The organism is Ruminiclostridium sufflavum DSM 19573, from assembly GCF_003208175.1.
GTDB lineage: Bacteria > Bacillota > Clostridia > Acetivibrionales > DSM-1351 > Ruminiclostridium > Ruminiclostridium sufflavum.
Window position 1 is genome coordinate 5,467 of the sequence record NZ_QKMR01000026.1, and the last position, 57,671, is coordinate 63,137.

Here is a 57,671-nt window from a genome sequence, read left to right on the forward strand (position 1 = left end):
CCTGCTGGTGCTACCGGCCCTGCTGGTGCTACCGGCCCTGTTGGCGCTACTGGTGCTGTTGGTGCTACTGGTGCTGTGGGTGATCCTGGTGAAGGTGCCATTATTCCCTTTGCATCCGGCACACCTGTTACCTTAACCACCGTAATCGGAGGATTGCTTAATACCTCCAGCGCTGTTGGCTTTGGAAGTAATCTTCCTGGGATCTCCGCTGCCAGCGGAACAATCAATTTGCTTGGGCTGACGAACTTTGCATTCTCCATGCCCAGAAATGGAATTATTACTTCTCTGGCCGGCTATTTAAGCATCAGCGCAGCAATCAGTCTGCTTGGCTCGACTGTAACGGTATCCGCACAGCTTTTCCAATCCACCACACCTAACAATACCTTTGTTGCGGTGCCAGGTGCAGTGGTAACGCTGTCGCCTGCCCTTACAGGAGCAATTGCCATCGGCAATATAAGCAGCGGTATCACTACTGGTCTGAACATTCCCGTCACACAAGGAACCAGATTACTTCTGATCTTCTCCTCACATGTCACGGGTGGTCTTGATCTGGCATCCTCCATTGCTGGTTATGTAAGTGCCGGTATTGGCATTTCCTAAAAGGAAATGCCCCAATACTGCCTCATGTATTTAAGCATTTTCAGAGTAACCGCTCTGCTTTGAAAAACCTTGGTATGTAAAAGCAGAGTCGTCACTCTGGCTATATTTTGATAATAAAATATCATGCCGATGGTTTAATCCATTGATTAACTCTAAGGTGGCAGATCTCAAAAGATAAAGATAGAAGTAATTGTGTGGCTGAATTCAACTGCACAATTACTTCTTTTTTAATAAAAGAGAATCTTGTATAAGAGCTATCACTGTCAACCGATAGGTTTTTTAAAGATAAAGTCTCCTTGCAGTAAATAACAGTACGAGCTCAAGCTGTGTGTAAAACCAGCCAGACACAAGCTCAGCATAAAAAATCGAGATTTTATTGGCAAGGTTTTAAACTATGACAAACCCTTTGTAACTTCTTCTCAATATTTTGAATATACTATTTGGGGTATATTAATTAAAATTATATGGAGGAGATTAATAATATGGTTACTATAAGCCTTTGCATGATTGTAAAGAACGAAGAGGAAACTCTGGCCAGATGTCTGGATACAGTAAAAGAATTTGTCGATGAAATTAACATTGTTGATACAGGCTCAACCGATAAAACAATTGATATCGCTCGTCAATATACAGAACGTGTCTTCAATTATGAATGGACTAATAACTTCTCGGCAGCCAGAAATGAGTCTTTCAAATATGCTACAAAGGATTACATTCTATATCTGGATGCAGATGATGTTATACTAGAAGGAGATCAGGTAAAATTTAAAGAACTTAAAGAAACTCTTGACCCCTCTGTGGACTCTGTTTCAATGTATTATGATGCGGGAACAGACGAGTTTGGAAATGTTACTCTCAGATATAGGCGCAACAGGCTTCTGAAAAGAGAAAAAAATTTTCAATGGTATGGTGATTGTCATAACTACATAAATGTACGCGGAAAAATTATCAACTCAGACATCTCCATTACCCATAAAAAAATTCGTCATGCAGTTGGCCGTACAGTTTCGGTTTTTGAACAAAAAATTGAAAGAGGAGATATCTTCTCCCCCAGAGACTACTTTTACTATGGAAATGAATTAAGAGAAAACGGGCGCCACGAGGAAGCGATAAAAAGCTATGATAACTGTATTGCAATGAAGGAAGGCTGGGTGGAGGATAAAATATTTGCTTGCATACATAAGGGAGACTGCTACCGTACTTTAAATGACCCGAATAATGAGCTCACTTCACTGTTTGAATCATTTAAATATGCTCCTCCAAGAGCAGAAGCCTGCTGCCGTATCGGATATATTTTTCAACGAAAGCAGGAATTTAAAACAGCCTCGTATTGGTATGAGCAGGCTGCTGTTCAGATTCCCGATCCTGATAGATGGAGCTTTATTTATACTGCATACTATACGTGGTATCCTCATTTACAACTTTGCGTCTGCTACTATAGAATGGGCGAATATCAAAAATCCTATGAGCATAATGAAGAAGCAGCTAGATATCGCCCTACTGATCCAAGTATTGTATCAAACAAAAAGTTGTTTGAACGCTTGAAGTCTACTGATACTACGCTACAGCAAGGCTAGGCTATAGCCTTTTGTGATGAACACCAGCCGGTAGATTTTGTCTCCTTCCAGTTCCATAATGGTAATTGTAAACATATTATGTTATCAGAGACCTGCTGCTGAAAACATAAAATATTACGCTGTGAAGGAGTTTTATTCATGAAAAAAGCTTTAATTACAGGAATTACCGGTCAAGACGGTTCGTATCTCTCAGAATTTTTATTAAATAAAGGTTATGAAGTACATGGTATAGTCAGGCGGAGCAGTTCAATAAACACTACCAGAATAGATCATCTGATAGATGCTGATGGAAACGGAAAATCAAACCTGATTTTACATTTTGGTGACTTATCGGACTCAGCAAATCTAAGTAAATTAATATATAAAATTGAGCCTGCAGAAGTATACAATCTTGGAGCTCAAAGCCATGTGAAAGTATCCTTTGATGTACCGGAATTTACCTCTGATGTAAATGCACTGGGAACATTACGCCTCTTAGAGTGCATAAAAGAAGCCGCAGCCAATATTAAATTTTATCAGGCATCTTCAAGTGAATTATTTGGCAAGGTTCAAGAAATACCGCAAAATGAGAAAACTCCTTTTTATCCAAGAAGTCCTTATGGGGCGGCCAAACTGTATGCATACTGGATAACGGTTAATTACAGAGAGGCTTACGATTTATTTGCCTGCAATGGGATTCTATTTAATCATGAATCCCCAAGGAGAGGTGAAAACTTCGTTACAAGAAAAATAACAAAGGGAATAGCTAACATTATAAATGGGAAACAAGACAAACTATATTTAGGAAACATTGATGCAAAAAGAGATTGGGGCTTCGCGGGAGATTATGTCGAAGCTATGTGGCTGATTCTACAGCAGCAAAGCCCTGATGACTACGTAATTGCAACTGGAGAAACCCATACAGTACGGGAATTCTGTGAAATTGCTTTTAAAAATGTGGGTATTACTTTGAAATGGGAAGGCTCAGGTGAAAAGGAAAAAGGGATTGACAGTGCTAATGGAAGAGAGCTTATAAATATCAGCAGCAAATTTTTCAGACCCGCAGAGGTTGATTTATTGCTGGGGGACCCGACAAAAGCAAAAACGAACCTGAGCTGGAAGCAAAAGGTATCCTTTGAGCAATTGGTTAAAATGATGGTAGACAGTGATGTATATGGTATTACTTAAAATATGTAAAACATACGTTATTGTCAGGGGGAGGCAAGTATATGGAGAAAGAAAGCAGAATATTTGTTGCCGGTCATAATGGAATGGTGGGCTCTGCAATAGTGAGAAGCCTTGAACGTAATGGATATTATAATTTAATATTAAGATCACATGCTGAACTTGATTTGACAAATCAGGAGGCTACAGAAAATTTTTTTAAAGAACAAAACCCCGATTACGTTTTTCTGGCTGCCGCTAAAGTTGGGGGAATACATGCAAATAACTCATATCCTGCTGATTTTATAATGGAAAACATGCTAATAGAATGCAACATAATAAAAAGTTCTTACAAGAACGGTGTTAAAAAGCTATTATTTCTGGGCAGCTCCTGCATTTATCCTAAAACCTGCCCACAGCCTATTAAAGAGGAATACCTTCTCACAGGTTCACTAGAGCCCACTAATGAGGCCTATGCTCTTGCTAAAATATCAGGTTTTAAAATGTGCCAGGCATATAATAAGCAATATGGAACAAAATACATTTGTGCAATGCCCGCAAGCCTTTATGGTATTAAAGATACATTTGACATATATAACTCACATGTAATCCCCTCCATGATTATTAAGATACACAGAGCAAAGCTGGATAACAGTCCCTTTGTTGAATTATGGGGAACAGGAACACCCTTGAGAGAATTTCTGTATGTAGATGATTTGGCTGACGCCTGCTTCTGTCTGATGCAGACCTATGAGGGAAATGACTTTGTTAATATAGGCTCAGAAAGTGAAATCAGTATAAACGAACTGGCTATAACGATAAAAAAAGTAATAGGCTATAACGGCGATATTCTATTCGACACAAGTAAACCTGACGGTACTCCAAGAAGAGTATTACATAACTCCAAAATAAAGGAAACCGGATGGAGGCCGAAAATTAATATAGAGGAAGGTATTAAGCGGGAATATCAATACTATCTTGACTACATTCTATCTTAGCATTTCCTTACAGTTTATTAAAAAAGAGGATGTCCTTTATAAGACACCTCTTTTTTAATATCAAGGTATCTCAAAAATGATTTATACTCTATGCCGGCCTGTAAGGCTATAAGCTATAGTGCCGGTAATTTTTTCAGCATCTTCCTCTGTTATATAAGGATGCATAGGCAAGGATAATACTATATCGCACAATTCATTCGCAACCGCATAATCAACATCCTTTGAAATCAAATGTGAAAAGGCCTGCTGCTTATGCATCGGCTTAATATAATAAATAGCACTGGGAATACTGTTTTCTTTCAGCTTAGCTTGCAGCAGTATTCTCTCTTCCATGCTTTCAAGCTTAATTGTATATTGTGCAAAGCTGGACTCATAGCCTGATGGAATAACCGGAGTGGAAACAATATTTCTAAGCCTCTCATTATATATCCTGTAAATTCTATTTACTGCGTCAAGCTCATATTCTTTGAACGCCATAAGCTTAACGTTTAAAACTGCGGCTTGAATTGTATCAAGTCTTGAATTAGCTCCTATTCTTACATTGTCATATTTATTGCTCCCTTTTCCATGAACCTTAAGAGAATTTATAATTTGAGCAAGAAAATCATCATTTGTAAATATTGCTCCTCCGTCTCCATAGCAGCCTAACGGTTTCGCCGGGAAAAAAGAAGTGGTGGCTGCATCACCGAACCCACATGCCTTTTTCCCGTTTATACTTCCGCCAAATCCTTGAGCACCGTCTTCTAAAACCAAAAGATTATATTTTTTTGCAATACGGGAAATCTCCGTATGAGCTGCAGGTAACCCAAACATATCCACAGGGATAACAGCCTTAGGCATTAACCTTCCTTCCCTGAGTGTACATAAAATCGCAGCCTCAAGCTTATCTGCGTCCATATTGAAGGTTTCTTTATCTACATCAACAAATATAGGAACAGCATTTCTAAAAGAAACCACCTCTCCCGTTGAAAAAAATGTAAAATCAGGTACAAAGACTGCATCCCCTTCTTTAATATCCCATGCCATCAACACCAAAGACATTGCTTCTGTTCCGTTAGCACAGGAAATACAGTGCTTCACTCCTACATATTCTGCCAGACTCTTTTCAAGAGTATTTACTTCCTCTCCTCCAATAAAATTTGCATTTTCCAAGACCTTATTTACGGCAGAATCTATTTCCTTTTTATATCTTATGTATTGTGCCCTTAAATCTCTCATTTCCATTGCAATTCCCCCCGTCATTGCTTAAATTCAATCCCGAGCTATTTCCTGAAGTTCCTTGTTCACCAATTCGTACATTCTTCCGCATACTCTGCAATTAAACCCATCCTTCAGCCGTATTCCGCATTCACAAACCCAACCGGCCTGCTTTGCCGGTACTCCCATTATAAGGGCATAGTCGCACACATCCTTCGTTACAACCGTCCCGGCAGCTATCATAGACCATTTGCCCAAGGTATGCCCGCAAACAATCGTTGCATTTGCACCTATGGAAGCCCCATATTTTACAAGAGTCTTTTTGTAGCCGGACACTCCCTTGGGATATTTGCTTCTTGGTGTCAGATCATTTGTAAAAACCATCGAAGGCCCGCAGAACACATAGTCTTCCAATTCCACGCCCTCATATACGGAAACATTATTTTGTATTTTTACATTATTACCAATCTTTACATTGCTTGAAATATTGACATTTTGACCTATAATACACATTTTCCCGATGTGCGCATCCCTTTGTATATGGCTGAAATGCCATATCTTAGTGCCATCACCTATAGTTACATTCTCGTCAACAAAACTGCTTTCATGAATAAAGTAGCTCATATTCAAAACCTGCCTTTAAAATCTATAGTACTGCACTCATATAAAGGGAGTTTTACACGGTTTCCTTCAGCTGCTGATTTATATACAGCAAGTACAAGTTCTAAAGATTTCCTTCCATCTTTAGCTGTAATATATGGCTCTCTGCCAATTTTAACAGCATCAATCATATCCGAATAAAGTGGTGTATGTCCAAATCCGTACACATTTTCAGGATTCTCTCTATATTTTGCCTTGATATCCTTAAAGTCATCAAGCCCATCCGCAAATTGCCATTCTTCAATAACATTTACTGACTTCCCGCCTGCCTTTACTGTACCCTTTTCTCCAAATATATACAGAGTTTCCTCCAGATTATTAGGATATATATTGGTAGTACCTTCAACTATGCCATAGCTGCCATTGGAAAATTTAATTATTGCTATTCCTAAATCCTCCGCATCAATATAGCTATGTAATAATTTATCGGTCATTCCTGCAACCTCAGTTATTTCGTTTCCCATCATCCAGCACAGGAGATCAATATTGTGAATGCATTGGTTCATAAGTGCTCCCCCATCCTGCTCCCACGTTCCTCTCCAAGGCGCCTGCTTGTAGTATTCCATGCCCCTGTTCCAGCGGATATGTGCAGTTCCGTATAGCAATTTCCCAAAACGTCCCCTTTCGATTGCCTCCCGAATTTTTTGTATAGACTTATTGAACCTGTTCTGAAAGCAGACACATACCCTGACCCCCATTTTCTCCGACTTTTCTATAATAGCATCCGCATCGGCAAGAGAAAGCGCCATCGGCTTCTCAATAATTATATTGCAGCCTGCTTCAATGCAAGCAAGTGCAATCTTGGCATGCTTGCCGCTTTCAGTGGCAATTGCCGCTAATTCAGGTTTTTCTTTTGAGAGCATTTCATTATAATCGGTATATTTGTGGATTTGTTTATTAATATTAAATTTTGATATTAAATTGTCAATGTTCTTTTGTTCAATATCACATAATGCAATAATTTCAAGATTATTTTCAACAGCCGCCGTTATATGATTCGGTGATATACGGCCGCAACCGATTAAAGCATATCTCATTTTTCTACCCCTTCAGCCATAGTCTATTTTAGCATCATTACATTATATGATTTCATTTATTTATATGTTTCAGCTTATTAAAAAATAAAAAAGAGATAGTCTTTTTAGGACTGTCTCTTTTTTATTTTTAAGTATTTATCTCTCATTCCGGAGACATCTGTTTCAGAATTTTTAATTGTGCCTGCAGCATTAATTCTGACTTTGATTTATATGATATCAATTCGGATTTTAGCTCTTCACATCTGGTTTTGCATTTGGCTACCTCCTGATGTGCCTCATCCGTAAGTTTTTTAGCATTCGCCTCTGCTTCCTCAGTGATCAGTCTGGCCTTTTCACATGCATTCGCCTTAACCTGCTCGCTTGTATGCTGCGCGACAAGGATTGAATGCTGAAGAGCTTCTTCAAGAAGCTTGTAATGGTTAATGGCCTCATTTAAAGAGGCTACCTTACCTTTTAGCTCCTCATTATCCATCAATTGTCTGTTGTAGTCTTCATTAATCAATGCAAGCAGGTTATCCACCTGCCTTTTGCAATAACCATTAATTACTGATTTTTTGAGACATATGCCTCTTAACTCCTCAGGGGTATAATTCATTTTTGTCCACTCCTAGATTAGCTTTCATATTTAATATATATTCCATGGAATGAAATATATTCGAAATTTGAGTTGATATACGTAAAGACTGCAATATAAAAGACCCCTTATGCGAAATTTTTGCTTTAAGCCTGTGATACAAAGTCAATACTCAGCACCGTATGCTGTCCCTCTGTCTTAGACTTATAAAATAAGCGGGTATATGGCGCATAATAATATGGTATAAATATTTCCAACCCCTGAGGAATAGGATCATAGTTTTGCCTGAGAAAATTCACGCCATCCGAGCTTACTTCTATTCCTACCTCAGCCAGATTCTCAGTTAAATTGTTTACAAAAAAACTTACATGTGTTTTTTCAGAGGTATCTTTTATTGCCGTGGTCTGATATTCATCACTTGTAGTTACCTCTTCATGCTCTGTATCTCCGTCCTGCTCTATAGCTTGCTCTGCAATTTCTTCAGAGTTATTTCCAGCAGCTTGCTCGGGTACTGTATCTGTATCTCCTTCTGCTTCTAAAGCTTGACTTTTATCCGCATCCTTTTGTTCAATAGACTTCTCAGTGCTTACAGCCTTTTGGGAAACCGTATTTGCCTTTCCTTGCTGCTTTAAGACGTATTCCTCCAAGGGAAGAGGCTCATACTGAATTACAAAAACAGGCTTGAAGGTTTGCTTGTCAATAAGCTTTTCGTCACAGCTGACAAACCGCTTACTGTTGTCAATACTTACTTCATCTGCTTTAAGTTCTAAACCGTTGTTGGGGTATCCCCGGTTAACCCATCTCTCAACAAAGTCTGTAATAACGAAGCTATAATACCCTTCAATAGATAAGCTGGTTGCTGCCCCTCTTATGTTATTGCTTACCGAAGGCTGATTATTCCATGTTACCTTAGAAACCTCCCAGCTGTCTGTAATAGCATAAGGTGTTATTGTTTCTTCCAGCTCCATCTCGCTTGGATCATAATCAAGATAAATATTAAGGTTTGAGGAAATAATTTTAGAACCTTGTGGTATGAAGCTTAAATCGCATTTAAGTAAAGACCGCTGGATTGTATCATCTTCTTTTTTCCCAACCCATATGACATTAGACTTGCTAAAGTTTTTATCCGGCCGTGATGAATCAATGTATACATCATCAAAAATTTGGACAAGAGTAATAATTGACATTGATAAATCTCCTTTCGCGCTGCTTAAAATTAGATATACTTCATAGTATGCTTTATAGTTACAGTGTGTTAGCTCTGAAAAATATTTTTATATATAAAAATATTTTATAGCAACAAACCTTACCAATTGCTTCCTATAGGAAATTTATCTCCACCGCCGGAAAAGAACTTAAAATGTGTAAAATCTCTTGTTGTAATCATATCGGCAACTGATTTGCCCCAGCAAAAGCCGATTGTAAATGCATAAAATCTAGACCTGTCAATAAAGCTGTCTATGTCCTTATAATATCTGCTGACTCTCTTTACAAAGGTTTCCCCAAGATTATCAATCAAAACTCCTATATCATATGCCGGATCACCTGTTCCAGACAAACCAAAATTTATAACACCGTTTATCCTATTTGAGCCTTTATCAAACAGGAAATTATTCGGCACCGGATTTCCGTGAATAATGGAAGCCTTGTAGTCTAAAAAGTGCCCGTTATCCATTAAAGGTTTAAAAACCTGATATATACATTTCTTTGTATAGCTGTCACAATGAGGATAAAGCTTTCTTTGTATTCCTTCATACTGTGACATCCAATAATCTGCCGAAAAATCAACAGGACTTTCATTTATGTTTTTGATGCCTTCCTCATAGATGGAAATGCCATGCAGCTGCTTCATAAAGGTTCCTATTTCCTCGGCAATAGCCTCCTGAGCCCTGTTGTCCAATAAAAGCAATACATTTCTGAAAAGAGGCTCTCCCTCAATATAATTACTTATAGTTATCCCTGTTTCAAGGCATTGCATTTTTGGCAGAGGCATATTGATGTACCTTCTGATTAAATTAACAGTATTAACTTCATTGTCAATAAAGCTTGCGCTCCAGTCATATTTGGCAAACTTGAAAACATGAACATTATTGAGCGTAACTGTGTCGCTGTGTTTTTCATCCTTGAAGCTGCACTGCATTTTTGATATTTTAAGCTTAGGATACTTATTATTTATATACTGGGTATATCTTTCCCTTTTTTCATCCATTCTTTCAAACATTGAATCATCACCTGCTTTCAGTCTTGAATATTCCTGTGAGCGAGTATCGGCACTTTTTCAGTACAAAAGCTTAATATTTGTTTCAGGCCAGTCTCTCAGGCGCATCACAGTATTGGATAAGCTTGAATAGCCATTGCCTATAAAAAAATCACATTGTACTGCAAGATACGTATCCTTTATAATCTCAATAGTATCTTTTATTAGCTCGACTCCCTTGTGCCTTTTATTCGGATAGTCAATCAGGCAGGTGGCAATACGCTCTTTAAAAGGCATCTTTTTGCTGTCAGAATTAATTAACAATCCCTGCATTCCATACAGCCTTTTGTATTGTCTCAGGACCTTTGCGGAATCTGTTATTAAAAACAAATGCCTTGCATTATATCTGACAACAAATTGCCATATATTGGGTTTATAAAACTCATTCAGGTTATATATCTGAGCAACCTCATTGGCAATTGCATTACCCCTCACATGAACACCTATTATTGGCTTTTCGTCTCTGAAATTCGGATGTGTATTTACAAACTTATGAATCTCTTTTTTAACTTCAGGCTGAAGCTTCAAATACTTGTCAAACAGCTGGCGATATATCTGATAAGGTGTTTTTCCATAGGCCCAGTGCCCCTTTTTGATCCAAGGTATTAATGCTCTCAGAGGATAAAAAACATCACTTACCACAACACTTGCCTCACTCTTCATCAGGCTGTTCAAATCACGGTTCTCCATTTTCAGCCTGTCGGTATCTTCTGCCAATAGATTTTCAGCTTTCCACACCGGAGGATAAAAAGTATACTCTTTGCGGGTTAAATCATGGACAGTATATTGTGATACCGGCTCGAAAAAAAATTCATAAGCATTTGTATCCATAGATATGCTGTAAATACTCTCCATACCCCAGTAAACAATCGGTATACGTTCTGTCAGTTCAGCAGCAAACAGTTGGCACATCACATGGTCCACATCAGTCCATATGCTTTTACCCAATGCCTTTATAAGAAGAAATCTGTTAGTTGACATATGTGTTAACACCTCCGTATAATTCTGGATATTCAACCCTATGGCCCTTTTCCTCTTTTTTTTGCTTGCTTTTTACAGCCTTTGCCCGTTTTTTAGCCAATTTAAGCTCATTCTTTAAATCTCTGAAAAAAAGTATTATGTTATCCTCCGGCCAGTCTCTCAGACGTTTTACGGTGTAGGACACATTTGAATATCCATTTCCAATGAAAAAATTGCATTTTGATGCCAGATAAGTATCCTTTATAATTTCTATACCCTTGCGTCTTTTTTGAGTGTAGTTCTGCAAATGAGGGGCATTGTCAGTGGCATATATCGCACCCCTCCTGCAATCGGTATATACCACCATGGAATCATATCTTTCTGTAAAGTCATTTACAATATCTTCACAGTCTGTCAGCAATAAAATTTTCTTTATATCGTATTTACTCAAATAGTTCTCTATTGCTTTATGATATTTTCTATTAAACTTTGCCAAATTTTCAACTTCCCTTATTTTGTCTCCTCCTCTGATATGAACACCCAGTGTGGGGCCAAAATCTCTGAGATTGTTGTCAAAAAAATCCTGTATCTCTTTTTCTATATCCGGCTTAAGCTTTATATATTTGTCGAACAGTCCCCTGTAAATCTGTTGTGCTGTCATACCATACGCCCAATGGTCTTTTGTTATATAATTTATTATAGGACGGATAAAATAATGTACATCGCTGACCACAACATCTGCATTGCTGCCTATCATCTCGCCCAGATTGCGGTATATCCAGGTTATTTTGTCAAGGTCCTCTACCAATATATTGTCATGCTTCCATATGGGAGGAAAATAAGTGTATTGAGGCTTAATGATATCATATACTGAATAATTTGATACAGGTTCAAAATACAAATCAAAGGCATTAGTTTTAAAGGATTCTGCATAAAGGCTGTTTGTACCCCAATAAATCACGGGAATCCTGTTTGTCAATTCTGCTACAAGCAATTGGCCCATGACATGGTCAACATCAGACCAGAAGCCGCATCCCCAGGACTTAATAAGTAGAAATTTATCATTTGGCATATTTATTGCCTCCTTTTATCAGCCTCTCCTTATACTCATTAAAAAGTTCTATTGCTCTTTTAATTGTACGTATAATAATATTATTACTTTCCTTTTTTACTATAAGCTTCACATTTATTGGGTACTTCAGCTTTTTATACAGCCAGTACAGCAGGCTTACACTCTTATCTCCCCAATCCTTTATGCGCAAAGCGGTATGAGATAAGTGCGAAAAATCATTTCCTATGAAGAAGTCACACTTGGCTGCCAGATAAGTATCCTTTATAAGCTCTATCCCTCTGCGCCTTTTTATCATAGGGCTTTCCATCTGAGAGGCCTCATCCCCTGATTTAATCCTTTTGCCGTCGGTAAATAACAGCTTAGTTCCATATAGCTTTTGATACTCTTTTACAGTTTCCTCACAATCAGTGAGCAGGAATATTTTTTTTATATTATACTTTTCAACATACTTGCGTATTTCAGAATGATACAATCCATTAGGTTTCTTAATCCTGCCTTTTGGGGACAGCCTACGGATTTTTTCCGGATTTCTTTTCTTTATATATCTCTTATAAACCTTATTCCAGTATTGATTTCCATACTCCTTAGAATTTCTTGCATCAAACACTTCATTTTCGTCAACTCTGCGGACATGCACAGCCAGAACAGGATGATTATTTTTAATCCAGGAGTTGTAATAGCCCTGTACTTCCATTTCAATGTCCGGCTTAATTTTAATATACTTGCCGTATAAATAATGATATGTCTGTTCTACAGTCATTCCATAGGTTGAATGCTGTTTTTTAACAAACGGAATAAGTTCTGACACATTATAATATGCATCTCCTACTACAACATTTGCATTACTGCTTATGATGTCGCCTATATTACGGTACATCCATGTATCCCTGTCCCTGTCGTCAGCCAGCAAGCTGTCAGAATCCCATATTGGGGGATAATAGGTATATTCAGGTTTCGCTATATGATAAATTGTATAGCCTGAAATAGGCTCAAAGTATAATTCAAATCCGTTTGTTTGAACAAACCCGTTGTGAAGGCAGTGGGTGGGCCAATAAATAACCGGAATCCTGTTTGTTATCTCCGCAATTAGCAGCTGACTCAATACATGATCAATATCAGCCCACAGTGTGTAACTCCATGCCTTAATAAGTATGAATCTGTCACTGGACATGCTTCTTCTCACCTCAACAAAAATGATTATCATGTTATTTTATGTAATCCAGTATTAAAGTGTGAATTTTTTCAGTGCTTTTGAACCACAAAAAAACTTCTTGCCTATTAAGGCAAAAAGTCAATTACTATCGGCGAAAGAACCGATGATACCGGCAGAAAATCGCCTAATTCTGAATTTTTTGAATAGCATCCATCAGCACGTATATTTCATATCCTACAACTGAAAAAATAGCTGCGGCAATGATAACAGAATAAACAGCCCATGCAATGTAGCTGTTGAAGGGAGAAACCTTCTTTTTCTCATGCTCAAACATTCTCTTGTTTTTCTCTCTTTGAAACCAACTGTTATAGATACAGAAACAAAGCAATATAACCAGCACCAGCATGATTATAATTATCTTGCCCATTTAGTCACACCCCCGCAATATTAAGTATAATAAAAATATAATATCATGAGGCCTGAGCATTTACAAATTTATAACCCTTTACTGCGCAGCACATTCCAGACAATTGTACGAGTAAGGCCTTCCTTAAACGGCTTAAACGGCTCAAGCCCAAATTCCTTGCATATCTTTTCCGTATCCAATTCAATACGTTCAGGAGATACCTTAATGTCCTTGTCAGTGAGCTGCCTCTGCTTTTCAACTGAAAGTGTGCTTCCAGTCAAGGCGCATACCTCCTCAGCCAGCCTTTTAATACTTATTCTGTCCTTTCCTCCCACATTGTAAACGAAATCCGTACTGTACATAAGTATGTTAAGCAGCATGAGCACGCAATCTGCAATATAGCAAAAGGTTCTGACTTTATTTCCTTCATCCAGCATAACAATTTTCTTTTCATTTAATGCCTGCTTCATAAACTGTGCCATTACCCTTTCATCATCCAGCTTTACTCCCGGACCGTAGGTCATAGCTATTCTGGCAATCTTAGCATCAACCTCTTCAAGGTTTTTATAAGTGAAGCAAAGCGTCTCTCCCATCCTTTTTGACTCGGAATATATGGCTCTTATGCCTATAGATGAACAAAGCCCGGGATATATCTCCTTTGTGGGTATATTATCATTATCAGGTTCTCCGTAAACTTCAGATGAGCTTAAATAAAGAAATCGGGCACCGTCTTTTTTTGCTTTTTGCAGAAGCTTCTCTGTGGAAGATATATTCAAATGAATAGTATCAAGATAGTTTCGCAGGAATTTACCCGGCTGGGCATAGGTTGCGCCATGAACAATATAATCTGCTCTTTGCTGTAAAGCATTATAATCCATTTTGATTAAATCTGCTGAAACAAACCGGTTACGGCCCGAAAAAATATCCTGTAGAGCATCACATGGAGCACTTTTACTGATTCCTATGATATTTATTTCCGCTCCCTCAGTTATGTTTGCCAGATGAAGCATATATATTAGATAAGTCCCTATAAGCCCGTTAGCTCCGGTAACCAAAATAGTTTTGCCATATAAAGGCTTTAGGTTGATTTTTTTTATATACTCAAGACAATCCTGCTCTATGATTTTGTCCATGCTGCATTCTCCCATCCCTGCTCGCTTACTTCATCAAATCAATTACCTTGCCGGTTATGGTTTCCGAATCCTGATAATATGCTTTTTCCAATATGTCACTTGCAGGCGTTGGCGTATCAGGACAGCATACCCTTACAACAGGCTTTTTAAGTAAGTGCACTCCTTTTTCAGCTACAATTGCAGAAATCTCGGAAGCCACACCTCCTGTTTTGCTGCCTGTATCGGCTATTAAAAGCTTACCTGTCTTTGCAAGCGATTCCAAGATTATATCCTCATCAATAGGCTTTATTGTTCTTAGGTCTATAACTTCCGCGGATATATTCTGCAATATAAGCTTTTCAGCAGCCTTCAAGGCTTCTATCACCATATAGGATACTGCCACTATCGTTATATCCGTACCCTTTCTTCTTACCGCTCCTTTTCCGAAAGGTATTGAATATATGATATCAGGAACATTTCCCATAGTTTTGTACAGCCACCGGTGCTCGACAAACAAGACCGGATTATTGTCAATTATACTTGAAATCAACAGTCCCTTTGCATCGTACGGTGTAGCGGGAGCCGCTATTTTAAGCCCCTGTACATTCATCATCATTCCCTGCACGCACTGTGAATGTTGTGCGCCGGAGCCCCAGCCTCTTGCGCTTATAGTACGGATAACCAACGGTACCTGTACCTTACCGCCAAACATATAGCTCCATTTGCATGCATGATTGACTAATTGGTCCAGCGAAATAATTAAGAAGTCCATCCGGCTATGAATCAAAATAGGTCTAAGTCCGGTCATTGCAGCTCCTGCGGCAATACCTGTAAGAGAATTTTCTGCTATTGGGGTATCAAACACTCTGTCGTGGCCATACTTCTCATGCAAGCCCTTTGTTGTTCCAAAAACGCCGGCTGCATCATCAACACCCTCACCCATTATAAATACTCTTGAATCCCTTGCCATAGATTGATCCAGAGCCTCATATAAAGCATCCTTATAGGAAATTACCCTGCTTTTGTCAGAGTCATCCTCAATAAAAAATTTATCCTGCTTTTCAACTTCAATTGTTGTCCAAGGCATACTAACCTCCACGCCCGATTAGGGCACAAAAATTGGGTACAGCTTTCGCGGAGGTATGCTAGATATTTTCATAGCTGTATCTAAAGTCTTACAAGCTAACCTCCACGCCCGATTAGGGCACAAATAGTATTATAAAGCTTCTTTTAATCTGAATACACGAAATCCAGAAGTTCATCGGGTGACGGCTTGGGGGAACCTTGAGCAAAATCAAAGGCCTCTTTAATAGCTTGCTTTATTTCGTCATCTATAGCTTTCTCTGTCTTTTCATCAAGCAGTCCAATTCCCTTGAGATAATCCCTATACCATTTTATAGGGCATTTTGATATCCAATAATCATATTCCGATTGTGGTCTAAGTCCCTCGCCAACATCATTTACAGTCCCAATGTGACCCTTCCATCTATACGTAATGCATTCTATAAAAGCCGGTCCTTCACCGGATCTGGCGCTCAAAACAGCTTTTTTCGCATAATCCGAAATTTGAAGCACATCATTCCCATCTATCTGACAAGACGGTATTCCATATCCCTCAGCCCATTTATATATATTTTTTGATGAATGTCTGTTCAGCTCATGTGAATTTATTGCGTAAGAATTATTTTCACAAATATATACTACAGGCAGCTTTTTCAACAGTGAAAAATTCAGGCTTTCATGAAACGTCCCCTCATCCACTGCTCCATCTCCAAAAAATACCGCTGTTACAGCAGCCTTTTTCTGAAGCTTTGCTGCAAGAGCAACACCTGTTCCAAGAGGAATATTCCCTCCTACAATTGCAGTTGACCCCAATACTCCCGCTTCCATATCAATCAGATGCATGGAGCCTCCTCTTCCAAAAGAACACCCCGTTTTACGCAAATAAAGCTCTGCTATCATTTTTTTTAAATCTCCGCCTTTTGCAATATATTGTGCATGACTGCGGTGAGTTCCAATTATATAGTCATCCTTTTCAAGATGAAGGCATACTCCTGCTGCTATGGCTTCCTGACCAATTGACAAATGAATCGGCGTTTTAATCTCATCATACTTGTATTCCTCTTCAATCCTGAGCTCAACTAATCTGATAGTCTGCATAACTCTATACATTTCAATAAGTTCTTCATTATACTGCATTGCATAGTCCTCCAAAATATTTATAAAAGGCTTTTATATCCGTTACCTCTAAGCTTTTCAACAACTTTTTTTATATCCTGGGCTTTGTTGCGGGGACAAACCAGAATTACATCCTTTGTACTTACAACTATCAAGTTATCGACGCTCATTGTTACAATAAGCTTATCCTCACCGACTATCACAGAATTAAATGTGTCTACGCCAAGGTATTCACCCTTTATTGCATTCCCGTCAGCATCAGAAGCCATCGTTTTTGATAAGGCATCAATACAGCCTATATCATCCCAATCGAATAAACCCTTTACAACATAAACGTTATTGCATTTTTCAAGAATCCCAGTATCAAAAGAAATATTTTGTATTTCATTATATGCTTTTTCAATATAGGTGTTACCATTCTCCTCATTCACATGCTTAATAGCCTCATAAATTTTTATATAGTGTTCGGGCAAATATTCGGTTAAGCTTCTTATTATAGAATCCATACTTCCTGCCAAAATTCCGCTGTTCCAAAGATATTCTCCTGTCGAAATAAGTTTTTTTGCTGTTTCCAAGTCCGGTTTTTCAATAAATCTCAATACTGTTAATACCTTTTCGGCCTCATTTTCATTGTCAATTTGAATATAGCCGTATCCTGTAGCCGGATAGGCCGGTGCAATCCCTATAATGACCAAATCGTCATTTTTTTCCGCAACAGTAAACGCCAGCTCAATTGCTTCTTTATAAGGCTTATGCTCTTTCACATATCCATCTGCCGGTATAAAGCACACAATTCCTTCCCCGAACCGTTCTTTTAACAGCAAGGTGGCAAAGGCAATACAAGCTGCTGTATTTTTCTTTTCAGGCTCCAATAATAAGTTGGAATAAGGTATAATGTCCTTAACGGTATTCCATGTAATATCAAGAAGCTCCTTATTTGTTACAATAAAACATTTATCAGCGGGAACAATTTCACATATGCGTTGAATTGTTTGTATAAGCATACAATTTCCATCATTAATATTAATAAACTGCTTTGGCTTAACTTCTCTGGAAAGAGGCCATAATCTTGTGCCAGATCCACCTGCCATTATAACTGCAAACTTATCCATTCTAACCTCTCCAAATATTATTTTTAATTTATTTTATGTAAATAAGAGGACATAAGTTCATAAATTATACACATATTTTATGTTAACCTCGTTAGCAGCCTAAAATTTTTCCCTTTCCCCGTTTTTTAACTATTGAGTAATGCTGCGATACTTGATACTATAATTATGTTAAAAAAATCCCTTGAGGATCCGGGAATTACCAGCAAAAAACCTGCAAGCAGCTTTTTCATACCGAAAATGGAGGTTAGCATGAATGATTTAATTGATAAGCTTATTATATATATAGCCTGTTTTGCCCTGTATATTGTGGATGGAGGCTTCAGCATAAGTGTCCCTCCGGTATTAGTTGCTATAACCGTAAGCGCCTTATTAAGCTACCATAGCACTGATAAAAAAGCTCTTATCCGCCAAATTAATTCCTGTCGAAAGCTCAATAACAAGCTGCTGAAGCTGGGATTGGCGGGAGCATACTTCCTCTTATGCCAATGGCAGCCTCCGTTTATAGTATTTCTCCCCCTAATCTGCTATGATATTTTTGCTGAAAAAAATCAGTTTTTTTCTTTGCTTGCCCTTATACCTGTTATCTCACACCTTGAACAAGGCTTGTTAAATATGCTTGTTATGCTTATTGTACTGCTTATGCTCTCATACATTTTAAAATACCGCACAAAAAGCTTTACGGATATAAAATCCACCTTTGCCAAATACATTGACAATTCTCAGGAAATTGCTCTTTTACTTAAAAAAAGCAACCGGGATTTAATAGAAAAACAGGATTATGAAATAAATGTCGCCATGCTGAATGAGCGTAACAGAATTGCCATGGAAATTCACGACAATGTAGGCCATCTGCTTTCAAGATGCCTTTTGCAGATTGGTGCAATTATGGCAATAAATAAGGACGAAAATTTTAAAGAAAGCCTCTCATCAGTCAAAGAAACCTTGTCTTCCGCAATGGACAGTATCAGAAGCAGCGTGCATAATCTGCATGACGAAGCTATCGACTTATATTCCCAGATAAAAAGCCTTATTACCAATTTTACCTTTTGCAGAATTGACCTCGATTATGACTTAAGTGAAAATATAAATATAAAATTGAAGTATTGCTTCATAGCAATAATAAAAGAGGCCTTGTCAAATATTATCAAGCATTCCGACGCCTCGGAGGTAAATGTGGCATTACGTGAGCATCCGGCACTGTATCAGCTCATTATTCAGGATAATGGCCATAACAGCAGCTATAGTCCTGAAAACGGCATAGGCTTAATAAATATTTCTGATAGAGTCAGCACCTTTAACGGAAATATTTATATAAATACAGGAAACGGATTCAGGATATTTATTTCAATTCCCAAGACAGCAGGCAGCTCTTATAACCTCACTTAATTATGTTATTCGGAACTGCAGGAATAAAACAAGGAAACCTATGGAGGTCAGCAAATGAATATATTAGTAATTGATGATGATAAGCTTGTATGTGCTTCTCTAAAGACTATACTGGAGACAGATCCGGATATATCCGTAACAGCCACGGGAAACAACGGCAAGCAGGCAATCGAACTGTTTGAAAAGCTTCAGCCCGACATCCTGCTTATGGATATACGGATGGAAATCATGACAGGCCTTGATGCCGGAGAATTTCTGATAAAAAAGTATCCAAATGCACGGATATTGTTTCTGACTACCTTTTCAGATGATGAATATATAATTAAGGCTCTTCGTATCGGTGCCAAGGGCTACCTTCTGAAGCAGAACTTTGAAAGCATCGTTCCTGCCATAAAAGCAGTTAATACAGGTCAAAGCGTTTTTGGCGATGAGATAATCACAAAACTTCCAAATCTTATTCAGGACGAAGGCCGAACGTCCTTTTCCAACTTTGGCCTGACTGAAAAAGAAACCGAGCTATTAATCCAGATTTCAAATGGCCTCAGCAATAAAGAAATTTCTGAAGTTTTATATTTGAGTGAAGGCACTGTAAGAAATTATATAAGCATTATGCTTGAAAAATTACAGCTTCGTGACCGCACACAGCTCGCAGTTTTCTACTACAAAAACAAATAGGAAGCAACAAAAGGTATAAAAGCTTTATAAAACTGTAAAATACAAGCAAGCAGCTTTTTTAAGGCATTGAAAAAATATCGCATATATGATAATCTAAAATAGATTTATTAGTTATGTTTAAATATAGAATATAAAGCTAAGAAACGGATTAGTAAAAGGATTTTGTACCTGATGAAATACCATGAAGCATGTCATGGTTTTTTCTTACAGAGAGCTGTAGTTTTGGTGAAAATACAGCAGGCTGCAGCCTTTGAACTCGCCGTGGAGCCGCTGGCAAAAATCAGCCGCATATCCTGCGTTAACGGGCAAAAGTGAGCTTTTTAGCTAACAAGAGTGGTACCGCGGACTATCCCGTCTCTTTTTTAGGAGGCGGGTTTTTATAATTTTTAATTACTACCGGATATAATTATTTTAAAGGAGTTGATTAAATGCCATACTCAGCAGATATAGATAGAAAGTGGCAAAAGAAGTGGACAGATACTGAAATTTATAAATTTAATCCTGAGAACATTGACAAAAAGCTTTACTGCCTTGAGATGTTTTCATACCCATCCGGTGCAAATCTGCACGTTGGTCACTGGTACAATTACAGCCTTACCGATTCATGGGCAAGAATGAAAAGAATGCAGGGTTTTGAAGTCTTTCATCCAATGGGGTTTGATGCCTTCGGATTACCGGCTGAAAACTACGCGATAAAAACAGGTATCCATCCGGAAGACTCAACACTCAAAAACATTGCTACAATGGAAAGCCAGCTAAAGGAATTAGGAGCGACCTTTGACTGGGATTATGAGATAAAAACCTGTATGCCCGACTACTATAAATGGACACAGTGGCTTTTCCTTAAATTGTATAATGCAGGCCTTGCTTACAGAAAAAATGCGCCGGTAAACTGGTGTCCCAAATGCAACACTGTCCTTGCAAATGAACAGGTTATCAACGGCACCTGTGAAAGATGTGAAAGCGAAGTAACCAAACGTGACCTCACTCAATGGTTCTTCAAAATCACAGCATATGCTCAGGAGCTCATAGACAAGCTGGAAACCCTTGACTGGCCTGAAAAGACCAAAAAGATTCAGACAAACTGGATCGGACGCTCGGAGGGTGCCGAAATCGAATTCAGTGTAGCTGACCGGGATATCAGCTTCAAGGTATTTACTACCAGAGCCGATACTCTCTACGGTGTGACATATGTTGTTCTGGCTCCGGAGAATCCGATTGTTGAAAAAATTACTGCAGCTGAGAACAGAGAAGCAGTTGAAGCCTACATTGCCGAAACAAATAAGCAATCTGATATCGAAAGGCTTTCAACCACAAAAGAAAAAACCGGTGCCTTTACAGGCGCTTATGCTGTTCATCCGATAACAGGCGAAAGCGTTCCGATATGGATTGCCGATTATGTTTTAGCCAGCTATGGTACCGGCTGTGTAATGGCCGTCCCCGCTCACGATGAGAGAGACTTTGACTTTGCCACAAAGTACAAGCTTCCTATAAAGCGTGTAATTAAAAGTGCCGATGGGACTGATGACACCTTACCGTTCTGCGACTACGGCGTACTTGTAAACAGTGCCGAATTTGACGGCGTTGCAACTAATAATGCCAAACTTGATATTGTGAAAAAGCTTGAGTCAGATAAAAAAGGCAGCTTAAAAATAAATTACCGGTTGAGGGATTGGCTGGTATCCAGACAAAGATACTGGGGTGCTCCAATTCCTGTTGTTTACTGTGAGCACTGCGGCGAGGTTGCTGTTCCTGAAGAAAATTTGCCGGTTCTGCTTCCCTATAATGTTGAATTCAAGCCGGATGGCGAATCTCCCCTTAAGAAATGCGAGGAGTTTATGAATGCGGTTTGTCCAAAGTGCGGCGGCCCGGCAAGAAGAGATCCTGATACATTAGATACCTTTGTTTGCTCCTCCTGGTATTACCTAAGATATCCGGACAGCAAAAACAGTGACAAGGCTTTCGACACAGAATGGATTAATAAAGTTCTTCCCGTTGACAAATATGTCGGCGGAGCCGAGCACGCAGCAATGCACTTGCTTTATGCACGTTTCATAACGAAAGCCTTGCGCGACCTAGGGTTTTTAAGCTTTGACGAACCATTTCTTTCACTGGTGCATCAAGGCACAATCCTTGGCTCCGACGGCAACAAAATGAGCAAATCAAAGGGCAATACCATTTCACCGGACGAATATGTACGCAAATACGGTTCTGATATATTCAGGATGTATCTTGGCTTTGGTTTTAATTATGTTGACGGCGGCCCTTGGAGTGATGACGGGCTCAAGGCAATTTCAAGATTTGCAGGCAGAATAGAGAGATTGCTTGAAAGTCTTTCAGAGCAGAAATCTAAAACAGCCCGGACAGATATGGATAAAGATGACAAGGAGCTGAACTATGCCCGTCACTTTGCAATAAAGAACGTGACACAGGATACCGAGAGATTCCAGTTCAATACTTCCATATCCCGCTGTATGGAGCTTGTAAATGCTTTGTATAAATATGATGCCGAGGCCAAGGTTAAAAACATCAAGCTGTTTGAAGATACTATAGCTGACCTTGTCAAGTTAGTTTCTCCTTTCGCACCTCACTTTGCCGAAGAACAATGGGAGCAGCTGGGGTATGAATATTCCATATTCAATCATCCCTGGCCGGTATCTGATGAAAAAGCACTAGCCCGTGATACCGTTGAAATTGCGGTACAAATAAACGGAACCATCAGGGGTAAAATAGATATATCCGCCAATGCCCAAAACAGTGAAGCTGAAGCTGCCGCACTGGCTGATGATAAAATTCAGCAATTTCTGGAGGGAAAAGAAATTAAAAAGGTCATCGTTGTTAAAGGTCGGCTGGTTAACATTGTCGCAAAATAGCTTAATGCTTCAGCCTGAAAACGGAAAGATACCAGTTTTGTTTTCTATCCGTTTTCAGGCTTTTTAATGCCAAAATACTTCATATAAATAATAAATTTTTTCATAACCCCCAAGAATATATAATATAGTTGCATATTATATATTTTATCATCCTTAATTGGAATATTCAGTTTAATATGATAAAATTAAGGATATTATAGAGATTGGGGGGATATTTTTTGGAAATAACATTTTACAGAACTCTTGCAAATAAATTAGCAGATGCGGTTATACAAAATCAAGAATATTCAGAAGCAGAAGAAAAACGAATCCGTTATGGCTTGGTATGTATTTTTTCCGATTTGTACAAATTTATTTTAACATTAGTAGTTTTTTCATGCTTTTTACTGACAAAAGAATGTCTCATCTCCTTTATACCAATTTTGCTGCTTCGTCCATTCTTGGCCGGTTACCATGCTAAGAGTGAGCTTATGTGTATATTTATGTCTTTTGCAACCTTGGCAATAAGCATACTAGTTGGAAATATGAATATCATACCACCTATGTTTCAAGTTCTGGCAATACTTATCCTGCCTGTAACCGGTATATTAATCGCACCTGTGAGAACCCAAAAGGTTCAGGAAAATATTAAAAAAATAATTGAAAGCAAAATATTAACAGCTGTTTTAACGATTTTATTATTAATATTTGATAATTATTTTTTAGCTAATCAAATCATTTTTCTATCAGTAAGCATAATTTATATACTCGCTTTGTACCAGCTAGCAAAAAATTTTATAACAAATAATGCTTAAGCAGCAAAAAGCTGCAAGCAGCTATTAATAATCGTTTATATCATTTTGTGTAAATTTATGGAAAAATTGTGAACTATTCAAGATATCTATTGACATTTTGTGTAATATAAGGCATTATAAGGCTTGCCAATAAGTTTTAGAAAGGTGGATTAAATTGAAAAAACATTTATTTAAGTTAATTGGTTTGTGTTCCGTATTAACAGCAGGACTGGTTGCTAGTGCTAGCAAACTTTTCTTTTTCTACCAGCCTGAAGAAATATAGGCTATTAACTAGTTAACTACTCAAAGCCCCATAAATATGGGGCTTTGAGTAGTTAACTTTTCCATTATGCTTAACACTTCTTTTAAATAATATATACTGCCATAAGCCTTTAATTATCCTCTGCATAAATATTGTTCATAAAAGGTTCATATAGAATGTTATTCTTACTTACACTTAATTTATAAATACTATCCTTTTAGTAATACTCTTTTTTTTGACAAAGTCCCTTCAATATTTCGATATTATTTTTTATAAATCAAAATCCAAAGTACGCGCAACTTCTTATACCGATATTATCCTACATAATTTCTGCAAAAACGCAAGTTCCCATTATGAAATTTGCTATTATTTGCAAAAATTATTGACTTTTAATGTAATATTTGAGATTATTATGTTATAATTCTAAATTGTAAAGGAGGAATTCTGTTGAAAAAAATACTATTTAAATCAATCGGGATGTGTTCCTTACTAATTACTGAAAGAGATATTCGTTGTTTAAAGCTTTGGCTTTTTTATGAACCTAAACCTTAATTTTTTTCCATAACTACTTGAAAAAGGCCTTAAATACATGTACAGTAATATTATAGTATTTATGGCTTTTTTTATGCCATAAAATTTTAGGAGGAGTTTTTGAGTGTACGAGGTTAGTGAAATTTTATTTACTGCATTAGAAGGATTGATATTCATTGTAGCATTCGTATCACTTTCAGATTGCAGAGATTATATATTAAAACATTATAGAAAAGTAATTTTTTTTGTAGTTTTTTATACTATATACACGTATTTAATGAGTATTATATTTCCAAAAGGCCTTCAGACTATACCTATTGCAATACTCACAATAATTATTCTGAATTTCATGTTCAACAGTTCATTAGTAAAAACCTTAATCAAATACTTTTTATATCTTATGGCAATGTCATTAGTTGAACTGTTTTTAGTTGTTTTTGGTGTTATTGTTTTAAAATTGCCTGCTATATTTATAATAAATAATGACAACGCCGTATTCATATGTAGTATTATTGCAAAACTAGTTGAAGCAATAGCTGCTTTGGTTTTATATAAGAGTAATTTAAGCATTAATTTCTTTATTGACAAAGAATCCAGTAATTCGAGATTCAGACAAATACTTATACTCATTTCATCAGTTTTATTTCTATTAGTATGTTTGAATATCTATATAACAAGCAATCCTGATAAGCTTCTCGCATTTAATACTTTTTCATTTATAGTCTATGCAGTATTAATAATAGCTGTTGTTTTTGTATTTCGTGAAGTTTCCAGGCTCGAGCTTTTAGAATTTGCCAGCGAGCTGGAAAAGGAAAATATTAAGCAGCTTATAGAGTTCAATGAAATGGTAGCCAAGGAACGGCACGAGTATAAAAATCACCTGAATACCATATATGGGTTATGTACTTTAAATAAGCCTGATTTAAATGAAAAAATTAAATTATATATAAACAGCTATGCAAACAACAATGATACACGAAATATAGCAATAGATTCCGGAAATGATTATGTTGATGCAATAATTAATGTAAAATACAATAATGCAATAAGAAAGGGAATAAACTTAATCGTAGACTTCGATGCACCCTTGTCTTCCGCAAAAATTGCCGAAGATGTTGCCGTCACAATCATCTCAAATATAATAGAAAATGCCTTTGAATCCATTGTGACAATTGATAAAGAAAAAAAATACATCAGCATTCAAACTTATATTGACAAAAATAATTACTTCATTTCCATATCAAATAATGGGCCTATGATTAGTGAATCTGATAAAAAGAAAATATTCAACGCAGGCTTTTCAACAAAGGATAACTCTACGAAAAAAAGAGGCTTTGGCCTTAGCATTGTGCTTGCAGAGATAGAACGCTTCGGCGGAAGCATTACTATAAACAGCAACGATGAAGTAACAGAATTTCTGGTTTCCCTCAAGGTCAATTCCCAGCAGTCCATTTCTCAAGTGGCATTGTAGAACTATTATATAAATAAATATCTACACTTTACTTTGGAAATTGGTTATAATAAAGAGATAGTCAAAAAGATTATAAATAAAGTATCTTAATTATAATAATCAGGAGCAGCTGATGTTTCATATTTCAAAGGAAAGTATATATTATTTATCAACCCCAATGAGGTTTAGTAAAGGATTAGATTATTACACCTCTAAAAAAGTAAAGTCAGTTTCCTTCAATAAAAATATGCTTTTATTTGATGCATCAGTTATTGGAAACCACCCTTATAATGTTCAAATACAGTTTGACAAAAAGGGTTACATTAAAGATTACTCTTGCACCTGTCATGACTTTTCAAATACGAATAGCTGCTGTAAGCATATTATATCCGTACTCCTTCTCATAATCGAGAAGGATAATCAAGGCTTTTTTAATTCAGAAAAGCAAAAGCTTGCGGCAAAAGAAATTTTTGACTTCTTCCAAGCAAGAACAAGCCTTTCTAAAATTAAAATAAACGTTGAATTTAGCTTGGAGCTTTTTAAATCAAAATCTCCCTTTGCCAAAATAGGTCCGGCTGCCGCCTTTTCTATGCGAATAGGAACGGACCGGCTTTATATTGTAAGAAATATAAGAGAATTTTTGGAATGTATTAAAAGCGATAAGGAATTGATATATGGCAAGGGATTTTCCTTTGACCCTTCTATATTTACTTTTAAGGATACAGAAAAGAAAATAATTTCATTCTTACAGGAAATATGGCAAAATGAAAATTTGACTGATTACTTAGCCGGGTATACAAAAAAGCAATCCGTTTTAAAGGATAAAGAAATATTTTTATCTGAAGCAGCACTGAAGAGACTGCTGGTATTGCTTGAGCCTGTTGCCTTTAATGTAATCCTCGGTGAGCAAAAATTTGAAAAGATATGTATAGTTGAAAAAGATATTCCCTTAGACTTTATACTCACTAAAAACGCTTCGGCAGTGGAGCTCAATATCGACACAAAAGCTCCTCTGTACCAGCTTACCTCTGATTGTGAATATTTCCTTTATAAAGATGCCATTTATAGGGTTTCTCTAAATCAGCAGGAATACTTCAAACCATTTATGCATTATATTTCCGCTCAGAATACAAACCTTATTTCTTTTCAGGATAATGATAAGGAAAGATTCTTTGCCGAGCTATTACCCTATATCGAAAAAATAGGACAGGTTTCTATTGATGAAGACCTCAGGGCAATAGTAGAACGTGTTGAGCTTGAGCCTGAAATATACTTAGACAGGCATGAAGATGTAATAACTGCAGATGTCAAATTTAAATATGGAGAACGAATAATCAATCCTTTCTCCGCAGAAGTAAATCAAGCTCCTTACGATAAAATATTGATAAGAGATTTAGAAAAGGAAGGCATTCTTCTTGATATTCTGGCTGAAACAGATTGCAAGGTAAATGGAAACAGAATTTATCTCGATGAAGAAGAAAAAATATTTGACTTTGTGAATTATGTTATACCCAGATTGCAGGAATATTCAGCGGTTTTTTATTCAGAAAGCTTTAAGGCAATGAGCTTCAGGCGGTCACTTTCCTTTTCCGGCTATTTAAGGCTTAATAGCTTAACTGACTTACTTGAATTCAATTTCAATATTGATGGCGTACACAAGGATGAACTGGCTTACGTAATTGACAGTATAAAGCAAAAAAAGAAATACTATAGGCTAAAAAACGGTGATTTTTTACCGTTGGAATCAACGGAATTAATAAATATGGCTGAAATAATTGACCGTCTGGAATTAAACAGCTCCGAATTTAAAAATGATATAATTCAATTACCCAAATACCGTGCGCTTTATATAGATAATATGCTCAAAGAGAGCGGTATGAAATTTTTTGAAAGAAATAACATCTTGAAAAATTTAATTCACGATATGCAGGAGCCTTCAGAAACAGAGTACAAAATACCAAAGGCTATTAACGGAACACTCAGAAGCTATCAAAAATTGGGATTTAAATGGTTAAAAACACTTTCAGTATATGGTTTGGGCGGTATTTTAGCTGACGATATGGGCCTAGGCAAGACTCTTCAGGTAATTACGCTGCTCCAGTATGAAAAGCAGGTATCCGGTACGTGCTCCTCCATTGTCATTGTACCTACTTCCTTGATATATAACTGGTGCTCCGAGGTTAATAAATTTGCACCTGAGATGACTATTACAGCAGTGGTCGGAAGCAAACCCGAGCGGCTGAGCCTTATTGAATCAGCTCGCAAATCGGATATACTGGTCACTTCCTATGCTCTCATAAGGAGAGATATTGATGAATATAAAAAACTTTCCTTCAGATACTGTATACTTGACGAGGCGCAGCATATAAAAAATCCTTCCTCGCAGGCAGCCAAAGCAGTAAAACAGCTGGTTTCAAGTAATAGGCTAGCCTTGACAGGTACCCCTATGGAAAATAATCTGACAGAATTATGGTCAGTTTTTGATTTTATTCTACCCGGTTATATGCATTCACATGCAAAATTTGTTGAAAAGTATGAAGGACCGATATCAAAAGGTGACACCTCTGCATTATCAAGTCTCAGCAAACAGCTTAAGCCGTTTATTTTAAGGAGACTTAAACAGGATGTTCTCACAGAATTGCCGGATAAGATTGAACATGTAATTGAGGCTGAACTCACAGATGACCAGAAAAAGCTCTACATGGCTTATTTAGAGCAGGCAAAAGGAGAGCTTTTCAAAGAAATAAATGAAAATGGCTTCGAAAAGAGCCAAATGAAAATACTTGCCGTACTTACAAGGCTGAGACAGCTCTGCTGTCATCCCGCACTGTTTGTAGACAGCTATAAAGGTGAAAGCGGCAAACTGCTGCTGCTCAAAGAAATTATAGAAGACTCTCTTATGTCCGGACATAGAATTCTTATTTTCTCTCAGTTTACATCTATGCTGGCAATTATAAAGGAATGGCTAATCAGTTCCGAAACAGAGTATCTTTATTTAGACGGATCCACTCCTGCCGAAGAAAGGATACATCTTGTAAGAGGCTTTAACAGCGGAAAAGGCAAGGTATTTCTTCTCTCCCTTAAATCAGGAGGGACAGGCTTAAACCTTACCGGTGCAGATACCGTAATTCATTATGATCCTTGGTGGAATCCGGCAGTTGAAGATCAGGCAACCGACAGAGCCTATCGAATCGGTCAGACAAAAACCGTTCATGTTATGAAATTGGTAACTCATGGAACAATCGAAGAGAAAATAATAAAGTTAAAGGATAGAAAAAAACAGCTTGTAGACTCCGTTATTCAGTCGGGGGAAACCTTAATAACCAAAATGAGCCGGCAGGAGCTGGAAGAGTTATTTAATTGAAAATAACTCTTTGTTTTCTTGTTCCCCGAATAATATGTCCTTTTGAATTTTTTCATAGGTATATTCATAATCCTTATATTTGGAAGGTGTGTCCTTATAAGTAATCCCATTGCTGAGAACCGAAAGAAAATGCCTGTTTACCGGTACCTTGCCTGAATAATCAAGCAAAAAATTATAAAAGGGCGGTATTTCCATTCCAATCTCGGACATGATATATGCACCCATATAATTTGAGCTTAAAGTCTTTCCCGCTTTCATATCAGTCTTATAATTAAACCATATTAAATATGGAGTCTTTAATATTTTCTGATTATCAACAAGCATTTTTCCGTTCTCTATATTTGTCCCTTCAATACCTTTAAACAAATCAGCATCAGTAACCGCTTCCCCTATAAACCCAAGTTTCTTATAAACCCCCAGCTGTTCGGTCAATGCAGGCAAATGATCTCCCAAAAACACGACAACCGTCGGCTCTTTTACTGTTCTGAAATAATCTATTACCTTTTTAAGGCTCTTATCTGCATCATTTATGCCTTGGGCATAGTTTTGTAAAGCAGTTATACTTTCCTCGTCCAAGCTTTTAGTAGATTGAATTTTAAATTTATTATCCTTGTAATAGTTTTCGGTTGTATACGGCCAGTGATTCTGCATGGAAATATTATACATAAACACAGGTCCTTCCGCTTTTTCATACTCTGAAATAATATAATCTGCAAAGGTATCATCTGAAATATATTCTCCCTTTTTTACAGCATCCGGCATATCTGACTGTGTTACAAACTTGTCTATGCCAATCAGAGGATAAATCGAACTGCGCTTGAAAAATGCTTTTTCATACGGATGGACTGAAATAGTCTGGTATCCCAGCTTCTTAAAATACGTTGGTATTGATGGAATCTCCTTTTTAATGCTTGTAGTATAAGCGGTTGTCTGATATGGAAGGTACTTGAGAGATAAGCCCGTCATGATTTCAAATTCAACATTACAGGTCAGCCCTCCATATGTAGGTGAAACCATCTCACCGCTGACAGCTTCTTTCTGAAGAGCATGCAGATTGGGCACCGGATCCTCTGAAAACTTTACATTGGGTAATAGCGTTGCATCCCAAAAGGCTTCACTCATTATAAAAATAACGTTTGGTTTAACCTCTGTCGCTGCTTGTCCGGCAGTAAATTTATATTGAAAATCACTTTCAGATGAAACCTCTGAGCTCTCATCCATATCTGCCCATAGCTTGGCATTAATAATAAACCCTCTGATGTAGCCATTTTGTTCACAGGTAGCAGTAGGAGACTCTTCAACTCCAATACTTGGTAATGTTTGAAAAACTACAGCAATAATAACAGCGCAAAATATAGAAGATACTATTCTGAAGGTCAGGTTAAGAGCTGATTTTTCATAAATAAAAATCCCAATTACCATAGCAAGCAGTATTAAAACAGAGGCTACGAAAATCCCGTTCCATAAAAAATTAAACTGGGCAAGATTCATACTCCCCACAAGACCGGCCACATTTAAGCTGCTCATTACGTCCCATGGCATCAAAGGCACTCCCAGTATTTCTCTCTTACTTCCTACAATTGCAGCTATAAGCACACAAAGAACAGAAAAGGAGAGTGCTGTGACTCCTTTATTATTAATAAAAGCCCATAGTACAATATAAGCAGCCAAAAATAAGAGCAAAGAAAGAAAGAATTGCAGAGGTGCCTTAACAGGCCATATAACAGTACTTATAAAATCACCTCTTGTTGCAAATTCAATAATAAATAAAGAAAATATGGGTATTAAAAAGAACAGCAATTTAGTGCAATTATATTTTGATAGTATTTTTTTAATTTCCATAGCTTGAAAACCCCTTTGCAAAACCCATAATATTTATATTTTTTCACATCTTCTATCCTTAGTCAACATAATCAGTCCAAAGCTTCTATAATTTTATCAGAGTTCTCTAATAATTTGCGAAAATTAATATACTTGTATAAGTATATAATACTAGTAATCCCCGAACTTAATATAAAAAATGTGGCTTTTAATTAACAAAGGCAATTACGGCTGAAAGCCTTTGTGAAATCAAATACCGGTGCAATATTCTTTCTTATAATTTAATATAAAATATATGAAAAATAATACCGCCAAGTTGTAATACTACAATTCAGCGATATTATCCAATAGAATTTTTACAATTTTATTTTAAATTTTCAGGATTCAGACACTGCAACTCTTCTGGAACAAACAATCCGTCTTTTCTGATTAACTTATCATCAAACCATATTTCTCCGCCTCCGTATTCCGGTCTTTGGATAAATACCAAATCCCAATGAATTGAAGACTTATTTCCATTCGGACACTCATCATAACAGCATCCCGGTGTAAAGTGCAGGCTGCCCTTAATCTTTTCATCAAACAAAGTGTCCTTCATTGGCTTTTCAATGTACGGATTTACCCCTATTGCAAATTCTCCTACATATCTGGCACCCTCGTCTGTGTCAAATATCTCATTAATACGCTCAGTATCATTTGCAGCCGCTTTTACAATTTTACCGTCTTTAAATTCAAGACATATATTCTCAAATGTAACCCCCTGATATACAGCAGGGCAATTGTACGATATAACACCATTCACTGAATTTCTGACAGGAGCCGTATATACCTCTCCATCGGGAATATTCATTTTGCCGTCACATTTGATTGCAGGAAGTCCCTTAATCGAAAAGCTCAGATCTGTGCCCTTGCCGGTAATTCTGACTCTGTCTGCCGCCTCCATAACTCTAACCAGCGGATCCATAGCTTTTGACATTTTCCTGTAATCAAGGTTGCAGACATCAAAATAAAAGTCCTCAAAATATTCTGTAGGCATATTTGCCAGCTGTGCCATTGAATGGGTGGGATATCTCATAACACACCACTTTGTATTGTTTACACGTTCCTCTGAATGAACAGGCTTTGCAAACAGAGACATATACAGCCTCATTTTTTCAGCAGGCACAGAAGCCTTTTCACTTACGTTATCTCCCGAGCGGATGCCGATATATGCATCCATATCCTTCATCCGAGCCAACTCGTACCGAGCCATATCCTTTATCTGCTCCTCCGTGCAATTTTCAAGCAAAACGCGCTCCAGCTCCGGATTCTTTACAGTTAAATACGGTATGGCACCAACCTTGTATGTCTCACGAATCAATGCTCTGGAAAGCGGCATTTCATCTCCTGCATTTTCAATCAGTATTTTTTCACCTGCCTTCAATTCACAGGAATAATTAATTAAATTTGCAGCAAGCTTTTCTATTCGCGAATCCCTCATATAGTTAGTCCTCCATTTTATTCTGTGTTACAGTATATTAATAGCCTCTCTATAAACAACCTCTGAAGCACATTATCCCAAAAGCTCTTCCAGCTCATCCAGAGTCTTTTCAAATACATTCAAAGCATCCTGTACAGGCTGCGGCGAGGATAAGTCTACTCCCGCAATTTTTAATAATTCAATCGGATAATTTGAGCCTCCGCTTTTCAAAAATTCCAGATACTTATTAACAGCAGGCTCGCCTTCTGTCAGAATTTTTTCAGCAATTGCCGTAGCTGCAGAAAATCCTGTTGCATACTTATAAACATAAAAGCTGCTATAAAAATGAGGTATCCTTGACCATTCCATCGCAATATCCTCATCAACCTCAACGGCTGCTCCAAAATATTTCTTATTAAGCCCATAATATATATCACAAAGCTCTTGAGCATTAAGAGCCTCTCCCTGCTCCACTTTCTCGTGAATTGTCTTTTCAAACTCGGCAAACATTGTCTGTCTGAAAACAGTTCCTCTGAATTCCTCAAGATAATGATTCAAAAGATATGCCTTCTCCTGCTTGCTTTTTGCTCTTGGAAGCAAATATCTCATTAGGAGGGATTCATTTACTGTTGAAGCCACCTCTGCAACAAATATCTTATATTCGGAATAAACATACGGCTGTGTCATATTTGTGTAATAGGAATGAAGGGCATGCCCCATTTCATGTGCCAAGGTAAATACATCATTAATTGTATCCTGATAATTCAAAAGCACATACGGATGCGTTTTAAAGGTCCCCCATGCATATGCTCCGCTCGTCTTTCCCTGATTTTCATATACATCTATCCACCCTGAATCCATTCCCTTCTGAAGAAATTCCACATATTCCTCTCCCAGAGGCTTAAGTGCTTCAAGAACAATAGCCTTTGCCTCTTCATAGGGTATTTTCCTGTCAAATTCTTCTACCATCGGAACATAGAGGTCAAACATATGCAGCTTTTCCAGTTTCAATACCTTTTTTCTAAGCTTTAAATATCTGTCCTGCAATGTAAGCTTTTTGTTTATTGTTTCTATCAGATTATCATACAAGCTTACTGATACATTGTCATTATCAAGTGACGCTCCAATTGCAGAGGGATACTTTCTGACCATCGCATAAAATCTGTTTTTCTTTACATTAGATGTAAGCATGGCGGCCAGTGTATTTTTCATCTTTTTATAAGTGCTGTAAACTGCGTTAAAAGCATCCTCCCGAATACGCCTGTCTTTACTTTCAAGAAATGCCACATACCTGCCCTTTGTAACCTCAACCTCTTCCCCGTCCTCATCCTTTATGTAGGGAAACTTGATATCAGCATTGTTGTACATAGTGAAAATGTCTCCGGCAGCATCTGATATTTCCGCTGACAAGGCTAAAATATGTTCTTCATTGTCTGATAAAATATGCCCCTTTTGCCTGATATTTTCCTGTATCGTAAACAAGTACACCGAAAGCCCGCTATTTGCTTCAGTATACGATAACAGCTTATCCTCCGGAATATCAAGCATTTCAGGGACAATAAATGAAACCGCCGCAAAAACCTCCGTAGCCAATGTTGAAGCTCTGTCTGTCAATGCCTGATAAGTAGAATTTCCGTTATCCTCGTCACGTTTCATACGGGCAAATACAAAAACCTTGTCATTAAGGGATAATACTTCATCACTCATTTTTAAGCAATCTAAAAGCATTTCAGGGCTGTCTGCCAGCTTACCCTTAAATCCCGATATTTGAACTGCAATTCCCTTTACTTTTTTAAAATCCTTTTCCCACAGTGAAATATCACTATAAATGTCTTCCAGCTTCCATTTAAATTTTGAAGCAATAGCTTCTCTTTTTGGTAAATCCTTATTTGCAGCCATCTGTTATCCCTCCGTTTAATTAGTTATAATACCTTTAATAATTAGTTTGCACACTATTTCAATAATCTTGCATAATATTTTAAGCAATTACCGTCGGTTAAAATTTAATACTCTGAATAAAACCCTTTTTCTACAAACTTAATTATAGAGCAATAAAGAAATAAATTCCATGCATTTCCTATGTTTAGTATAAAATCAATTAATGCCACTTAAAAAAGGATCAATATTCTATCATAGCGAAGGTTTTAACAGTAATTGGTTAGCCTCTGCTGTTGACTTTAGTCACTGTAATTATTTAATTTTCGGAAGCAATGTGATAATATATATACTATATGGCTTATTGCTGTTTTTCTTTATTTTTTGCAGAAATTGTGCCCGAATGAGGCGTGGAGGTTAATATGGGATTATTCAATTTTATAAAGTCTCAATTCATTGATGTTATTGAATGGACTGATAATAGTACAAATATAATGGTTTATCAATTTCCTGTTGAAAACAGGGAAATTAAAATGGGAGCTCAGCTGACAGTAAGAGAAGCACAGATGGCGGTATTTGTCGATGAAGGCCAGCTAACAGACGTTTTTACACCCGGAAGATATACCCTTGACACTCAAAACCTTCCGGTATTAACCAAGCTCAAGTCTTGGAAATACGGCTTTAATTCGCCTTTTAAATCTGAGATTTACTTTGTAAATACAAAACAGTTTACAAACTGCAAGTGGGGTACAACAAACCCTATTATGATGCGTGATGCGGAATTTGGCATGCTCAGAATGAGAATGTTCGGAATATACTCCTTTAAGGTTGCCGACCCGGCAGTTTTTCTGAGGGAGGTTTTCGGAACAGCAAGCTTCTTTACTGTAGACGGAATTACCGGTCAGCTCAAGAGCAAAATAGTTTCTGGGGTTGCTGATTTATTGGCGGAAGCTGCCATACCTGCTCTTGATTTATCATCAAAGTATGATGAAATAGCCCTGATGTCAAGGAAAAAGCTTGGAGAAAGCTTTAGCCGGTTGGGCTTGTCACTTGAATCACTTATTATTGAAAACATTTCTCTGCCTGAGGAAGTCGAGAAGGTACTTGACAAGCGTACCTCTATGGGTATAATAGGCGATAGCCTCAACCAATACACACGTTATCAGGCTGCGGAATCAATCCGTGATGCAGCGCAAAATCCCGGGGGAATGGCCGGTGCCGGTGTCGGTATGGGTGCGGGAATAGGCATCGGAAATATGTTTGCCGAAGCCTTTTCTGCACAACAGTCCAAACAACCCGAAGCAAAAGCCCCTGAACCCGCAAAAATAAAATGTTCCAACTGCGGTGCAGCTTTAACGGAGCAGGCAAAATTTTGTCTGGAATGCGGTACCAAGGTAGAGCCTTCCACCAAGAAATGCTCCGGCTGCGGAAATGAACTTTCCGCCGGCAGTAAATTCTGCCAGGAATGCGGTCAGAAGCAGTAATGCCGGATATATACAAGCTAATAGCATATATGCCGGGCTACAGTATGCGGCGGCTGTCTTGATTCTTGAGCTGCCGCTTTCTCAAATATATTCTAAATCTGTGGAGATAATTTTATGAATGATACAAAAGTAAATAATTCACAATTTGATTTTAACTCTGAAAATGCGCCTGCTGCAGAAGCAACCTCATATAAATGTCCCTCCTGCGGCGGAGTATTGGTCTTTGAGCCTCAGAAGCAAAGCTTGCAGTGTGAATATTGTAAAAATGTAATCCATCTTGACGACAACAATCCGGATCCTACCGCATACGGCTTTGATAATGACAGTGAGCTTGAACCTCAGGTATGGGGAGAAGAAAGGCATAGCGTCAAATGCAAGAGTTGCGGTGCTTCCACAGTATTTGATGCTTACATTGTTGCTGATAAATGCCCATTCTGCGGTAACAGCAATATACAGGAAGAGGTTATCACTACCGGTATTATGCCTGAGAGCGTTATCCCCTTTAAAATAACAGAAGAAACAGCCATAGCACGGTATAAAAAATGGCTGAAGGGTAAATGGCTTGCTCCCACAAAGCTGAAAAAAGGTGTGAACAGTCAATATATCCAGCTTACAGGCATGTACGTTCCCTGCTGGTCCTTTGATGCAGGCACAAGCTCTTTTTATACTGCAATGGCTGGAGAATATTATTATGTTACTGTTTACAGAACTGAAACCCGTAACGGTAAAACTGAGCAGGTACCTCACCAGGAAAGACGAACAAGATGGTATCCTGTATCAGGTCAGTATCTGGAAGATTTCAGAGACTACGTTGTAGACTCTTCCATTCACATAGATGATGATATGATGGCTAGTATACAGCCATATAATATGGAGGAATTAACGCCCTATAAATCAGAATATTTATCCGGCTTCAAGGCAGAACGATATTCCGTCGACTTGAAAACAGGCTGGGAAACTGCCAAAGAGAGGCTTTCGCACTTGATTGAAAATGGAATCAGAGCACAGATATCTGCTGATGAGGTAAGAGATATAAGATTTAAAACATCCTACTACAGCAAAAGGTATAAACATATCCTTCTCCCGCTGTGGTTTTCTTCCTTCAAATACAAGGACAAAATATACGGCTACATGATAAACGGACAAACAGGCAAGGTTGACGGCAAGTCCCCCTTATCCCCGTGGAAGGTAACCGCACTTGTAATAGCAATCCTTGCACTGGCAGGCTTAGGCTACTATTTAATTAATATGTACACGGGAAGATAGCCTTGATTTCTCATTTTCATCATTAAGCCTTTACAGCAGGTTAAAAAGTAATTTAAAACCTAAACTGCTTGAGGCTGAATGCTGTTTTTTGAAAATTTGTATTAATTATGACTGCAAAAAACTGTTTTATAAAGAAATATACTTGAAAATATAAAAGATATTTAGTATACTATGATAGTTGTTTAAAATCTTAATTCATTTATAATTAATTTGCGTTCGTAGCTCAGCAGGATAGAGCGTCGGTTTCCTAAACCGCAGGCCGGAGGTTCGAATCCTCTCGAGCGCACCACAAGATTATCAAACTGAAACAGATGCAAAAGTGTATCTGTTTCAGTTTGATTTTTTATGCTATACTTAAAGGGTATATTCCAACACCATATTATTTATATGGGATGCAATTATATAAGCAGAAAGTTGGAGGGAAAACTTACATGAAAAAAATTGGACTGGGTATTGCAATAATATTATTTGGAATTTTATTGGAACTATCTATTGAAGGGTACTTACTTTATTTCGCATGGGTCATTGGCGCAGTTGGTTTAATTATAGTTATTGCTGGTTGTGTAAGCAAGGAGAGCAATTGAAAAAATAAATTCTTATTTAATGGTCTGTTTGAATTTGTAAAACATACTTACTAAGCAAATTCAGATACATTGCCAGTACATCTGCTTTGCATTAAAGGATACAGAACCGGTGACTGACTTAAAAAAGCCTATAACCGCTGCGATTATAGGCTTTTCGTTTTGATTTAAGGTTTTCAAGGGCTATGTATTTTAGTAGGGGTATCTATAGGTTTTAACCACAGTATTGAACGTTACAGGAGTCAAGCCCTGAACACTTGCTGTCACCTGTAATGTCTGCTTAATGGCCACATATTCCGAGTATATCTGGAAACCTTCTCCCAAAAATCCCGAATTTGTATTGGCACATGTTGCAATTCCGTTTGAATCTGTATATACTGTTATTTTTCTGGAATACGAGCCTCTCATAAGAGAGGTGATATATGGATGGGTGGATACTTCAAACGTAACCGGTGCATTAATAACCGGTCCGCCGTCTGCATTCAATATGCATATCTGCTGCGGAGTCATAAATCCTCGCCCGCCCGGCACTGCTACCGATGGATTTGACAAGCTGACTACCTGTTCAACCGGAGTAAGCACATATATTCTCCAGCTGCTGTCAGCATTTGCTGTCCCCGGGTTTAAAGGTATTACAACCGAGAGAATGAATAGAAATGAAAGACAGAATAGCATGATGGAATTTCTCTTTTTCTTATCATTTGAAACTTCTAACTGATGCACGATTTTTGTCATAAGCAATATCCTCCTGATGTAATTTTTAGGTAATTTTGTTACCTTTTATATATTTATTATACCTTACATCACCTTATCTGTAAAACGCCATATAAATGTAAACCCTCCTTAATTACCGTATTTGCAGGGTTTATAGGTATTCATAATGCAAGGAAAAGGGAGAAACGCAGAGCTATATTGAGTAATCCATCGGGATATTTTACCTTATAAAGGCTTGAACCTAAAATACCGGCGATAATAATTGACTCTTAGCCAATTATAGACACATAATATTTGTACTTTTGATTGCAATATGTTAAAATCCAATAGATAGAAACAAAAAATTTTAAACTATATAGATTGCACTAAGTACTATATACTTGCTGCCAGGAGACAGTTCCTTCGTTTTCTATAGTCCTTTCTTACTTCGGAAACGCTCAACCGCCCCTATGACACAAAAAGCTGTTAGATTATTATAACTTAGCGTCATTTATATAAATTTTATTTAATTCAGAAGGTGAATAATTTGAATGAACCTAAAATAATTGATGCTCATGTTCATATATTTCCGGATAAGGTTGCTGTAAAAGCCACCGAAGCCACCAGCAATTATTACGGAGTACAGATGTGTGGCAATGGCACTGTTGAAGACCTGCTTCAAAGAGGAAGAGCAATAAATGTTTATAAATATATTGTGCATTCTACCGCTACAAAGGTGGATCAGGTAGAATCAATAAATGACTTTATTGCAGCTGCGCAAGCAAAAAATACAAGCTTTATCGGTTTCGGCACCTTACATCCTGATCTTGAGGATATTGAAAGTGAAGTAGACAGAATTATTTCTCTGGGTCTGAAAGGTATAAAGCTGCACCCTGATTTTCAGAATTTCAACATTGATGATCCTGATGTAATGCCCATATATAAAGCAATTCAGTTCAAGCTTCCAGTTCTTATACATATGGGTGATGAAAACAGAACCTCTTCAAGCCCGGAAAGATTGTCTAACGTGCTGAAAAGGTTTCCTGATCTGACTGTCATAGCTGCTCATCTGGGAGGATATCAGATGTGGGACGACTCGATAAAATATCTTGTGGGCAAGAATTTATATCTTGACACATCAAGCTCTCTGGCCTTTTTAGATAAGGAAAAAGCCACATATATCATCAGAAAGCATGGCGTTGAAAAAATTCTTTTTGGCACCGATTACCCAATGTGGTCACACGAAGAAGAGCTTCAAAGACTGTACAATCTCGATTTTACAGCTGAAGAGCAAGAATTGATTCTATGGAAAAATGCTTCAAAGCTATTGGGCTTAAAGTAACCGAACATAAAGAGGCAGTCTAAATACTCCGGCTATGTACAAGCTAAAAATGCAGTTGTACATATAGCCAAGTTTTTAGAAGGCCTCCTTATGTTAATTGATTAAATTCATAAATAACAGCTTCTAAGAATAATAACCATTAGTAAAATGCCCCCTAGTCTGCTGTGTTAAACAAAATTTAATATTGTTTATTAACAGGGAACATTGCAATAATAAGCAGCGGAACAAATGAACCAAAAAAGCCTGCAAAGAAAGCAGGTACTGTATTTAAACCTCTTCTTTTAGCCATACTTACAGCAATTATCCCAAAAACAACATTAATTACAAGCATAAACAATATAGGAGTAAAAAAATTTGCAAGATTTATAGCCATAACTCCTCCCCCTGAAATTTATTTTCCTGCTGAAGCTTATAATTCCACATGAAGCTGTATTTTTCCTTTATTACTTATTATTAGCCTTTTACTATTCATTTTATGATATTTTTTTATCAAATTCTATTTTATATGCATTATTTATGTGCATTTTCTCATTTTTTCGACTATATTCATTGAATTTTTTTGTGAAAACTGTATAATTAAATTAAGAGCTTCAGCCTTAAACCACAAGTAATAAACATGGAAAAATACCGGCATACTTTTTAGAAGAAGAGGTTCTCCGCACAAAAGTTCACCAAATTTTTGTGCCGGCTCTTGGCGTGGGGATAATTATGTTTGAAGGGTATAAATTAAAATATCGTTTAAATGCTAAACATAGCCTTCTCAGTGATACTGAAAATATTCATCCTCATACTTTTGAGATATCTCTGTTCATTGAGCAAGGCAGTAAATATAAGCAGGTATCCTTTAATGCTTTAGACAAGATTGTTAAACCCTTCTTGTTTAGATACCAGAATAGTTATTTAAATAATATTCCGCCGTTTAATATGCTGGAACCTACGATTGAAAATATGGGTGAAACCTTTTATGAAGAGTTGAAAACTATTTTAAATAGCAAGAAATTCAATCTGATTCAATTAGAAATAAGTGAAACACCCTTACGAGTTTATTTAATTTCAGACCGCCTGATGTTTAGCTCTATAACTCGTGCAATAAATTCCGCAATTTAAGCTTTCTCTTCTTGTTCTTGGCTATACCTAAAGTCTGTCATAACCAATGCTTCTTAAAAGCAGTACCGATTATTGAGGGGTGGTTACTTGTTAAGTAATAGGATTAAACATACATGCACTATTATAGCTGCAATATTTTTAGTGCTTTTACCGTCAGTCGTTGTCGCAGAAACACAGATAAATATTGACGGTTATTTTGATGATTGGACAGATAAGCCTCATACTGAATTTTACTATGGTACATATGATAACTCTGATTATGAAAAGGTAGCGATATTTTCAGACAACACCTCCCTATACGGTCATATAAAAATGAGCGATTTGGATGGAAGATATGATTCCTTTATTATGAATTTGTATATCAATAACTTATACAACGTTCAATTTGTAATAATGTGTACTGATAATAATAAGGAAATAACATGGGACAAAACAATAAAAGACCTGTCTCCGGGAACTCATTTTGATTTGGCTGTATTCTACAATCAAGATTACACAGCTCTTCTCGGCGATGCTGCCTTGGTTATAAATAACAGTAATCATAATCCCGGTGATAATGTTGAGTTTAGTATTGATTATAACAAGATTAGAAAATACTGTGACAATATACCTGTAAGTGAGATAAAAACCATAACTCTGACCTGCGCAAGCTTGGGAAGCCAGTCAGTATCCCTTGCAGGGACATCTACAGCTCCCTTTACAGGAATCCTTGTTACGCTTTTTGCGACAGGTCTTGTTTTGATTTGTCACAAGTACAGGAAGATAAGAAAGATAGCCTGAAAGGTATAAGTGAAAAGCTTGCATCCCGCTGTGAAACAGAGGTTTGCCACAATCGCTTTCATAATTTTTTGTGTCAATCTCGGGGTGGAGGTTAATATGACTATATTGGAAATATTATTTGCGATAATGTGGATTTACATATTAACAGTCTTAACCCGAAGCAAGCTGGATTTCTGGAAATTTTGCTGGGGCAGCGTAGGCTTTTTTATATTGATGATGCTGTGGCTTCAGCCGATTGCTGTAAATCCCCTGACTAAAGCAGTAGCATCAATATCAGGTATAATAGGCAGCTTAACCGATATGTACAGCTCTTATTTCCAATATGGAATGCTCTTTATAACGAATCATGGTTCCTCAATCTCCTTGTATATAGATTATGAGTGTTCAGGAATAATTGAAATTATGGCATTTACATCCTTACTCTGGTTTTTTAATGTATATAATTTCTTTGAAAAGCTTGTTATTAATATATTTGGATTTATATGGATTTTTATTGCAAATGTATTACGTATTTTTGTGATATGTGCATTGATTTATTTTTTTGGAAACAGTATTTTTTATTTTGCTCATACAATATTCGGCAGATTAATATTTTATACATTTTCCATTATACTTTACTTTTTTGTTTTTACAAAATCACACATCATACGTCAGAAAGTTGGTAATTTTAATTATGGTCATAATTAATTACTTTTCAAGCTCAATTGTTTTTTGGATGGCATGGGTTATTATTCCTGTTATTATGGAAATTATTCCGGCCATAGGAGAGGCTTTGGTTTTATTAAGGAAAGCTTTTGCCGGAAATGCTGCACCTGTTAATTCATATCCTGAAATAACGGTAATTATTCCTGTGTACAATTCTGCAAGCACTTTATATGCATGTCTGGAATCAGTTTATTTATCCACCTATCCAAATGATAAAATTAAGATTATGCTTGTAAATAATCAAGGAGAGGATAACAGCTTTGATATATACCAGCAATGTCAGAATGATTTTAAGGAATTATCGGTTCAATGGCTAAATGCAAAGCAAGGCAAGTCAAAGGCTCTAAATATGGCATTATTTAACAGTGAAGGAAAATACATCATACATATTGACAGTGATGGAAAGCTGCATCCCGATGCCTTGAAAAATGTAATTAACCGTTTTGAGCAAAACTCGGACATTCACTGCCTTACCGGTTCGGTTTTAACAAATCCCGAGCTTATTGAAAACACTAAAGGTTTTTTTATGCGTATGCTGCGCCGGATTGAGTTCTGCGAATACTGTCAGGCCTTCTTTGCCGGCAGGAATTTTCAATCGGAAGTAGACAGCATCTACACGCTATCAGGTGCATTTTCAGCTTTTAGAAAATCAACTATCATGAAAACTCAGCTATATAATACAGACACTATTTGTGAGGATACCCATGTAACCTTTCAAATAAAAATGATTTTAAAAAAGAAGGTATATTTATGTGAAAATGCTCTGTTTTATGTTGATCCTATAGAAAGTATAAATAAGTTATATACTCAGAGACAGCGCTGGCAGCGCGGAGAAATTGAAGTTGCCCATATGTTTATAAGAAAAAATTTATTTAACGATAAAGGCTTTTTTCTTAACCACGAATTACGGCTTTTTATATATGATCACACTTTTGCATTTCCACGAATGATATGGTATTTTGCATTAATTTGCTTAGTGTTTATGAATTATTCTCTGGAGCTGGTCGTCGGTTCTCTTGTATTAATCTTTGCTCTGTACACATTTTCTGCATTTTTATTTTACTTTGATGTGGTGCTTTTATTAAAACAATTTAGGGAATTAAGGCGGTATTACATAAAGAAATGCTATTCTGTCGCCCTGCTGCCAATATTCAGCTTCTTTGTGTTCTGGATACGCTTTGCAGGAATTATCAACAGCATTAAAGGCGAAAGCAGCTGGAAGACAAAAACCCTTTCAGATGAATGGAAAAATTTTAAGGCAGTAATAGCTTCTGATTTTTCTTATTTATCAAAGCAAATGACAAAAATAAAAAGTAGGTATAACAATGAGTGAACTAACCGTATTATTACCGGCATATAACGAGGAAGGAAACCTCGAAGCTTTAGTAGAAAGATGGCAGGAGTTTGTCCTGCCTTTAAGAGAGAAATATTCCTTATCTCTGCATATTGCCTCCATAAATGACGGCAGTATTGATAATACAAGGTCTATAGGTGAAATGCTGGAAAGGAAATACAATAATTTTACGCTTGTAAACCATAATAAAAATTTCGGGTTGGGAGAGGCGGTAAAAACTGCTGTTACATATGCGCTAAAAAGCCGTCCCCACAGCAAATATGTATGTCTGATGGATTGTGACAATACCCATGACCCGAAATATATTATTGATATGCTGGATGAAATATGCATAGAAAGTGAAACCGGACATGCAGATGTTATAATAGCCTCCAGATATCAAAAGGGTGCATGTGTGCAAGGGCTTTCAAAATATCGATTATTTATGAGTAAATGTGCAAAACTTGTATACCGTTTTTTATTTAATATAAATGGTGTAACGGACTATACCTGCGGCTACCGTTTATACAGCCGCGAAGTGCTGACCCGGGCTTATAAGCATTTCGGAGAAAAAATGGTAGAGGAACAAGGCTTTTCCTGCATGGCTGAGCTTCTATACAAGCTTAATATAATAAATGCAAGCTTTAAGGAAATCCCTTTTGAATTGAGATATGATTACAAACAGGGGAAAAGCAAGATGAATGTAGTAAAAACAGCTGTCAGCAGCATTAAGCTTGCATTTAGATTATGCAAGTTAAAAAATAATATATAAGGATGTCTAATATATGAATACTTTATTGATTAAAAAGCCGAAACTTTTAATTATCTTAACATTATCCTTTCTGTTCTGTGCTGCTGTCATTATAATTGAGACAAATATTCTGAGCCAAAATCAGGATGCCTTCACAACGAGCTTTGGAAATGAACAGGAGCTGCTGGTGGCGCAAATAGAAAAGCAAGCCATAGCCGTGCTTACTGAACAGTCAGGTACCGAGCAGGATGTCATTGAACAGATTATTAAAACTGCAAAAACCTCCGGCAGCCGGTATTGGTTTTTCTCCAAAAATAATAAATTACTGTTCTTTAGAAATGATAACGAAACAAGCCAATTACATATCACGGATGTAAAAGAGCTTTTACATTCCTATAAAATTGACGGAGGGAAAAATATAGATGTACTGATTTCATTATTTAATGACAAAAAAAACGGCTCAGTGCTATTCTCTTCATCCGCCTCGAATGAGCCGGGGTTGACTTCTATATCATTTTTTGAAGCAAACGGGGCAAGTTATTCTGTAGGTGTATGCACAACAGAAAATTACATTTTAGATGCAGGTAAAATATTCAGAAATAATTCCTATACAATCAATACAATAGTATCCATATGCCTGATTCTGTTTTCATTTGCAGTAATATCCATAATGCTAATTGATAAAAAAAATGAGGATGTGGAAATTGCCAAAAAGTTTATACAAGCAAATAATCTGAAAATTGAGAAGCTTACTGCCCAAAATTCAGAATTAGACACCTTGTATGATGAAGATAAAAATATATACAGCAGTAAGGTGCTTTACGCCTTGCTGAAAAAGCTGAACCACCCGGAGCTTTTTCCTGTCAGTGTGATTATTATTAATATACATCATTCTGATAGCATAACCTATGATGGCCTTGTATCAGAGTTAGCACCAATACTGAAAAAACTGCTGCCCCAAAAAAGTATTTTAGCCAGAACTCAGGATAATCAACTTACCGCACTGCTTTTCAGAACAGATTATACCTCGGCAAAAGCTGTGCAGTCAAAGCTGAGTAAAGCTTGGAGCAGCATATTAAAAAAGCTTCATAGCTCTGCAGAAACCGAGGTTATCACGCATTTGCCTGAGGACGGAAGCCTTGTCAAAAACTTTGATGCAGTAATAAACCATAAAAAAATTAAAAACCGGTAATTTACTTTTTGAGAAGGTAGATAAATGATATTGTTATATAGGATGTTTTATAAAATGCAACCCTTATTAAAATATTTGCGTTATTCCATACTGGCGGCCATAGTTGACACCTTCATAGTTTGGATGATGCATGGAATTCCAGGTGTAAATATATTAGCCGCTAATACAATAGGAGTTATATGCGGCTTCCTGCTGCATTACCTGCTTGTATCCAAATCTGTATTTAACCTTGAATACGGCGCATCAGGGCTTATTATATATTTCGCTACATTTTTATTTGGCCTGTGTTTGGCAGACCTGTTAATTTATGTGGGAGAGTACTATTTGTTTAGTACAATGAAAGAAAATATCAAATTTTTATTTAGCAAAGGCTTATCCATAGGAGCACCCTTCTTCGCTTTATACTATTTAAGAAGGCTCTTATTCGGAATTGCAAAAAAAAATAGCGAGGAAGACTTATGAGTATAAAAAGGCATAGGCAATACAAATTCAAATTTTACTTAAATGCAAGCCATGCAATATTTATTAATGGGGCATTGGGAAGCAGACATACCCATACATGGGAAATATCAATTCATTTATTAAAGATATTAGATGAATTTATTAAGTTTACATCTTTTGAATCACATATAGAAGCCCTTTTAGAGGAATATCAGGATAAATTTATAAATGAGGTAGAGCCCTTCAATATAATAAACCCTACACTGGAAAACATCTGCACTTATTTCAAGGACAGAATCCGTGAACTGGTAAATTGTGAAGGATGGATTCTTTTGCTCATTGAAATCAGTGAAACACCCACCCGTTCTTATGTTATAAATCTTTTGACAGAAGAAAGCGATACAAGTCTGGATAATATAGATTCTCAAAAAATGCAATATGAGAATTATATGAGACACTGTAAATTGACTGCAAATGATATTGCAGATAATATAATTGATAATTTATTAAGTGATAAATAGCTGTTATTCTGGTTAATTTAGAGGCGATATCAATGGAAAATACGGAAATATCAAAAAATAAGCCTTACATAAGATTCGCTCTCAAAATAATTGCCGCTGCCGCCTTTCTGGCTACAGGAGCAATTATTCTGATGTATTTAATAAAGGCTAACAGATACTATGCCTCAGGCAACGATATATGGGGACATCTGTTTAAAGCCGATTTAATGTATCAAAGCATAAAAAGCGGCGATTTCTATCCCTTATATACTGATTTCTGGTACAATGGTATTCAGCCCTTTCGTTACTGGGCACCGTTTCCCTATTACCTTATGGCAGGACTCCAATATATATCAGGCGGTAATGTCCTAAATGCTTATTACCTGCTTGCAGGACTATCCTTCTTTATCGGAGGTATGGGCTGGCTTCTATGGGGAATATCTTCCCGCAGGATAATCTTGTGTACTTTTATCGGTACTATATGGTTTTTCATGCCTGAAAATTTTCTTGTATATTTTTGTGAGGGCAATTTGCCCAGAATGGTCATAGCTATACTTCTACCATATCTGGTCTATTTTATCTGGAGATTTGTCGAAAAGGGCAGAAATACTTCTCTTTTTCCGATTATAATATTAATGTGTATATCTACACTAAGCCATGTAATGATTGCAGCTATGACAGGCATAGGCGCGTTTATTTTTCTTGCAGTTTACTCAATATATACAAAAAACGTCTTGCGGCCTGTTTACACCATTGCCGGGATGCTACTATCCTTTGCATTATGCGGTATATGGCTGTTTCCGGCTCTGAAGGGAGGCTTGGTCGGTATGGATCCTGCGGCAAGTGCCGAAGTTATGAAATCCCTAAGCTCCCCTTTAAGTGTCTCCCTGAACCCATTTAACAGGATGACCGGTATTGTTGATACCTTTTATTTTGGTATTTCCGCAGCCATAGTATCTGTTATCGGAATTTTTCTTTCAAACCGTAAGGAAAAAGCCGGATTTTATACAACGGTAATCATTTTACTTGCAACTACAGCATCAGCGATACCCTTTTTATCCAAGCTCCCGCTTAGTCAGATTTTATGGATGAGGCGCCTCACACCTGTGGCTTATGCACTCTTTTTCTGTTCACTTATTGAATGGAAAAAATGTAAACGTTATTTTATGCTGATACTGGCACTTATACTTCTAATTGACTGCATTCCCTCCTTCAGTATTTCACGCTATTATACTCAATTATCAACAAAAACAGATAATGAGCTTGTCATAGCAAAAGCTATAACCAAGCAAAGAGTGGCACTTATGGATCTCAGCAGTAATGGTTCCTATCCGTCATGGGAGCTCTGTGAAGGTGATAATCCTGCAAAATATACTTATGGCTGGGCATGGCAGGGAGCAGCCACCTCTTCAAACATTGTCATGCTTAACACCGCACTTGAAGGGGGTTATTTTGACTATATGTTTGACAGATGTCTTGAATTAGGAAACGACACAGTTATTGTAAAAAAAGACTTGCTTAAAGCCTCCGGTAAAAATTACAGCGATTTACTCAAGGCGGCGGGAAATTCGCAATACAGGCTTTATCAGGAAACTAAGCAAACCTATATTTTTCACAGAGAACTATCCGGCAGCTTTGGATTAATATCAAACTATAAGGGCTTGGCAATAGGAAGTTCCTCAACCCAGATATCATTATGCTATCCTGAGTTTGCAAACGGAAATTCCAATAATATTGAAGATTATACCCTTGAGGAATTGTTGAAATATAAGGTTATTTATTTATCAGACTTTAAATATCACAACAGGGAGGCAGCGGAAAATATCGTCCGCCGGCTAAGCAGAAACGGTGTCAAGGTGGTAATCGACATGAACAGGATACCTGTCGATAAGGTCACAAACAGAATGACCTTTTTGGAGGTCACTGCACAAAGCCTTTCCTTTGAAAATTCATATCCTGCTTTATCGTATAAGGGCAGAGAGGTTATTCCTGAAAATTTTGTACAGGCTTATTCTACTTGGAATACGGTATATCTGGATAATATAAAAAAGCCAACCGGAAATTTTGAATATCTGGATCAAGAACTGGTGTTTCTTGGAACAAATGAAGATGAAAACATTGTTTTTATGGGTTTGAACATACTATACCATGCTATGCAAGCCGGGGATACGGAAGTTATGAACATAATATCCGACCTGCTCCGGCTTGAACAAAATGCGGTACCTGCCAGAAAACCTGTAGATATTGGTATTACCCGTAAAAGCAATAAAATTATTATTGATACGCCTGTAGAGGGAATAAACACTACTATCGCATATCAGGATAATTTTATATCTGATGACAACATCAAAAATGATAATAATTTGCTGGCAGTCACAAAAAAGCACACAGAAATTAAACTTGTATATCCTTATTTAAAACAAGGCATTCTTACTTCCTTCCTGGGTCTTATAGGTTTAATCGCTCTGTATTTTTATATAATCCGCAAGAAGAAAGGTGTCCTATGAAAGAAATAGCCTCGCAAAAAAAACAGCCGGTCAGCAAAAACAGCCTTGAAACAGAACTAAAATTGGCCGTCATTATTGCTTTGCTTTGCAGCCTTGCCGGCTCCGCAAATCTTTTATTTGAGTCAAATGCATTATTTCCGGCATCTGATGCCATGGGCTGTTTAACAAGGGTGAAATATATTGCGGATTGTTTATCACAAGGAAAGCTGCCAAGCTGGTTTCCTTTTTGGTATAACGGCTGTGCAGCTGCTCAGTACTATATGCCCTTGTCCTACTGCATACTGGTGCCCATTTATTTACTGACCGGTAACATTATGTTCACATATAAAATATATTGCATTGGAATGATGTTTACCGGCGGAATGGGCGTCTGGGTATTTTGCCGCAGGAAGATAGGCAATTGGTGCGGTTTAATCGGCATTGTCTCCTTTTGCCTGCAATCCTTCCTGTTAGAATCCTTATATTCGGAGGGCTTTCTTACTCAGGCACCTGTCTTCGCAATAATGCCATGGTTTTTGCTTGCCCTGCTTTCCTGCGCTGAAAAGCCATCGAGAATCAATTTTACCGCAAGTACTGTATTAGCAGTACTAATGACAATGAGTCATGCCTTACAGGCGATTCTGATACTTATATGCACCATAATACTTCTGTTGCTATTGGCCGTAATGAAAAAACTCACCTTTACACACTTTATTACATCTTTCTTTTCCGCAGCCTTCTCTATATTCCTTACGGCATGCCTTGCTTTTATAAATGCAGCACATTCTGGAAATTCCGGCACGCCTGCTCTTTCATCGGAATTTCCATTAAAATTTACTGCGGGAGTGTCATGGTTTACTATTAATGAATCGGCTGTTATAAAATACTCATTTACCGTAGGTATACTGTCTGCTCTTGCAATTATAATTTTTGTCATTTCCGGCTGTAGAAAACGCAATAATCTGAAACAATCCTATTACTTTTTTTCAGTAATAGCGCTTACAATTATTACATGCCTTTTTCCCTTTGGTGTGAGACTGCCTTTATTTAAATACCTGCCCTTGTCAGGAAGTATCGCGCCCGGAAGAATCCTGAGCTATACCTCCGTCACCGGAGCTATATTAAGTGCATACGTCATAGCTGAGCTGCTGCAATATCAATTAAAAAGCAACGCTACGCTGATATCAAAAATTACTTACGTCAGCAGCAGGATATGTGTATTTTTGATATCGGCGGCATTAATTATAAGCATGAACCCCTATAAATATGCGTATCCCGTCAAAGCCTCCGATTCCTTCAATTCGACAGCAGAATATTTAGATACCGAAAAAACTGCCTTCAATAAAGGAAGATACTGTTGGCTTGGTTCGGCAGACAGTTTGGAAGCATATTTTCCGTTGCAATATGAGACTAATATATGCAATGGCTGGAATTTGGAGAGCTTCCCTTATAATCAGGCCATATGGAATTATGATACAGCTCTGTCATCAGGATCTTATTCTTATATTGCAAAGCAGCTTGCATTCCACAATGTAAGATACTTGTTGCTCGGTCAGGATTACAGCGGTACTTACTCAAGCAAAAATATGGTAAACATACTGCAAACCAATGGTTTTGAAAAGACCTCGGTCAACCGTAACGGGTATAATCTTTATACAAGTAAAAAAACATCCTCCTACTTCATGACAGACAGCCGAAATGCCATTATAATAGGCGATAAGGCTAATTTATTCACAATGAGCTTCCCCTATTTAATTCAGGGTAAAAGTGCCGATATAACAGATTATACTTTTGAAGAACTAAGCCAATATAAGTTGGTTTATTTATATCAAAATGATATTGATACCGAAAAAAAGCTTGACTGCCTTGAAGCCTTAGTTACTCAATTAGTAAATAAGGGAATTCATATAATAATTGAACCTGAACCAACGGGAAATTTTGATATATTTGGAGTCAGTGCTTCTGATGAAATTTTGCCAGATAACTCAAAGTTAGAGCTTAAAGAAAATTGCCCTTGGAAAATAAATAATAAAATAAGCTTATATAATAATGAGCAAATAAGAGCTGTCAAGAATTTGCATAATCTTGATGACATCTTTGCCGCTTATAGTAATGGGGCTGTTCAAAATAGTGCTATAGGCGTTAAAAAGGTTGGAAACGGAAATGTGATTTTTATTGGCGGCGGCCTGAGTCAGTATTTGCTGCCCTTCTATATTAACGCGTGGGGTGTAAATGCTGTGGATGATAATGTAAAGTCAACAAGCAAAGATGTCCTCAGCCTGTATGAAAAAATATTTGATACCATGTTTGTCAGCAAATCTTTTATTCCTGAGCAATTTAATGTAACAGCTTCTACTTGGAATTATAAGGGAGGCAGGTTTTCATATACCAGTAATGCTGACTGTAAGGTTACCATTTCAGTATCATATGCACCTGAATGGTCGGCTACCGCAGATGGATCTCAAATAAAAATAAGCCAATGCGAAGATCTGATAACACTGGATTTGCCCGCCGGAAAGCATACGGTAAATCTCAACTACAGTATTGCAATGCACAATAAATCAATATTTGGCTTTTCCTTCCTTGCTTTTATTTTATTAATCCTGATTATTGTTTTTTTCTATGGAATTCAAGAGCAAATAAATGGCTTTGGCAAGTTCCTTAAAAATTATCTACAATACTGACAATATAAAAATCACAAATTATACACGTATATATAGTTTTATCAACAGCTTTATAAACAAAATATAGTGTTTCTGTGGAAAACTTTATCTACATCAAGCTGTTTATCCACAATTATATTAACAATATTCACACATATCGGAATATATTTAAGGTGTAATTTTAAGGTTCAGCCTTCGCGACAATAATAATTGACTTTTATATTACAGCTTTACACATTTTATAAAACTGCGGAAGTTAATTGTACACATTAGTATACAATTAACTTCCGCAATTTCAGTTTCTATCCTCAATAGCTGCCAAGAAACATCACAGGTTATTAACAGATATCTAGGGTTATCAACATATTTATTCACAAAATATAGGCTTTTTGTGGATAAAATAACAATATATCAACTGTTTATCCACAATCAATCCATGTATTGCACACATATCCACATATAATAAATATTTTTTTCAACCATTTTCTTCACTTGCTATTGCTATTGAGGCACTTGCTCCAATCCTGCTGGCACCGGCATCAACCATTGCCTTTGCAGTCTTATAATCACGTATTCCTCCGGAGGCCTTTACTCCCAGCCTTGGCTTCACTATTGATCTCATTAGTCTGATATCCTCAATTGTAGCACCGCCTGTACTGAAGCCTGTTGAAGTTTTAACAAAATCTGCACCGGCATCCCTGCAAATATTGCAGCAGATTCTTTTTTCCTCTTCCGTAAGCAAGCATGTCTCAAGTATCACTTTAACAAGTGCTTTCCCCTTAACTGCTTTAACTACACCTTCTATATCACTTTTTACGAAATCAAAATCCTCTGATTTTACGGCCCCTATATTTATCACCATATCAATTTCTGACGCCCCATTTTGAACAGCTTCCGCTGCTTCAGCAGCCTTTGCCGCCGTTGTTGTTGCACCTAAAGGAAAACCAATTACTGTACACACCTTTACAAGACTATTCTTTAAAAGCTCACTGCAAAGCTTCACATAGCAAGGATTTATACAAACAGACGCAAATCCATACTCCAACGCTTCTTTACAAAGCTTCCTTATCTGATCCCTTGTTGTATCCGGCTTTAGTGCCGTGTGATCTATCAAGCCTGCTATTTTCATCACTCTATAACCTCCCATATTAATTTAACCCATTGTGTCAGTTAATTTGTACTTATACTATTTATCAAACTAAAAAACCGGTCTTATCGTCCGACAGCTTCTGTTTGAGTCTCATCTACTTATTATCATAGATTACTTGGCAAAATACAAGTATATATCAGCAAACCATAAGCTCAGCAATTGAAATTATAAAAAAATAGGTTAGCCGGTAACGACTAACCATGTAAAGGGGGTCAAAATGTATTTTGTGAGGTCAATATTATTTTAGCCAATAACATAAATATCTATACAATTTTTTCAAAATAAAATGAAGGGACTGAACATAGCTTTATTGTTGTCCTACGGATATTTTTTGTAAAAGCCTCAATATTAATATTTTTTTTTAATAAGTAAATAATAGTATTAGGATTTGTTAAAAAGTATGTTTTACTATAAAAAGAGAGCGAAAAGAGGAGTTCAAATGGAATTACAAAATAATCTAATTAATTCAGAGAAATTAAACGAAGCAAATGCCCTCGAAATAGTTGGAGATAAGCTAAAACCGGGGGAAACATTAATTCTTGATATCGGTAATAATTATTTTCATCAAGCAGACAAGCTCTATGACATTCTTGCAAATAACGGATATTACGTTAGAAAAACATTTGTCAATGGGCGAAATCAATTGCTCGTATCCTTTAAAGACAGTAAACATCAAATGTACTAATTTACCATATATTTATTATTTCCCATAAGCATTCGCGCACAAGCATAAGAATAATTCGCCTAGCTTATCGTACAAAGAATTGAAAAAATCCAACTCCAATATATCAGCTGTAAACCAAAACGTACCGCGGCAGCAGTTGAGTGCAGCGGTACGTTTTTCCAATTTGTAATTAAGTTCATAAGCCCCGACTCTTGTTATAGCTTATCAAGCTTATTATTATCAAAGCTTTAACGGTGCAAAAACCTTTAAAACCTTATTTTTAAATTCTATTTTTGCAGGAAACAATTCCGACTTTTCCCCATCGATAGTAAGTGCAATATGTGACTTGCTTGAAATATCACAGTTCTTTGCTTTAAGCATAATTACATTTTTATCATTTACCGATTCCTTACTTAATACTTTAAAAAATATGCTCGCAAGGTTTATATTTGAACACTTTTTTACAAGAATAATATCCATAAATCCATCGGTTAAATCTGCGTCATTGACTAAATTGGGGAAACCTGCCGCTTGTCTCCCGTTAACTATTAAAAACAGCAAAAACTTTCCTTCTATACTTTGTCCATCCGCATTAAGCTGCAAATCAAAGCTTTTAATGTTAGCGACCTCTGATAAGCCCTTGAGATAATAAGCAAATGGCCCAAAATTCTTTTTTAAGTCACTGTTAGTACTAAAGGATACATCAACTAAATTTCCTCCGGCAAAAGTACTGAGGAAATACTGAGAATTATTAATTATACCGACATCACATTCTAGAATTTTTCCGTCAATAATTATATCAATACTCTCCTGCAAAGAGTTTATACCTATACACTTTGCAAAATCATTGCAGGTTCCTGACGGAATTATGCCGATTGGTACTTCAATTTTTTTGTCAAGAAGTATATTCGCTACGGAATTTATGGTTCCGTCTCCGCTGGATGCTATTACAAAATCATATATCCCGGATTCCAATAAATGCGTAATATTTTCTCTTTCTCCATCTTCCAATCTATATGGCTGAACAAGGATACCATTTTTCTGAAATGACGCCAATATGTAATCCAGTTCATTTGGTATTTTATGCCCTCCCGAGACAGGGTTATATACGAATAGTGCATTCCTCAATTTTTGCCCTCCTCTGTTAATACCTAAGGGAAATACTCAATTTTTCAATAAATAAAATCCTCTTAACCTAATAATAAATTAATTCCCATGTAAAATCAATCTATTATCCTGAACTTAAGCTTTTTATTTAACAGGGCGGCAGTAAAAGCAATATTGCATTTTACTGCCGCCCTTAACTACGCTAAACTATTCTATTATTGGTTGACACTTCTTTCAGCCATTTCAATTGCCTTCTTAACCATGTTTCCGCAATCTCTTGAAGTTACTGCTCCCCATCCCTCAGATGAAACTGTGTTGTAGACTCCAAGCTCTCTGGCAATTTCCTCTTTAAGGGCTTCTGACATTGTACTTTTATGTCTACTCATGGTTGTGCCTCCTTTTTGAGCAATGTGATGTGCGTATTCAACCTTCAAAAGAAACTTGAACACGCTTTTGCTTGCCCATAATAGATTATAAAGCGTACAAGTATAGTTTATCTCATAAGATAATAAATATTTAGGAAATTGTTTCAATTTCCGCAGACAATCCACAATATTCACAATTACTTTTATTTAATATTAATTTCGGATACAATATATTGCATTTAAGATATTAGCTCTACATCAACATTTAGTATATGCAGCTCCTATGTTAATATTTTCTGTATTTTGATACCGATAATCCACATTTCTATTGAAATCTGTGGATTCTTTTTAGTTTTCATAAAACCTCAAACCATGCTTTTATACCATGTTTCATGCAGTATATACTTTAAAATTGTGCATAACTTAAAAAAACTGTGGATAAATTTATTTTTATCCACAGTTTAATAAATTTGTTGTTTTTTAAAATATATTCATACTTATATCTACTGAGTTTACAGAATGTGTAAGTTTGCCTATCGAAATGATATCCACACCTGTTAAGGCTACACCATAAATAGTTTCTTCTGTCATATTTCCAGACGCTTCTACCAAGGCTCTCTTGTTTATTAGCTTAACAGCCTCCGTCATCTGCTCTGTAGTCATATTATCAAGCATAATTATATCCGCCTTACAGGCTAATGCTTCTTGAACCTCTTCAATAGACTCAACCTCTACTTCAATTTTTATAGTATGGGGTATGCAGCTTCTAACACGCTCAACTGCATTTGTAATTCCACCGGCTGCCGCAATATGGTTATCCTTGATAAGAACTCCGTCAGATAATGAAAATCTATGATTTACACCCCCGCCGGCACTTACAGCATATTTTTCAAGAAGTCTCAGTCCCGGAGTAGTCTTTCTGGTGTCGGTTATTCTTACAGGGAGCCCCTGAACCTTCGAAACATATCTATCTGTCATCGTTGCAATTGCAGAAAGCCTCTGCATGAAATTCAGAGCGGTTCTTTCACCCTTCAATAAGGCTCTCACAGGCCCGCTTACTGTAGCTATGATATCTCCCTTTTTTACCTTGTCTCCATCCTTTATAAATGAATCAAATACCACATTACTGTCAAGCAGCTCAAATACATATTTTGCAACCTCAAGCCCGGCTATAACCGCATCCTGCTTTGCCAGAAATTCTGCCTTCGATATTTCTCCTTCACTTATTATATTGTCAGTTGTAACATCTCCTAAAGGCATATCTTCTTTTAAAGCATTTGAAACAATATCATGTATATATAACTTGTCCAGCTTCATTTTACCCCTCCATCTAAAACCTTTATTAAATTTCTCTTCCAATTAACATCGTCGGATTTATCAAAATCAGACCTGTAATGAGCTCCTCTGCTCTCCTTCCTTTCAAGCGCAGATTCAATTACCAGTCTTGCAACTATCAGCATATTTGCGACCTCAAGCTTAATTAAACTAAAACCTGTCAATTTCAAATATTTTTGATAAATATTATTTATAATACCCGCTGCCTTGGTAAGACCTTGTTCATCTCTTATAATGCCCACATACCTGGTCATTGTTTCCTGTATTTCCTGCTTCATATTTTTAAAAATTTCTTCATTTTCAAGACTTAGGCTATACTCTGCTGCAATGGTAATATCCTTTTCATTTTTTTCATTGTCTTCTGAAGAAATTCTTCTTGCTATCTTTCTTCCAAATACCAGCCCTTCAAGAAGCGAGTTGCTTGCCAGTCTATTTGCACCGTGTATTCCCGTACATGCCACCTCTCCGCATGCGAACAAACTCCTTATATTGGTCTGGCCGTCAACATCGGTTCTGATTCCTCCCATGCAGTAATGCTCCGCCGGAGCCACAGGGATATATTCCTTAGACATATCAATACCATATTCAAAGCATGTTTTGAATATATTCGGGAATCTCTCCTCAAGATGCTCTCTGCTCTGGAAAGTAATATCAAGGAAAACATTTTTTTTACCGGATAAAGCCATCTCTTTGAATATTGCTCTTGATACAACATCTCTTGGTGCCAATTCACCTAAGCTGTCATACTTATGCATAAAACGCTCATCCTTATCATTTTTCAGATAAGCGCCTTCTCCGCGTACCGCTTCCGATATTAAAAAGCTTTTATCCTTATGATGATATAAAACTGTAGGATGGAATTGAATAAACTCCATATCCATTGCTTCCGCACCTGCTCTCAAGCACATGCCAATGCCATCTCCCGTAGCTACTTCAGGATTCGTAGTATGAGAATATATTTGTCCAAAACCTCCGGTTGCTATTACAACAGAATTTGCCCTGAATATTTTAATATTATTCTCTATTTCATCATAAACTATAACTCCACTGCATTTACCTGACTTCACAATTAAATCAACTGCAAAATATCTTTCATATATAGAAATGTTTTGTTTTTTTTGTGCCACTCCTATAAGGGTATCACAAACTTCTTTACCGGTAGTATCACCTGAATGTATAATTCTGTTTACGCTATGCGCACCCTCTCTGGTGAGAGATAAG

Annotated in this window: 49 protein-coding genes, 1 tRNA gene and 1 other annotated feature (1 of these 51 running past the window's edge); of the genes, 26 read left to right on the forward strand and 24 right to left on the reverse strand. The window is 36.9% G+C overall.

What is annotated here, in order from left to right; translation table 11 throughout:
• From LY28_RS16615 to LY28_RS16630, 4 genes are all read left to right on the forward strand, one after another.
• On the forward strand, window positions 1-600 hold a 600-nt coding region (locus LY28_RS16615), incomplete at its 5' end, for an exosporium glycoprotein BclB-related protein (protein WP_278303884.1).
• A gap of 482 nt (window positions 601-1,082) precedes the next feature.
• The gene (locus LY28_RS16620) at window positions 1,083-2,177 is read left to right on the forward strand and encodes a glycosyltransferase (RefSeq protein WP_110463305.1); all 1,095 of its coding nucleotides are present in this window, start codon (window positions 1,083-1,085) and stop codon (window positions 2,175-2,177) included.
• A 138-nt stretch (window positions 2,178-2,315) separates the two neighbouring features.
• Window positions 2,316-3,344 carry a GDP-mannose 4,6-dehydratase gene (gene gmd, locus LY28_RS16625; RefSeq protein WP_110463306.1) on the forward strand — a complete coding sequence of 343 codons (1,029 nt, stop codon included), beginning with the start codon at window positions 2,316-2,318 and terminating at the stop codon, window positions 3,342-3,344.
• Between the two features lie 41 nt (window positions 3,345-3,385).
• Complete coding sequence (locus LY28_RS16630) at window positions 3,386-4,318, forward strand: GDP-L-fucose synthase family protein (RefSeq protein WP_110463307.1); 933 nt, start codon at window positions 3,386-3,388, stop codon at window positions 4,316-4,318.
• 81 nt (window positions 4,319-4,399) lie between these two features.
• Here the strand turns inward: LY28_RS16630 and LY28_RS16635 are convergent, their stop codons facing one another.
• The 14 genes from LY28_RS16635 to LY28_RS16700 all read right to left on the reverse strand — a co-directional run bounded on the left by LY28_RS16635 (window position 4,400) and on the right by LY28_RS16700 (window position 18,036).
• Window positions 4,400-5,542, reverse strand: a complete 1,143-nt coding sequence (locus LY28_RS16635; RefSeq protein WP_110463308.1) for a DegT/DnrJ/EryC1/StrS family aminotransferase — start codon at window positions 5,540-5,542, stop codon at window positions 4,400-4,402.
• Window positions 5,543-5,569: 27 nt separating this feature from the next.
• Window positions 5,570-6,145: an acyltransferase gene (locus LY28_RS16640; RefSeq protein ID WP_479692093.1), complete on the reverse strand. Its 576-nt coding sequence runs from the start codon at window positions 6,143-6,145 to the stop codon at window positions 5,570-5,572.
• Complete coding sequence (locus tag LY28_RS16645; RefSeq protein WP_110463310.1) at window positions 6,142-7,212, reverse strand: Gfo/Idh/MocA family protein; 1,071 nt, start codon at window positions 7,210-7,212, stop codon at window positions 6,142-6,144. Before LY28_RS16645 ends, LY28_RS16640 begins: the two co-directional genes overlap by 4 nt.
• Window positions 7,213-7,354: 142 nt before the next feature.
• Window positions 7,355-7,807, reverse strand: coding sequence for a DivIVA domain-containing protein (locus LY28_RS16650; RefSeq protein WP_110463311.1), 453 nt, complete (start codon window positions 7,805-7,807; stop codon window positions 7,355-7,357).
• A gap of 125 nt (window positions 7,808-7,932) precedes the next feature.
• Window positions 7,933-8,973 carry a DNRLRE domain-containing protein gene (locus LY28_RS16655; RefSeq protein ID WP_110463312.1) on the reverse strand — a complete coding sequence of 347 codons (1,041 nt, stop codon included), beginning with the start codon at window positions 8,971-8,973 and terminating at the stop codon, window positions 7,933-7,935.
• A 119-nt stretch (window positions 8,974-9,092) separates the two neighbouring features.
• On the reverse strand, window positions 9,093-10,007 hold the full coding sequence (locus tag LY28_RS16660; RefSeq protein WP_110463313.1) for a phosphotransferase family protein: 915 nt from the start codon (window positions 10,005-10,007) through the stop codon (window positions 9,093-9,095).
• 57 nt (window positions 10,008-10,064) lie between these two features.
• Window positions 10,065-11,024 carry an O-fucosyltransferase family protein gene (locus LY28_RS16665; RefSeq protein ID WP_110463314.1) on the reverse strand — a complete coding sequence of 320 codons (960 nt, stop codon included), beginning with the start codon at window positions 11,022-11,024 and terminating at the stop codon, window positions 10,065-10,067.
• Window positions 11,014-12,075 (reverse strand): O-fucosyltransferase family protein, encoded by a 1,062-nt coding sequence (locus LY28_RS16670; RefSeq protein ID WP_110463315.1) that lies wholly within the window; start codon window positions 12,073-12,075, stop codon window positions 11,014-11,016. Before LY28_RS16670 ends, LY28_RS16665 begins: the two co-directional genes overlap by 11 nt.
• A complete protein-coding gene (locus LY28_RS16675) occupies window positions 12,065-13,246 on the reverse strand; it encodes an O-fucosyltransferase family protein (RefSeq protein ID WP_110463316.1) in 1,182 nt (393 codons plus the stop codon). Before LY28_RS16675 ends, LY28_RS16670 begins: the two co-directional genes overlap by 11 nt.
• 166 nt (window positions 13,247-13,412) lie before the next feature.
• A complete protein-coding gene (locus tag LY28_RS16680) occupies window positions 13,413-13,655 on the reverse strand; it encodes a hypothetical protein (RefSeq protein ID WP_110463317.1) in 243 nt (80 codons plus the stop codon).
• 68 nt (window positions 13,656-13,723) lie between these two features.
• Window positions 13,724-14,767 (reverse strand): NAD-dependent epimerase/dehydratase family protein, encoded by a 1,044-nt coding sequence (locus LY28_RS16685; protein ID WP_110463318.1) that lies wholly within the window; start codon window positions 14,765-14,767, stop codon window positions 13,724-13,726.
• 25 nt (window positions 14,768-14,792) lie between these two features.
• A complete protein-coding gene (locus LY28_RS16690) occupies window positions 14,793-15,833 on the reverse strand; it encodes an alpha-ketoacid dehydrogenase subunit beta (RefSeq protein ID WP_110463319.1) in 1,041 nt (346 codons plus the stop codon).
• A 143-nt stretch (window positions 15,834-15,976) separates the two neighbouring features.
• Complete coding sequence (locus LY28_RS16695) at window positions 15,977-16,945, reverse strand: thiamine pyrophosphate-dependent dehydrogenase E1 component subunit alpha (RefSeq protein WP_110463320.1); 969 nt, start codon at window positions 16,943-16,945, stop codon at window positions 15,977-15,979.
• Between the two features lie 20 nt (window positions 16,946-16,965).
• Complete coding sequence (locus LY28_RS16700; RefSeq protein ID WP_110463321.1) at window positions 16,966-18,036, reverse strand: mannose-1-phosphate guanylyltransferase; 1,071 nt, start codon at window positions 18,034-18,036, stop codon at window positions 16,966-16,968.
• Between the two features lie 249 nt (window positions 18,037-18,285).
• Here LY28_RS16700 and LY28_RS16705 point away from each other — a divergent pair, with 249 nt between their 5' ends.
• The 6 genes from LY28_RS16705 to LY28_RS16730 all read left to right on the forward strand — a co-directional run bounded on the left by LY28_RS16705 (window position 18,286) and on the right by LY28_RS16730 (window position 29,350).
• Window positions 18,286-19,422 carry a sensor histidine kinase gene (locus LY28_RS16705; protein WP_110463354.1) on the forward strand — a complete coding sequence of 379 codons (1,137 nt, stop codon included), beginning with the start codon at window positions 18,286-18,288 and terminating at the stop codon, window positions 19,420-19,422.
• A gap of 54 nt (window positions 19,423-19,476) precedes the next feature.
• Window positions 19,477-20,097, forward strand: a complete 621-nt coding sequence (locus LY28_RS16710) for a response regulator transcription factor (RefSeq protein WP_110463322.1) — start codon at window positions 19,477-19,479, stop codon at window positions 20,095-20,097.
• A 129-nt stretch (window positions 20,098-20,226) separates the two neighbouring features.
• Window positions 20,227-20,459 (forward strand) — a binding site (T-box leader).
• 66 nt (window positions 20,460-20,525) lie between these two features.
• Complete coding sequence (leuS, locus tag LY28_RS16715; RefSeq protein ID WP_110463323.1) at window positions 20,526-22,970, forward strand: leucine--tRNA ligase; 2,445 nt, start codon at window positions 20,526-20,528, stop codon at window positions 22,968-22,970.
• Window positions 22,971-23,188: 218 nt separating this feature from the next.
• Entirely contained in the window at window positions 23,189-23,764 is a 576-nt protein-coding gene (locus LY28_RS16720) for an accessory gene regulator B family protein (RefSeq protein ID WP_110463324.1), read from the forward strand.
• 896 nt (window positions 23,765-24,660) lie between these two features.
• Window positions 24,661-26,007, forward strand: coding sequence for a sensor histidine kinase (locus tag LY28_RS16725; RefSeq protein ID WP_110463325.1), 1,347 nt, complete (start codon window positions 24,661-24,663; stop codon window positions 26,005-26,007).
• 112 nt (window positions 26,008-26,119) lie between these two features.
• The gene (locus tag LY28_RS16730) at window positions 26,120-29,350 is read left to right on the forward strand and encodes a DEAD/DEAH box helicase (RefSeq protein WP_110463326.1); all 3,231 of its coding nucleotides are present in this window, start codon (window positions 26,120-26,122) and stop codon (window positions 29,348-29,350) included.
• Here the strand turns inward: LY28_RS16730 and LY28_RS16735 are convergent.
• The 3 genes from LY28_RS16735 to pepF form a co-directional block, all read right to left on the reverse strand.
• Window positions 29,339-31,192, reverse strand: coding sequence for an LTA synthase family protein (locus tag LY28_RS16735; RefSeq protein WP_110463327.1), 1,854 nt, complete (start codon window positions 31,190-31,192; stop codon window positions 29,339-29,341). The genes LY28_RS16730 and LY28_RS16735 overlap by 12 nt on opposite strands.
• A gap of 343 nt (window positions 31,193-31,535) precedes the next feature.
• Entirely contained in the window at window positions 31,536-32,651 is a 1,116-nt protein-coding gene (locus tag LY28_RS16740; protein WP_110463328.1) for an aminopeptidase, read from the reverse strand.
• A gap of 72 nt (window positions 32,652-32,723) precedes the next feature.
• Complete coding sequence (gene pepF / locus LY28_RS16745; protein WP_110463329.1) at window positions 32,724-34,529, reverse strand: oligoendopeptidase F; 1,806 nt, start codon at window positions 34,527-34,529, stop codon at window positions 32,724-32,726.
• A gap of 398 nt (window positions 34,530-34,927) precedes the next feature.
• On the opposite strand from pepF, the gene LY28_RS16750 reads away from it, so the two are divergent.
• The 4 genes from LY28_RS16750 (at window position 34,928) to LY28_RS19230 (ending at window position 37,839) form a co-directional block, all read left to right on the forward strand.
• A complete protein-coding gene (locus LY28_RS16750) occupies window positions 34,928-35,989 on the forward strand; it encodes an SPFH domain-containing protein (protein WP_110463330.1) in 1,062 nt (353 codons plus the stop codon).
• A gap of 114 nt (window positions 35,990-36,103) precedes the next feature.
• Complete coding sequence (locus tag LY28_RS16755) at window positions 36,104-37,255, forward strand: TFIIB-type zinc ribbon-containing protein (protein WP_110463331.1); 1,152 nt, start codon at window positions 36,104-36,106, stop codon at window positions 37,253-37,255.
• Window positions 37,256-37,467: 212 nt separating this feature from the next.
• Window positions 37,468-37,544 (forward strand) — tRNA-Arg (locus tag LY28_RS16760).
• Between the two features lie 142 nt (window positions 37,545-37,686).
• Entirely contained in the window at window positions 37,687-37,839 is a 153-nt protein-coding gene (locus LY28_RS19230; protein WP_165835609.1) for a hypothetical protein, read from the forward strand.
• A 189-nt stretch (window positions 37,840-38,028) separates the two neighbouring features.
• Here LY28_RS19230 and LY28_RS16765 read toward each other — a convergent pair whose 3' ends face one another.
• Window positions 38,029-38,571, reverse strand: coding sequence for a hypothetical protein (locus LY28_RS16765; RefSeq protein ID WP_110463332.1), 543 nt, complete (start codon window positions 38,569-38,571; stop codon window positions 38,029-38,031).
• A 496-nt stretch (window positions 38,572-39,067) separates the two neighbouring features.
• On the opposite strand from LY28_RS16765, the gene LY28_RS16770 reads away from it, so the two are divergent.
• Entirely contained in the window at window positions 39,068-39,871 is an 804-nt protein-coding gene (locus LY28_RS16770; protein ID WP_110463333.1) for an amidohydrolase family protein, read from the forward strand.
• Window positions 39,872-40,049: 178 nt separating this feature from the next.
• On the opposite strand, the gene LY28_RS16775 is transcribed toward LY28_RS16770, so the two are convergent.
• Window positions 40,050-40,244 (reverse strand): hypothetical protein, encoded by a 195-nt coding sequence (locus LY28_RS16775; protein ID WP_110463334.1) that lies wholly within the window; start codon window positions 40,242-40,244, stop codon window positions 40,050-40,052.
• Between the two features lie 335 nt (window positions 40,245-40,579).
• Between LY28_RS16775 and LY28_RS16780 the strand changes: the two genes are divergently transcribed.
• The 10 genes from LY28_RS16780 to LY28_RS16825 all read left to right on the forward strand — a co-directional run bounded on the left by LY28_RS16780 (window position 40,580) and on the right by LY28_RS16825 (window position 51,850).
• A complete protein-coding gene (locus tag LY28_RS16780; protein WP_110463335.1) occupies window positions 40,580-40,978 on the forward strand; it encodes a 6-carboxytetrahydropterin synthase in 399 nt (132 codons plus the stop codon).
• 87 nt (window positions 40,979-41,065) lie between these two features.
• The gene (locus LY28_RS16785; protein ID WP_110463336.1) at window positions 41,066-41,758 is read left to right on the forward strand and encodes a Firmicu-CTERM sorting domain-containing protein; all 693 of its coding nucleotides are present in this window, start codon (window positions 41,066-41,068) and stop codon (window positions 41,756-41,758) included.
• A 30-nt stretch (window positions 41,759-41,788) separates the two neighbouring features.
• Window positions 41,789-42,445: an exosortase family protein XrtG gene (gene xrtG / locus LY28_RS16790; RefSeq protein ID WP_340162552.1), complete on the forward strand. Its 657-nt coding sequence runs from the start codon at window positions 41,789-41,791 to the stop codon at window positions 42,443-42,445.
• Complete coding sequence (locus LY28_RS16795; RefSeq protein WP_110463338.1) at window positions 42,432-43,796, forward strand: TIGR03111 family XrtG-associated glycosyltransferase; 1,365 nt, start codon at window positions 42,432-42,434, stop codon at window positions 43,794-43,796. Before xrtG ends, LY28_RS16795 begins: the two co-directional genes overlap by 14 nt.
• The gene (locus tag LY28_RS16800) at window positions 43,789-44,568 is read left to right on the forward strand and encodes a glycosyltransferase family 2 protein (RefSeq protein ID WP_110463339.1); all 780 of its coding nucleotides are present in this window, start codon (window positions 43,789-43,791) and stop codon (window positions 44,566-44,568) included. The genes LY28_RS16795 and LY28_RS16800 overlap by 8 nt, the downstream gene beginning before the upstream one ends.
• A gap of 13 nt (window positions 44,569-44,581) precedes the next feature.
• Complete coding sequence (locus LY28_RS16805) at window positions 44,582-45,739, forward strand: hypothetical protein (protein ID WP_110463340.1); 1,158 nt, start codon at window positions 44,582-44,584, stop codon at window positions 45,737-45,739.
• A 54-nt stretch (window positions 45,740-45,793) separates the two neighbouring features.
• Window positions 45,794-46,201 (forward strand): GtrA family protein, encoded by a 408-nt coding sequence (locus LY28_RS16810; RefSeq protein WP_165835610.1) that lies wholly within the window; start codon window positions 45,794-45,796, stop codon window positions 46,199-46,201.
• On the forward strand, window positions 46,198-46,701 hold the full coding sequence (locus LY28_RS16815; RefSeq protein ID WP_110463342.1) for a 6-carboxytetrahydropterin synthase: 504 nt from the start codon (window positions 46,198-46,200) through the stop codon (window positions 46,699-46,701). Before LY28_RS16810 ends, LY28_RS16815 begins: the two co-directional genes overlap by 4 nt.
• A 32-nt stretch (window positions 46,702-46,733) precedes the next feature.
• Complete coding sequence (locus LY28_RS16820; protein ID WP_110463343.1) at window positions 46,734-49,187, forward strand: 6-pyruvoyl-tetrahydropterin synthase-related protein; 2,454 nt, start codon at window positions 46,734-46,736, stop codon at window positions 49,185-49,187.
• Entirely contained in the window at window positions 49,184-51,850 is a 2,667-nt protein-coding gene (locus tag LY28_RS16825) for a 6-pyruvoyl-tetrahydropterin synthase-related protein (protein WP_110463344.1), read from the forward strand. The genes LY28_RS16820 and LY28_RS16825 overlap by 4 nt, the downstream gene beginning before the upstream one ends.
• 454 nt (window positions 51,851-52,304) lie before the next feature.
• Here LY28_RS16825 and deoC read toward each other — a convergent pair whose 3' ends face one another.
• Complete coding sequence (deoC, locus tag LY28_RS16830; protein WP_110463345.1) at window positions 52,305-52,958, reverse strand: deoxyribose-phosphate aldolase; 654 nt, start codon at window positions 52,956-52,958, stop codon at window positions 52,305-52,307.
• A 460-nt stretch (window positions 52,959-53,418) separates the two neighbouring features.
• On the opposite strand from deoC, the gene LY28_RS16835 reads away from it, so the two are divergent.
• Window positions 53,419-53,664: a hypothetical protein gene (locus tag LY28_RS16835; RefSeq protein ID WP_110463346.1), complete on the forward strand. Its 246-nt coding sequence runs from the start codon at window positions 53,419-53,421 to the stop codon at window positions 53,662-53,664.
• Between the two features lie 219 nt (window positions 53,665-53,883).
• On the opposite strand, the gene LY28_RS16840 is transcribed toward LY28_RS16835, so the two are convergent.
• The 4 genes from LY28_RS16840 to nadB all read right to left on the reverse strand — a co-directional run.
• Window positions 53,884-54,771: a YegS/Rv2252/BmrU family lipid kinase gene (locus tag LY28_RS16840; protein WP_110463347.1), complete on the reverse strand. Its 888-nt coding sequence runs from the start codon at window positions 54,769-54,771 to the stop codon at window positions 53,884-53,886.
• A 194-nt stretch (window positions 54,772-54,965) separates the two neighbouring features.
• On the reverse strand, window positions 54,966-55,136 hold the full coding sequence (locus tag LY28_RS16845; RefSeq protein WP_110463348.1) for an alpha/beta-type small acid-soluble spore protein: 171 nt from the start codon (window positions 55,134-55,136) through the stop codon (window positions 54,966-54,968).
• A gap of 459 nt (window positions 55,137-55,595) precedes the next feature.
• Window positions 55,596-56,432: a carboxylating nicotinate-nucleotide diphosphorylase gene (gene nadC, locus LY28_RS16850; RefSeq protein ID WP_110463349.1), complete on the reverse strand. Its 837-nt coding sequence runs from the start codon at window positions 56,430-56,432 to the stop codon at window positions 55,596-55,598.
• Window positions 56,429-57,671 carry the 3' portion of an L-aspartate oxidase gene (gene nadB / locus LY28_RS16855; RefSeq protein WP_110463350.1) on the reverse strand. The gene runs 350 nt beyond the window's last position, so 1,243 of the gene's 1,593 nt are visible here — the last part of the coding sequence; its start codon lies beyond the right edge, outside the window; it ends in the stop codon at window positions 56,429-56,431. Before nadB ends, nadC begins: the two co-directional genes overlap by 4 nt.

Coding starts and splice junctions, on each gene's coding strand:
- LY28_RS16620 (WP_110463305.1), top strand. CDS start 1,083: ATGGTTACTATAAGCCTTTGCATGATTGTAAAGAACGAAGAGGAAACT.
- gmd (WP_110463306.1), top strand. CDS start 2,316: ATGAAAAAAGCTTTAATTACAGGAATTACCGGTCAAGACGGTTCGTAT.
- LY28_RS16630 (WP_110463307.1), top strand. CDS start 3,386: ATGGAGAAAGAAAGCAGAATATTTGTTGCCGGTCATAATGGAATGGTG.
- LY28_RS16635 (WP_110463308.1), bottom strand. CDS start 5,542: ATGGAAATGAGAGATTTAAGGGCACAATACATAAGATATAAAAAGGAA.
- LY28_RS16645 (WP_110463310.1), bottom strand. CDS start 7,212: ATGAGATATGCTTTAATCGGTTGCGGCCGTATATCACCGAATCATATA.
- LY28_RS16650 (WP_110463311.1), bottom strand. CDS start 7,807: ATGAATTATACCCCTGAGGAGTTAAGAGGCATATGTCTCAAAAAATCA.
- LY28_RS16655 (WP_110463312.1), bottom strand. CDS start 8,973: ATGTCAATTATTACTCTTGTCCAAATTTTTGATGATGTATACATTGAT.
- LY28_RS16660 (WP_110463313.1), bottom strand. CDS start 10,007: ATGTTTGAAAGAATGGATGAAAAAAGGGAAAGATATACCCAGTATATA.
- LY28_RS16665 (WP_110463314.1), bottom strand. CDS start 11,024: ATGTCAACTAACAGATTTCTTCTTATAAAGGCATTGGGTAAAAGCATA.
- LY28_RS16670 (WP_110463315.1), bottom strand. CDS start 12,075: ATGCCAAATGATAAATTTCTACTTATTAAGTCCTGGGGATGCGGCTTC.
- LY28_RS16675 (WP_110463316.1), bottom strand. CDS start 13,246: ATGTCCAGTGACAGATTCATACTTATTAAGGCATGGAGTTACACACTG.
- LY28_RS16680 (WP_110463317.1), bottom strand. CDS start 13,655: ATGGGCAAGATAATTATAATCATGCTGGTGCTGGTTATATTGCTTTGT.
- LY28_RS16685 (WP_110463318.1), bottom strand. CDS start 14,767: ATGGACAAAATCATAGAGCAGGATTGTCTTGAGTATATAAAAAAAATC.
- LY28_RS16690 (WP_110463319.1), bottom strand. CDS start 15,833: ATGCCTTGGACAACAATTGAAGTTGAAAAGCAGGATAAATTTTTTATT.
- LY28_RS16695 (WP_110463320.1), bottom strand. CDS start 16,945: ATGCAGTATAATGAAGAACTTATTGAAATGTATAGAGTTATGCAGACT.
- LY28_RS16700 (WP_110463321.1), bottom strand. CDS start 18,036: ATGGATAAGTTTGCAGTTATAATGGCAGGTGGATCTGGCACAAGATTA.
- LY28_RS16705 (WP_110463354.1), top strand. CDS start 18,286: ATGAATGATTTAATTGATAAGCTTATTATATATATAGCCTGTTTTGCC.
- LY28_RS16710 (WP_110463322.1), top strand. CDS start 19,477: ATGAATATATTAGTAATTGATGATGATAAGCTTGTATGTGCTTCTCTA.
- leuS (WP_110463323.1), top strand. CDS start 20,526: ATGCCATACTCAGCAGATATAGATAGAAAGTGGCAAAAGAAGTGGACA.
- LY28_RS16730 (WP_110463326.1), top strand. CDS start 26,120: ATGTTTCATATTTCAAAGGAAAGTATATATTATTTATCAACCCCAATG.
- LY28_RS16735 (WP_110463327.1), bottom strand. CDS start 31,192: ATGGAAATTAAAAAAATACTATCAAAATATAATTGCACTAAATTGCTG.
- LY28_RS16740 (WP_110463328.1), bottom strand. CDS start 32,651: ATGAGGGATTCGCGAATAGAAAAGCTTGCTGCAAATTTAATTAATTAT.
- pepF (WP_110463329.1), bottom strand. CDS start 34,529: ATGGCTGCAAATAAGGATTTACCAAAAAGAGAAGCTATTGCTTCAAAA.
- LY28_RS16750 (WP_110463330.1), top strand. CDS start 34,928: ATGGGATTATTCAATTTTATAAAGTCTCAATTCATTGATGTTATTGAA.
- LY28_RS16755 (WP_110463331.1), top strand. CDS start 36,104: ATGAATGATACAAAAGTAAATAATTCACAATTTGATTTTAACTCTGAA.
- LY28_RS19230 (WP_165835609.1), top strand. CDS start 37,687: ATGAAAAAAATTGGACTGGGTATTGCAATAATATTATTTGGAATTTTA.
- LY28_RS16765 (WP_110463332.1), bottom strand. CDS start 38,571: ATGACAAAAATCGTGCATCAGTTAGAAGTTTCAAATGATAAGAAAAAG.
- LY28_RS16775 (WP_110463334.1), bottom strand. CDS start 40,244: ATGGCTATAAATCTTGCAAATTTTTTTACTCCTATATTGTTTATGCTT.
- LY28_RS16780 (WP_110463335.1), top strand. CDS start 40,580: ATGTTTGAAGGGTATAAATTAAAATATCGTTTAAATGCTAAACATAGC.
- LY28_RS16795 (WP_110463338.1), top strand. CDS start 42,432: ATGGTCATAATTAATTACTTTTCAAGCTCAATTGTTTTTTGGATGGCA.
- LY28_RS16800 (WP_110463339.1), top strand. CDS start 43,789: ATGAGTGAACTAACCGTATTATTACCGGCATATAACGAGGAAGGAAAC.
- LY28_RS16805 (WP_110463340.1), top strand. CDS start 44,582: ATGAATACTTTATTGATTAAAAAGCCGAAACTTTTAATTATCTTAACA.
- LY28_RS16810 (WP_165835610.1), top strand. CDS start 45,794: ATGCAACCCTTATTAAAATATTTGCGTTATTCCATACTGGCGGCCATA.
- LY28_RS16815 (WP_110463342.1), top strand. CDS start 46,198: ATGAGTATAAAAAGGCATAGGCAATACAAATTCAAATTTTACTTAAAT.
- LY28_RS16820 (WP_110463343.1), top strand. CDS start 46,734: ATGGAAAATACGGAAATATCAAAAAATAAGCCTTACATAAGATTCGCT.
- LY28_RS16825 (WP_110463344.1), top strand. CDS start 49,184: ATGAAAGAAATAGCCTCGCAAAAAAAACAGCCGGTCAGCAAAAACAGC.
- deoC (WP_110463345.1), bottom strand. CDS start 52,958: ATGAAAATAGCAGGCTTGATAGATCACACGGCACTAAAGCCGGATACA.
- LY28_RS16835 (WP_110463346.1), top strand. CDS start 53,419: ATGGAATTACAAAATAATCTAATTAATTCAGAGAAATTAAACGAAGCA.
- LY28_RS16845 (WP_110463348.1), bottom strand. CDS start 55,136: ATGAGTAGACATAAAAGTACAATGTCAGAAGCCCTTAAAGAGGAAATT.
- nadC (WP_110463349.1), bottom strand. CDS start 56,432: ATGAAGCTGGACAAGTTATATATACATGATATTGTTTCAAATGCTTTA.